Annotated in this window: 44 protein-coding genes and 1 pseudogene; 16 read left to right on the forward strand and 29 right to left on the reverse strand. The window is 69.8% G+C overall.

Features of this window, described 5'->3' with window-relative positions; all coding sequences use genetic code 11:
• Nucleotides 1-712 precede the first annotated feature (712 nt).
• Together KME79_RS38125 and KME79_RS47585 are read left to right on the forward strand one after the other, a co-directional pair.
• Nucleotides 713-1,204 (forward strand): hypothetical protein, encoded by a 492-nt coding sequence (locus KME79_RS38125; protein ID WP_219550408.1) that lies wholly within the window; start codon nucleotides 713-715, stop codon nucleotides 1,202-1,204.
• A gap of 132 nt (nucleotides 1,205-1,336) precedes the next feature.
• Nucleotides 1,337-1,819, forward strand: a pseudogene (locus tag KME79_RS47585) (RHS repeat-associated core domain-containing protein); the annotation flags it as partial.
• On the opposite strand, the gene KME79_RS38135 reads toward KME79_RS47585, so the two are convergent.
• The 9 genes from KME79_RS38135 to KME79_RS38175 all read right to left on the reverse strand — a co-directional run bounded on the left by KME79_RS38135 (nucleotide 1,764) and on the right by KME79_RS38175 (nucleotide 12,803).
• Nucleotides 1,764-2,033, reverse strand: a complete 270-nt coding sequence (locus KME79_RS38135; protein WP_219550410.1) for a hypothetical protein — start codon at nucleotides 2,031-2,033, stop codon at nucleotides 1,764-1,766. The pseudogene KME79_RS47585 and the gene KME79_RS38135 sit on opposite strands and share 56 nt — an antisense overlap.
• On the reverse strand, nucleotides 2,003-2,197 hold the full coding sequence (locus KME79_RS38140) for a hypothetical protein (protein WP_219550412.1): 195 nt from the start codon (nucleotides 2,195-2,197) through the stop codon (nucleotides 2,003-2,005). The genes KME79_RS38135 and KME79_RS38140 overlap by 31 nt, the downstream gene beginning before the upstream one ends.
• A 461-nt stretch (nucleotides 2,198-2,658) precedes the next feature.
• Complete coding sequence (locus KME79_RS38145) at nucleotides 2,659-3,027, reverse strand: rRNA adenine N-6-methyltransferase family protein (protein ID WP_504739489.1); 369 nt, start codon at nucleotides 3,025-3,027, stop codon at nucleotides 2,659-2,661.
• A 170-nt stretch (nucleotides 3,028-3,197) separates the two neighbouring features.
• Nucleotides 3,198-3,791 (reverse strand): hypothetical protein, encoded by a 594-nt coding sequence (locus tag KME79_RS38150; protein WP_219550414.1) that lies wholly within the window; start codon nucleotides 3,789-3,791, stop codon nucleotides 3,198-3,200.
• Nucleotides 3,788-4,504, reverse strand: a complete 717-nt coding sequence (locus KME79_RS38155) for a hypothetical protein (RefSeq protein WP_219550416.1) — start codon at nucleotides 4,502-4,504, stop codon at nucleotides 3,788-3,790. Before KME79_RS38155 ends, KME79_RS38150 begins: the two co-directional genes overlap by 4 nt.
• A complete protein-coding gene (locus KME79_RS38160; protein ID WP_219550418.1) occupies nucleotides 4,501-5,526 on the reverse strand; it encodes a COG1470 family protein in 1,026 nt (341 codons plus the stop codon). Before KME79_RS38160 ends, KME79_RS38155 begins: the two co-directional genes overlap by 4 nt.
• Before the next feature lie 131 nt (nucleotides 5,527-5,657).
• Nucleotides 5,658-6,293, reverse strand: a complete 636-nt coding sequence (locus KME79_RS38165) for a hypothetical protein (protein WP_148032959.1) — start codon at nucleotides 6,291-6,293, stop codon at nucleotides 5,658-5,660.
• A gap of 112 nt (nucleotides 6,294-6,405) precedes the next feature.
• On the reverse strand, nucleotides 6,406-11,313 hold the full coding sequence (locus tag KME79_RS38170) for a ThuA domain-containing protein (protein WP_219550420.1): 4,908 nt from the start codon (nucleotides 11,311-11,313) through the stop codon (nucleotides 6,406-6,408).
• Nucleotides 11,314-11,525: 212 nt separating this feature from the next.
• A complete protein-coding gene (locus KME79_RS38175; protein WP_219550422.1) occupies nucleotides 11,526-12,803 on the reverse strand; it encodes an ROK family transcriptional regulator in 1,278 nt (425 codons plus the stop codon).
• Between the two features lie 657 nt (nucleotides 12,804-13,460).
• Here KME79_RS38175 and KME79_RS38180 point away from each other — a divergent pair.
• From KME79_RS38180 to KME79_RS38190, 3 genes are read left to right on the forward strand one after another with little or no spacing between them, the layout of a single operon-like run.
• Nucleotides 13,461-13,631: a hypothetical protein gene (locus KME79_RS38180; protein WP_219550424.1), complete on the forward strand. Its 171-nt coding sequence runs from the start codon at nucleotides 13,461-13,463 to the stop codon at nucleotides 13,629-13,631.
• Nucleotides 13,632-13,646: 15 nt separating this feature from the next.
• On the forward strand, nucleotides 13,647-14,654 hold the full coding sequence (locus KME79_RS38185; protein ID WP_219550427.1) for a sugar phosphate isomerase/epimerase family protein: 1,008 nt from the start codon (nucleotides 13,647-13,649) through the stop codon (nucleotides 14,652-14,654).
• Nucleotides 14,655-14,682: 28 nt separating this feature from the next.
• Complete coding sequence (locus KME79_RS38190; RefSeq protein ID WP_219550429.1) at nucleotides 14,683-14,823, forward strand: hypothetical protein; 141 nt, start codon at nucleotides 14,683-14,685, stop codon at nucleotides 14,821-14,823.
• A gap of 141 nt (nucleotides 14,824-14,964) precedes the next feature.
• On the opposite strand, the gene KME79_RS38195 is transcribed toward KME79_RS38190, so the two are convergent.
• Genes KME79_RS38195 through KME79_RS38230 form a run of 8 tightly spaced genes read right to left on the reverse strand, consistent with a single transcriptional unit; the run spans nucleotide 14,965 to nucleotide 23,236 of the window.
• On the reverse strand, nucleotides 14,965-16,200 hold the full coding sequence (locus KME79_RS38195) for an iron-containing alcohol dehydrogenase (protein WP_148032964.1): 1,236 nt from the start codon (nucleotides 16,198-16,200) through the stop codon (nucleotides 14,965-14,967).
• A 1-nt stretch (nucleotide 16,201) separates the two neighbouring features.
• Entirely contained in the window at nucleotides 16,202-16,366 is a 165-nt protein-coding gene (locus KME79_RS38200) for a hypothetical protein (RefSeq protein WP_187281277.1), read from the reverse strand.
• A complete protein-coding gene (locus tag KME79_RS38205; RefSeq protein ID WP_219550431.1) occupies nucleotides 16,363-17,823 on the reverse strand; it encodes an NAD-dependent succinate-semialdehyde dehydrogenase in 1,461 nt (486 codons plus the stop codon). The genes KME79_RS38200 and KME79_RS38205 overlap by 4 nt, the downstream gene beginning before the upstream one ends.
• A 41-nt stretch (nucleotides 17,824-17,864) precedes the next feature.
• A complete protein-coding gene (locus KME79_RS38210) occupies nucleotides 17,865-18,941 on the reverse strand; it encodes an ABC transporter ATP-binding protein (RefSeq protein ID WP_219550433.1) in 1,077 nt (358 codons plus the stop codon).
• Nucleotides 18,941-20,008: an ABC transporter ATP-binding protein gene (locus KME79_RS38215; RefSeq protein WP_148032967.1), complete on the reverse strand. Its 1,068-nt coding sequence runs from the start codon at nucleotides 20,006-20,008 to the stop codon at nucleotides 18,941-18,943. Before KME79_RS38215 ends, KME79_RS38210 begins: the two co-directional genes overlap by 1 nt.
• Nucleotides 20,008-20,919 (reverse strand): carbohydrate ABC transporter permease, encoded by a 912-nt coding sequence (locus tag KME79_RS38220; protein ID WP_219550435.1) that lies wholly within the window; start codon nucleotides 20,917-20,919, stop codon nucleotides 20,008-20,010. The genes KME79_RS38215 and KME79_RS38220 overlap by 1 nt, the downstream gene beginning before the upstream one ends.
• The gene (locus KME79_RS38225) at nucleotides 20,919-21,869 is read right to left on the reverse strand and encodes a carbohydrate ABC transporter permease (RefSeq protein WP_219550437.1); all 951 of its coding nucleotides are present in this window, start codon (nucleotides 21,867-21,869) and stop codon (nucleotides 20,919-20,921) included. Before KME79_RS38225 ends, KME79_RS38220 begins: the two co-directional genes overlap by 1 nt.
• Nucleotides 21,866-23,236 (reverse strand): extracellular solute-binding protein, encoded by a 1,371-nt coding sequence (locus tag KME79_RS38230; RefSeq protein ID WP_219550439.1) that lies wholly within the window; start codon nucleotides 23,234-23,236, stop codon nucleotides 21,866-21,868. The genes KME79_RS38225 and KME79_RS38230 overlap by 4 nt, the downstream gene beginning before the upstream one ends.
• A gap of 440 nt (nucleotides 23,237-23,676) precedes the next feature.
• Here KME79_RS38230 and KME79_RS38235 point away from each other — a divergent pair, with 440 nt between their 5' ends.
• From KME79_RS38235 to KME79_RS38245, 3 genes are all read left to right on the forward strand, one after another.
• A complete protein-coding gene (locus KME79_RS38235) occupies nucleotides 23,677-24,420 on the forward strand; it encodes a GntR family transcriptional regulator (protein ID WP_148032971.1) in 744 nt (247 codons plus the stop codon).
• Between the two features lie 83 nt (nucleotides 24,421-24,503).
• Nucleotides 24,504-25,073, forward strand: coding sequence for a DJ-1/PfpI family protein (locus KME79_RS38240; protein WP_148032972.1), 570 nt, complete (start codon nucleotides 24,504-24,506; stop codon nucleotides 25,071-25,073).
• 19 nt (nucleotides 25,074-25,092) lie between these two features.
• Complete coding sequence (locus KME79_RS38245) at nucleotides 25,093-25,914, forward strand: alpha/beta fold hydrolase (RefSeq protein ID WP_219550441.1); 822 nt, start codon at nucleotides 25,093-25,095, stop codon at nucleotides 25,912-25,914.
• A gap of 27 nt (nucleotides 25,915-25,941) precedes the next feature.
• Here the strand turns inward: KME79_RS38245 and KME79_RS38250 are convergent, their stop codons facing one another.
• From KME79_RS38250 to KME79_RS38285, 8 genes are all read right to left on the reverse strand, one after another.
• The gene (locus tag KME79_RS38250; protein WP_219550443.1) at nucleotides 25,942-26,394 is read right to left on the reverse strand and encodes a hypothetical protein; all 453 of its coding nucleotides are present in this window, start codon (nucleotides 26,392-26,394) and stop codon (nucleotides 25,942-25,944) included.
• 445 nt (nucleotides 26,395-26,839) lie between these two features.
• Nucleotides 26,840-28,153: a group II intron reverse transcriptase/maturase gene (ltrA, locus tag KME79_RS38255; protein ID WP_219550445.1), complete on the reverse strand. Its 1,314-nt coding sequence runs from the start codon at nucleotides 28,151-28,153 to the stop codon at nucleotides 26,840-26,842.
• Nucleotides 28,154-29,257: 1,104 nt separating this feature from the next.
• Nucleotides 29,258-31,534: a phosphodiester glycosidase family protein gene (locus tag KME79_RS38260; RefSeq protein WP_219550447.1), complete on the reverse strand. Its 2,277-nt coding sequence runs from the start codon at nucleotides 31,532-31,534 to the stop codon at nucleotides 29,258-29,260.
• Between the two features lie 29 nt (nucleotides 31,535-31,563).
• On the reverse strand, nucleotides 31,564-32,370 hold the full coding sequence (locus KME79_RS38265) for a phosphatase (protein WP_219550449.1): 807 nt from the start codon (nucleotides 32,368-32,370) through the stop codon (nucleotides 31,564-31,566).
• Nucleotides 32,371-32,374: 4 nt separating this feature from the next.
• Entirely contained in the window at nucleotides 32,375-33,496 is a 1,122-nt protein-coding gene (locus KME79_RS38270) for an ABC transporter ATP-binding protein (protein ID WP_219550451.1), read from the reverse strand.
• Nucleotides 33,497-33,516: 20 nt separating this feature from the next.
• Nucleotides 33,517-35,214, reverse strand: coding sequence for an ABC transporter permease (locus tag KME79_RS38275; protein WP_219550453.1), 1,698 nt, complete (start codon nucleotides 35,212-35,214; stop codon nucleotides 33,517-33,519).
• 5 nt (nucleotides 35,215-35,219) lie between these two features.
• Entirely contained in the window at nucleotides 35,220-36,254 is a 1,035-nt protein-coding gene (locus KME79_RS38280) for an ABC transporter substrate-binding protein (RefSeq protein ID WP_219550455.1), read from the reverse strand.
• Between the two features lie 117 nt (nucleotides 36,255-36,371).
• A complete protein-coding gene (locus tag KME79_RS38285) occupies nucleotides 36,372-37,157 on the reverse strand; it encodes a GntR family transcriptional regulator (protein WP_219550457.1) in 786 nt (261 codons plus the stop codon).
• Between the two features lie 308 nt (nucleotides 37,158-37,465).
• Here KME79_RS38285 and KME79_RS38290 point away from each other — a divergent pair, with 308 nt between their 5' ends.
• The 3 genes from KME79_RS38290 (at nucleotide 37,466) to KME79_RS38300 (ending at nucleotide 40,235) form a co-directional block, all read left to right on the forward strand.
• Nucleotides 37,466-38,647, forward strand: coding sequence for an SGNH/GDSL hydrolase family protein (locus tag KME79_RS38290; RefSeq protein ID WP_219550459.1), 1,182 nt, complete (start codon nucleotides 37,466-37,468; stop codon nucleotides 38,645-38,647).
• 458 nt (nucleotides 38,648-39,105) lie between these two features.
• Nucleotides 39,106-39,675 (forward strand): RNA polymerase sigma factor, encoded by a 570-nt coding sequence (locus KME79_RS38295; protein WP_246641131.1) that lies wholly within the window; start codon nucleotides 39,106-39,108, stop codon nucleotides 39,673-39,675.
• Entirely contained in the window at nucleotides 39,675-40,235 is a 561-nt protein-coding gene (locus KME79_RS38300) for a hypothetical protein (RefSeq protein ID WP_219550463.1), read from the forward strand. The genes KME79_RS38295 and KME79_RS38300 overlap by 1 nt, the downstream gene beginning before the upstream one ends.
• Before the next feature lie 202 nt (nucleotides 40,236-40,437).
• On the opposite strand, the gene KME79_RS38305 is transcribed toward KME79_RS38300, so the two are convergent.
• The 3 genes from KME79_RS38305 to KME79_RS38315 form a co-directional block, all read right to left on the reverse strand.
• Complete coding sequence (locus KME79_RS38305) at nucleotides 40,438-41,358, reverse strand: alpha/beta fold hydrolase (RefSeq protein WP_219550465.1); 921 nt, start codon at nucleotides 41,356-41,358, stop codon at nucleotides 40,438-40,440.
• Entirely contained in the window at nucleotides 41,355-42,053 is a 699-nt protein-coding gene (locus tag KME79_RS38310) for a TetR/AcrR family transcriptional regulator (protein ID WP_219550467.1), read from the reverse strand. Before KME79_RS38310 ends, KME79_RS38305 begins: the two co-directional genes overlap by 4 nt.
• Nucleotides 42,054-42,123: 70 nt before the next feature.
• Nucleotides 42,124-45,312: an AfsR/SARP family transcriptional regulator gene (locus tag KME79_RS38315; RefSeq protein WP_219550469.1), complete on the reverse strand. Its 3,189-nt coding sequence runs from the start codon at nucleotides 45,310-45,312 to the stop codon at nucleotides 42,124-42,126.
• 142 nt (nucleotides 45,313-45,454) lie between these two features.
• Between KME79_RS38315 and KME79_RS38320 the strand changes: the two genes are divergently transcribed.
• From KME79_RS38320 to KME79_RS38340, 5 genes are all read left to right on the forward strand, one after another.
• Entirely contained in the window at nucleotides 45,455-46,048 is a 594-nt protein-coding gene (locus KME79_RS38320) for an NADPH-dependent FMN reductase (protein WP_219550470.1), read from the forward strand.
• Between the two features lie 36 nt (nucleotides 46,049-46,084).
• Nucleotides 46,085-47,563 (forward strand): MFS transporter, encoded by a 1,479-nt coding sequence (locus KME79_RS38325; RefSeq protein WP_219550472.1) that lies wholly within the window; start codon nucleotides 46,085-46,087, stop codon nucleotides 47,561-47,563.
• On the forward strand, nucleotides 47,560-48,459 hold the full coding sequence (locus KME79_RS38330) for an NAD(P)-dependent oxidoreductase (RefSeq protein ID WP_219550474.1): 900 nt from the start codon (nucleotides 47,560-47,562) through the stop codon (nucleotides 48,457-48,459). The genes KME79_RS38325 and KME79_RS38330 overlap by 4 nt, the downstream gene beginning before the upstream one ends.
• Before the next feature lie 768 nt (nucleotides 48,460-49,227).
• Nucleotides 49,228-50,769 carry an ISL3 family transposase gene (locus KME79_RS38335; RefSeq protein ID WP_308249202.1) on the forward strand — a complete coding sequence of 514 codons (1,542 nt, stop codon included), beginning with the start codon at nucleotides 49,228-49,230 and terminating at the stop codon, nucleotides 50,767-50,769.
• Nucleotides 50,766-51,302 (forward strand): hypothetical protein, encoded by a 537-nt coding sequence (locus tag KME79_RS38340; protein WP_219550478.1) that lies wholly within the window; start codon nucleotides 50,766-50,768, stop codon nucleotides 51,300-51,302. Before KME79_RS38335 ends, KME79_RS38340 begins: the two co-directional genes overlap by 4 nt.
• Here KME79_RS38340 and KME79_RS38345 read toward each other — a convergent pair.
• Complete coding sequence (locus KME79_RS38345) at nucleotides 51,299-53,095, reverse strand: tyrosine-type recombinase/integrase (RefSeq protein WP_219550491.1); 1,797 nt, start codon at nucleotides 53,093-53,095, stop codon at nucleotides 51,299-51,301. The genes KME79_RS38340 and KME79_RS38345 overlap by 4 nt on opposite strands.
• Between the last annotated feature and the right edge of the window lie 293 nt (nucleotides 53,096-53,388).

Genomic DNA, 53,388 nt, shown 5'->3' on the forward strand with positions numbered 1-53,388 from the left:
CCCGAGGCTGGGGACCTCGCGCCCGAGCTCGACTGATGGAACACGAAGCACCACCGATGCCCGGGCGTACACCGTAGGTTGACTTCCCGGCGGTGACTACCGCGATGGTTGTAGTCAAGATTCAATCCAGCGCCTCATGGCCGAACGATCACGCCCCGTTCAGTTTCTGATCATCAGGACGGGTGTGGAGAGCGGGTCGCGATGCTGGTGATGCTCGGCGGCATAGGCCGATTAAGGCGCGTTATGGCCCAGGGCATGGCGGTTCTCGCCGTGCTGGCGGGCCTGAGCATGGGCGGGTCCGAGGCGGGTGCGGCCGCGGTCACGGAACCACCCAAGGAGCCGCCCGCCGACACGGCGGTGACCGACGACGCCGCCGTCATGCTGGCGCGGAAGTCGGGACGGCCGGTGGAGGTGCTGTCACAGCGGGGCGAGCACCGCACGGTCAGGGTCCTGCCCAATGGGCGGTTGGAGGTGACCGAGCACCTGCGGCCGGTGCGCACCCGCCACGACGGCCAGTGGGTCGGCATCGACACCACGCTGAGGCGGGACGGTTCCGGAATCGTCCCGGCCGCGACCACTGTCGGGCTGTGGCTGTCCGGCGGCGGGCAGGAGCCGCTGGTGCGGATGTCCAGGGCGGGCCGCGAACTGTCGCTGTCGTGGCCTGGCACGTTACCCGAGCCGGTCCTGGACGAGGACAGCGCCGTCTACCAGGGTGTTCTGGGGCGCGACAGGGCAAGGACTGCCCGCGGCCGGCGGCCTGGCGGCGGAGAACCTCGTCCTCACCTACGACGACTTCCCGCGGCCTGTCCGCCTGACCGGCGATCTCGGCGCCCACGTGGGCGCCACCGACTACACGGCCACCGGCAAGCTCATGATGCTCGAGTTCGGCGCGACGGCGGGGAAACACGCCTGGCAGACCTTCACCTACGAGTGGGCGACCCGGCGGCTCGCGACCTCCCGTACGGTGAAGGAGAACGTCAGCGGCAGCGACCGGGACGCCACCTACCGCTATGACGATGCCGGGAACATCCGCTCCATCGCCGACGTCTCGCGGGACGGAACGGACACCCAGTGCTTCTCCTACGACGCGCTACGCCGGCTCACCGAGGCATGGACGCAGGCCACGACCTCCGACTGCGACGCCACTACACCCACGCGGGCAGGACGGTCGCGCTCCGCACCCCGGCCGGCGTCACGTACCTGACGGAGGACCATCAGGGCACCGCCCGGGTCGCGATCGACGCCGACACGCAGCAGAGCCGGGTCCGCCGGCTGACTCCCTTCGGCACCGAGCGGGGCGACGCGGTCGCCTGGCCCGGGGGGGAAGGGCTTCGTCGGCGGCACGAAGGACCCAGGCGGTCTCGTACAGCTCGGTGTGCGCGAATACGACCCGGACACCGGCAGGTTCCTCTCCGTCGACCCGGTCCTGGATCTGGCCGACCAGCAGCAGATGAACGGCTACACCTACGCCAACAGCAGCCCGGTCACCAACGTCGACCCTGACGGCGTACTGTGCTGGAGGGTCAACGGAGACATGGATTGCTCCAACGGCGACGGAATCATCCGTGTTCCCACCAAGAAGGGCTACAAGGTCATCGGGCCGGCCCCTCCGCCGTGCTATCTCGTCCCCCGGGCCTGCGGCTGGTCGCCGGGAAGCCGCCACAGGAGCGGCGCGGCCCCCCGCTCCAGCGCGAGGCCCACCACGCCGCGGACCCTCCGGCCGCAGCAGCCCTACGACAGCCCCAGCTTCTTGGGCGACCTCTTCAACAGTGCTCCGACACCCAGTCCGGGGTCAACGCCGAACCGTCCTCCTGCGTGAAGATGCGGCCGGTCTCCTTCCACGAGCCGCTCCACGCCGGCTTCTCCGCCAGTTGGCGCCGGCGATGCGCCCGCAGTACAGCCAGCGTTCCCGAATCCAGCGCGACGGCCGCCTCCGATGCCCGCGACTTCGGTTTCCCCTCCTCCACCCGGCCACCGACGTTGGACAGTTGCTCAGCGACCGTCAGAACGCCTTCCTCCAGCTCGCCGTCCACCCACCGCGCACCGCACGCCTCCCCGCGCCGCAGCCCCGGAACGCCACCAGGTGATACAAGGCGTAGAGCCGGTCCTGGACGGCATGGTCGAGGAACGCGACGCGCGCAACCCGCGCCTCGTACCAGGCGAACTCCGCCGTGGTGTAGGCGATCTCCGGGGCCATTCCAGTCGGTCTGCTTGCGCAGGGTCATCGTGTCCCCCTGCCCAGGGGCGGCGGAGTGTGGCTGGTGGGTGTCCGCGACCACCCTAGGGGGCGAAAAGGGGAGGCGGAAGCCTGAATCGGATCCCATGGGATCGGCGTACCAGTTCCGCGGGTGGCGGAACGCGGCCCGATTGGATCTGGTCGTGGGGGCGCAATCGACCGATTGTGCACCCATGGGGTTTCGGATTGACCTTGTGGATCAGGCTCTCATCGCGCTGCCGTGGCCGCGATCATGATCAGCCGGAGACTCGCCCGGCGGAAGGCCTCTCGGGCACGCACCGGCATCGGCGGTTATGTCGACGACATGTGACAGCGTTTGCCGGTCTGCTGCCACAGCGATCGCTTCCGCTTAAGGGCGATGTCGCTGGCGATGTCGCTGGAGATGTCGCCGGAGAGCTACCGCGCCGAGGATTCAGGGCGGGTCACCAGTACAGGCGCTGCCACAGCGCGATCCACTGGTCTGGGTGAACGTATCCGACGACGGCGTCACGAGACACGCCGGCCGCCGCCAGAGCGGCGTCCACTCCTCGGTGACGCATCCTCAGCGAGGCGCGCACCGAGCCGCCGAGCCCGCTGAAGCCCGGCTCGACCAGTTCCTGGTAGGTGCGGCGGCCGCGCACCAAAGGTTCGGGCCTACGCTCGATCCGCAGGATCGCCGAGTCGACCGACGGTACCGGCCGGAAGGACCTCCGGTTCACCGTGGGGCCGAGCCGCCAGTGGAACCATGGCCACGACCGCACGGTCACGCGGCCCCCTCCTGAGCGGCCACCGGGCACCAGCACGCCCTCCACGAGACCGATCCCTGCCTGCCGGCGTCACCAGAGCGGGCTTCACCTCAGCGGACCTGGCCGGACGCGAGCAGGCGAAGTGATCGGGCGAGCGTGCCCGCTCCCCGGTACGTCTCGTTCACCCCGCCCTGCCCGGGCTGAACCGCACGGCCGCGACCGGTCAGCGAGGTCTGTCAGTGTCCAGCGCCCGCGCGGGTGTGGCGCCGGGCGAAGACGATCCAGGCCGCGACGGCGGCCAGCGCCGCGAGGACGATGACGCCTATCTTGAGGGGAGTTCCCGTCGCGCCGTCGTCGTCCCCCGCGGTCGTCGCCGCGGCGGCCCCGTTCCGCGCGGGCGCCGTCGCCTGGCTCGTCTGGTCCGATGCGGGAAGGGCCTCGACAGCGGGCGTGGCGGCGACCACGCCCGCCTTCACCCGCACCGTCGTCTTCGCCTTGGACGGTTCGGTCGCGGTCACGGTGACCCGCCACTCCCCGCTCGGCAGCGGCTCGGCGGAGTGGTAGAGGTTCTGGCCCTCCGGCGCCGACCTGAGCGGCACCGGCCCGAAGGACCGGCCGTCGGCCGAGGTCGCCTTCAGCGTCGCCGCGACGATCTCCGTGACGGGATGGCCGTCCTTCTTGTATGTCACCAGCACGTTGACGTTGTCGGCGCCGTCTCCTGTCACCTCCAGCTTGATCGGCCCGCCGTGGGCCGCGGCTGCCGGTGCGCCGAGCACCAGCGCGAGCCCGGCCAGCAGCACGGTGAGGACGTAGGCCGGTGCCTTTTTCACGGTTGGTGGCTCCCCTCGGGTTCGGTGTCGGGGGTGAGCGCCCCTTCGCCGGGTGATGTGGGCAGGAACACGTGCTGGTGGCCGTAGCCGGCGTCGATGTTCACGGCGTCGAGGGCGGTGGCCCCGATCGACCAGGTGAAGAGCGCGTCGGCGCGTTGCCGTGCGGCCAGGTCGAGGGCGGCGGCGCGGGCCGGTCCTGTGAGGTCCCGCGCCATCGTGTAGGTGTCGACGGTCGTGGCGAACTGCCGCGCGGCGGAGGCGAGACTCGACCGCGCCACGTTGGTGGCGGTCTCGCCGGACGGCGGGTCGGCGAAGCCCTGGACGGCCGCGGCGGCGGCCTGCCGCCACTTCTCGACGTCGGCGGCGGTCACCGCGACAGGTCCCGCGGGGCCGTCGCCGGGCAGGGCCAGGGCGAGCCCGTCGAGCACGGGGAGGAGCCGGGTCCGCGTGCCGCGGGCCAGCTCCGTCAGGGTCCTGATCTGTGTCCGGTCGCGCAGCGCGGACTCGGCGCGGAGCCGGTCGGCCGCCTGCTCGATCGAGCTCGGCCGGGTCACGCCGAACACCACGCCGCCGGCGACGAGCGCGCCGAGCGCGAACGCGAACGCGAACGCGAGGGCGAGCACGCGGCCCCGCGTCGCGGGCCGGGGCGGGGCCGGTCGCCTGGGTCGGTTGATGGTGGCCACCTCCTGGGAGCGGTTGCCGAGGGCGCTCACGCCTCCTGGGACGCTTCCTGGCGGGCGAGCATGATCAGCTTCTCGATGCGCCTGCGGCGCCTGGCGGCGTTCAGCCGGATGGCGAAGAAGGCGAGGACGAGAAGGGCGAGGGAGCCGAGCTGCGGCCAGGGCAGCGCCCACACCGTGGTGCCGACCGCCGCCCGCTGGGCGGCGACGCCGGGAAGCGGCTCGCCCGCGGGCGAGGGGACCGCCATGACGGTCGCGCCGATGGGTCCCAGCGGCCACGCGCCGGGCACCCGCGCGACGAACGTGCGGCTGCCGCCCGGCATGAGCTCCCTGGCCCTGGCCGCGGACGGGTCGTTCCAGCCGCTCTCCCCCGCGAGCGTGGACGTCAGCACGTGGTTGTCCGTGACCAGCCGGACGTTGCCTTCGTTGGCCACGGTGTAGGTCACCTCGACGGATCCTGCGGCGAACGGGTTCCACGAGCCGGCGTACTCGGCCCGCACGCCGGTCACGGCCACCTTGGCCACGTAGTCGCCGGTGACGCGGATGTTCAGGCGGACGCCCACCCGGTTCTGGACCCGTACCTGGCCGGAGACCGTCTCCAGGGACGCGGTCACGCCCGCGGGGTGGTCCCCCGGCGTCGCGTTCCGGGGGATCGACACCGTCACGGGAACGACGGACGTGGCCCCGGCGGCGATGGTCACCCTCTCGGGGACCGTGATCCAGGCACCGCCGTCGGTGGGCTCGGCGTCGGAGGGCCGCATGTCGAAATAGCCCTTGGAGGTCAGGTAGCCGTCGTTGGCGTCGATCGCGAAGTCCACCGGCTCGGTGGAGCGGTTGATGACCGCCACGTGCTCGACGACCTGCCGGCCGCCGGCGAGTTCGAGGTCGATGACGCTGCGGCCGTCGGGACCGTCGGCGCTGGCCGGCACGACCGACCAGGTGGTGTCGGCGCCGGACGGGGTGGCGAACGCCACCATGGCGGCCAGCAGCGCGACGCCGAGAGCGGGGAGGACGGCGAGGCGGGCAAAAACGCCTCGCGGGCGGCTTGCGGTCAACAGAGGTCTCCAGTCTCGTCGTGGCCGTCCGGCGCCCGCGCCGGGCGGGCGCGGGCCCCGGACGGCCGGAGCGGACGATGGCGTCCTGCCTCCGGTTCAGGAGCAGGTGAACGTTCGGGACCGGTTGCCGTTCAGGACTGGTTGAACAGGGAAAGCGTGAGGGTCGAGTGGTACTCGCCGGCGGTGACGTCGGCGGGGGTGCGCAGCGTGAGGTCGGCGTTGACCTGCCAGGTGCCGATCTCGTCGGCGGAGTTCGCCGTCGACACCAGCAGTTCCTGGCCCTGCAGACCGACGGCCGGCGCTCCCGAGCCGTCGGAGATGACACTGGAGACGGGCTCACCGGCCTCCACCGCCCCGGAGGAGGAGTCGGTCAGCAGGCGCGGCCGCCAGCCCAGGTACTGCGAGCCGATGGGCGGCGTGGAGCCGCTCGTCGCGGTGAACTCGCCGGCCTGGCCGACAACCGCCCAGAAGTCGCCGGCAGGGATCTCCTCGGGCCGGCGGGTGTCGTTCACCGTGACCGTCGGCAGGGTGCCGACGAACTGGCGGGCGGCGGCGTTGGAGCCGTCCTCCTGAAGGGACACGCCGCCGTTGTCGGCGACGGTCATGGACACCTGGCCCGGAGTGGTGCCGGGCTCGATCGTCACCGTGACGTCGATGCCCTGCTCGGGGTCGTCGTCCGCCACCGCGGGACCAGCCATGCCGACGCCCGCGAGCGCGACGCCGAGCACCGCCGCGGCGAGCAGTTGCGTGGTCCTGTTGATTCTCATGTCTTCGCTCCATCGCTGGGGGGCGGGGCCGGCCGGCCGATCGGCCGGCCGGCCCCGGTTCTGCTGGGGGCGGTGACCACGGTCGCGCGGACAGTGGTCACCGCCGGTGCGGTCAGCGGCAGCTGAGCGCCGGGTAGTCGGCGTCGTACGACGAGGTGACCTGCTCGCCGCCGATCGTCGCGACTCCCTTCACGGTCACCGTGCCGGCGTCGATCTGCCCGGCCCGGCTGTTGAAGGACTGGTACGCCTGCTTGCCCGGGGTCACGTCGGCCACGGTCTTCGAGCCGAACGGGGTGGTCAGCGTCACCGTCACCGGCACGTCGGAGCCGTTGACGGCCGTGACCGCCACGTACGCCGAGGTGCCGATGCAGCGGGACGAGGCGGAGACCGCCAGGTCGACGGCCGCCGCCTTGGTGAGGCGGAAGTAGTCGAACGTGACCTTCTTCGACGCCGACTGGTTGGTGCCGATCGTGTACACGCCGACCTTGGCGCCGGTGGCCACCGCGCTGTTCTGCACCGCGGCGGACAGTTCCGTCCAGGTCTCGCCGTCGGCGGAGTAGGACCCGGAGTAGGTGTCGCCCTCCTTCTTGAGCCGCAGCCACCAGATGCCGGTGGTGAGGTTGTTCACCTGTGGCTGCGGGCTCTGCACGGTCCCGCCGGCCTCGCTGCGCAGCTCGATGCTCCGCGCCACTGTCGACCCGGCCGCGTTGGTGGTGAGGAAGTCGAGCTTCACGTAGTCGTCGTCGCCGGTGTACACCATGAGGCCGCCCTGCTGGTACTGCTCGTTGAGGGCCGAGGCGTCCACCTTGGTCTCCAGCGTCCAGTCGCCGCTCGGGGCCGGCTGCAGGATGAGGTTTTTCGGGCCGGTGTTGTCGGTCCCGTAGATGTCACCGGTCGTGGTGTCGAGCTCCAGCTTGCCGTCGCTCACGCGCATCGCCGTGGCGTCGGGGCGCACGATCGCGGTCCAGCGGCAGGCGTCGAGCGCGGTGCCGTCGAACTCGTCGTCCGGGTCCGGCCCGGTCGCACTGTCGTCCGGCGTGATGTGGAACCAGTCGAAGGACGCGTCCACCACCGGGTGGTCGGCCCCCGCCAGCGAGATCAGGCCGATCTTCGGGTCGGTGATCCCGGCGAGCGGCTTGGTCTGCGGCATCGCGGTGTACGTGGTGCCGTCGGCGGAGTAGTGGGCGGTGATGTTCGTCCCGTCGCTGATGAACCGCACGTACACCGTGTCGGGGTAGGCGTCCCCGAGAGTGGCCGTATTGCTCTGCGACACCTCGTTGGGGCTGCCGTTCTCCTCCCGGATGAACTGGAAGATGCGGTCGGCGTGGTTCGGACCCGAGGTGGAGCGCGCCTGCAGCACCATCTTGGCGTAGTTGTCGTCGTCGCCGTAGATGATCAGACCCGCCTGCTGGTACGCGTCCCGCGCGTCCAGCGTGAGCTTGGCGGTGGCGGTCCAGGCGCCCGGCGGAGCCGGCTGCACCACGATGTTCGGCGTGTTGCCGCCCGTGCTGTAGATGTCGGTGGTCGAGGTCGGGATCACCAGCTTGCCGTCGGCGACCCTGAGGTCCTGGTTCTCCCTGACGACCGACCAGCGGTCCCGGTCGAGCTGGTCGCCCAGGAAGTCGTCGGAACGTCCGGTGAAGCACACCACGGCCGGCGCGTCCACCTTGACCTGGACCTCCGCGGTGGCCGACGCGCCCTTGTCGTCGGACACGGTCACCACGGCCGTGTAGGTGCCCGGCGCGGTGTAGGTGTGGCTCGCCTCGGCCGTGGTGGGCTCCGGCGCGCCGTTCACGCCGAAGTTCCACTTGTACGTGATCGGGTCCCCTTCCGGGTCGCTGGCCGTCGCCTCGAAGTCGACCGTCAGCGGCGCGACGCCCGTCACCGGCGTGGCCGTCGCGGTCACGACAGGACGCTGGTTGTCCGTGGCGCCCTTGCCGACGAAGTCGACCCAGTTGAAGTTCGCCAGGTAGGCGTCGTTCGCCGCGCTCGCCGGCTTGCGCACGACGAAGTACAGCGGTCCGCTCTCCGCCGGCGGGCCGGTCACGTCGAGCGTGACGTCGGTGAACGTCTGCCAGCCGCCGGTGGGTGTCACCTCGGCCGAGCCGATCAGCGTGCCGGTCTCGGGGTCGCCCGCCCTGACCTGGACGGTGCCGCCGGCGCCGCCCGAGGCGGCGCGTAACCGGATCGCGGTGAGGTTCGACAGGTTCACCGGGTCGAACGACCACCAGTCGCCGTCCTGGACGAACCCGATGTGCTGATTGCCGCCCTGCGGGTCGCTCGTGGTCTCGGCCTGGACACCCGCGGTGTCGGTGCCCACGCCGTCGGCCACCCGGCCGGTCCGCGTGAAGTGCTCGGCCTGCTTGCGCTTGGGCTGCAGGAGCGTCTCGCCCCGCCCGGTCAGGGGCTTCGCGCCGTTGGCCCCCTCGTCGGTGTAGCTGGCCTCGATCACGTAGAAGAGGTTGTCGTACTCGCCGTGGCCGGCCTGCTGGGTCTGCAGGGTGCCCTCACAGCCCGTGTGCTGGTCGAGCGGGTGGCCGTGGCTCTCGTGACCGAGGATCGCCTGGATCTGCACCTTGTCGCAGTCGATCGTGCCGTCCTCGGGGTCGGTGGCGGTCACCTTGAACTTCACCTGGTCGCCGAACTCGAAGAAGGCGCCGTTCGGCGGGAGGTCCACCGTGACGGTGGGACGGGTGTTGCCCGCGCTGATCGCGACACTGGCGGTGGCGGTCTTGCCGCCGGGGGTCGTGACGGTCAGGACCACGTTGTAGTCGCCGCCCTCCTCGTAGGTGTAGGAGGGGTTGGGGTCGGTGGAGTCGGTGTCGCCGTCGCCGTCGAGGTCCCACGCGAACGTGAGCGGCTCGCCGTCCGGGTCCCGGCTGCCCTCGCTGGAGAACGTGACGGCCAGCGGCAGCGGCCCGTCCGTCTTGTCCGCCGTGGCGCGGGCGATCGGCGGGCGGGTGCCCTTGATGTACTCGATCCGGTAGATGCCGGAGTCGGCGTTGTCGCCGCCGAAGCCGGAGCCCCACTCGATCATGTACAGCGCGCCGTCGGGGCCGAACTTCATGTCCATCGGCTTCTTGAACGACAGGGAGCCGAGGATGCGGTTCATCTCCACGAGCTCGGCGCCGCTCTCGTCGAGCTGGAACGACCACACCTGGTCGTTGTTCCACTCGCCGAACACGGCCTTGCCGTCCCAGTACGCCGGCCACTTCACGTCCGACTCCAGGTCCGGGTCGGCGCGGTAGACCGGGCCGCCCATCGGCGCGCCGCCCCTCAGCTCCGGGAAGTTCTGCGGGTCGGCCGCGTAGTGGTACCAGACCGTCGCGGGCACCATCGTGGGCAGGTTGGTGAGACCGTCGTTGTTCGGCGAGTCGTTGACCGGCGCGGTGCAGTTGAACGCCGCCCCCGACTGCTGGGTGGCGAAGTCGTAGTCGATGTACGGGGTGTTGCCGCCGACGCAGTAGGGCCAGCCGTAGTTGCCCGGCTCGGAGACGATGTTCCACTCCACCGTGTTCTGCGGGCCCCGGGTGGCGCTCGCCGAACCGGCGTCGGGGCCGTACTCGCCGAGCATGACGTGGCCCGTCTTCGGGTCCAGGCCGATGCGGAACGGATTGCGGAAGCCCATGCCGTAGATCTCCGGCTTGGTGTCCTCCGTGCCCGGCGGGAAGAGGTTGCCGGACGGGATGGTGTAGGTGCCGTCGGGCTCGGGGTGGATCCGCAGCAGCTTGCCGCTCAGGCTGTTGGTGTTGCCCGAGGTGCGCTGGGCGTCCCAGCTGGCACGGCCGGACCGCTCGTCGATCGGCGTGTAGCCGTCGGAGGCGAACGGGTTGGTGTTGTCTCCCGTGCCCAGCCACAGATCGCCGGTCCTGGGGTCCATCACCATGCCGCCGCCGTGGTGGCAGCACTCGGCCCGCTGGACCGGGACGTCGAGGATCCGCGTCTCGCTCTCCAGGTCCAGGGTGTCGCCGGTGACGGTGAACCTGCTCAGCCGGTCGACGTTCTCCCCGGTGGGCGAGTAGAACAGGTACACCCAGTGGTTGGTGTCGAAGCCGGGGTCGAGCGTGAGCCCGAGCAGGCCGCTCTCGTTGGCGGTGAAGACGTCCAGCTGCGCCGCCGTCACCGTGCCGCCGGACGGCTTGATGATCTTGACGTCGCCGAGCCGGTCGATGTAGAAGACCCGGCCGTCCTTGGCGACGTCCACCATCATCGGGTTCGAGGTGTTGTCGTCGAGCGTGACCTTCTCGAAGCTGCTGCTCTGCGAGGCCGAGCAGTCGGCCCTGACCGCGCCGGCGGCGGTCTGGATGCCGCCGAGGAGCAGCTTCAGGAAGTTGGGCTCGCTGTAGTTCTCCTTGAGATGGCCGAGCCCGGTGTACCAGGAACGGCCGCCGTCGTAGTCGTGGCACCAGGTGTTCGGGTGGTCGGCGCCCATCGTGGCGCCGGTGTAGGACTTCTCGTCCATCGACGTCAGCACGTGGACGTCGGCGCGCGGGTTGGCCTGGTAGTCGTACCACTCGTCGGTACGGGTCCAGGTCACCGGCAGGTCCTTCGTGGACGGGTGCGCCGGGTCCTCGACCTTGACCGTGGCCTGCTGGATCGCCGGGTGCGACTTGAAGTACGCCCCGACCAGCCCGCCGTACCACTCCCAGTCGTAGCCGCTGTCCGCGGCGGCGTGGACGCCGACGAAGCCGCCGCCGTTCTGGATGTAGCGCTGGAAGGCGTCCTTCTGGTCCTGCGTGCCCAGCGGGTCACCGGTCGTGGACATGAAGACCACGGCCTGGTACTGGGCCAGGTTCTGGTCCGTGAACAGCGCGCTGTCCTCGGTGGTGTCGACCTCGAAGTTGTTCTCCTGGCCGAGTTGCTGCACGGCCGCGATGCCCTCGGGGATCGAGTCGTGCCGGAAGCCTGTCGTCTTCGAGAAGACGAGCACCTTGAACGCGGGCTCGGCCGCCGTGGCGGCCTCGGCGCTCACGGGCGCCGCGAGGAGGGTGACGAAGGGGGCGACGAGGGCCAGGGCCATCGTCGTCGCGGTCCGGCGCCTCGGGCGTCGTCCGCGTGCTGGCAGGACCGCGTTGAGCAGCCTGGCCCACGTTCGATGACGTGGTGACATGGAAAACCCTTCCTGACCGGGGGGACGTCAGGCAAAGGCGCGCGCCGCCGCGCTGTTGCCACTGGGTGGGTAGCGGATGGTGCGGGGTGCTGGAGGGTGCCGTCTCCAGGCGTGTGGGGCCGTCAGTGAGGTACCGGCCGGGGCGATGAATCCATGATCGTCGTCGGGTCGTCGATGATGTCGCTGACCACCATGCTGGCGGCGCCGCGAGAGGCGGCGCCGAAGCCGAGAGTGGAGGCGACGAACCGGCACTGGGCGGCGGGAGCGGCCACCACGAGCCGTTGCAGCTGGTCCTGCGCGTGCGGCAGCAGCCACTGCGCCAGCGAGGCGAAGTAGCCGCCGATGACGATCACGCGCGGGTTGAACAGGTTGGCCAGGATCGAGCCGCCGAGCCCGAGCCACTCGCCGACCTGCGCCACCGCCGTCGTCATGCGCCGGTCGCCGGAGGCCAGGCCCCTGGCGAGGTCGGCCACCCGCTCGCCGGGGTCGGGCACCGGCATGCCGGGCAGCCCGTAGGCCTGCTCGGGCATGGCCGCGCGGACGAGCGCGGCCAGGCCGACCTTGGTCTCCCAGCACCCGATGCGGCCGCAGCCGCACTGGGCGCCGTTCGGGTCCACCTGCAGATGCCCGACCTCGCCGGAGAATCCGTCCGCGCCGCGCAGGAGCTCGCCGCCCAGGATGATGCCGCCGCCGACCCCGACCTCTCCGGTGAGGTACACCAGGTACGGAGTGCCGGCGGCGACGCCGGAGGTGTATTCGGCCAGCGCGGCGAGGTTCGCGTCGTTGTCCACCCGCACGGGCACGCGCAGCGGGCTCAGCAGGGAGCTCAGCTGGTCGGCCAGCGGCAGGTCGTGCCAGTAGAGGTTCGGCGCGAGCGTCACGACGCCGCGCACCACGTCCACGAGCCCGGGGACCGCCACCACGATGCCGGCGGGCGACGCTCCGGCCCGCCGCATGGCCTCCACGGCCTCCTCGGCCACGAGCCCGAGCCGGCGCACGGCGCTGTCGGGGCCGCTGCCCATGGCGTCGTAGGCGACCCGGCGCTCGACCAGGATCCGGCCGCTGAGGTCGGTGCCGTGGACCGCGATGTAGTCGACGTTGATCTCCATGCCGAGGGCGCCGACGTGCGCGCCGTGCAGCGCGACCGCCCGTCTGGGGCGGCCGACCGCGCCGACGTGCTCGACGCCGACCTCGCGTACCAGACGCCGTTCGAGGAGCTCGGCCATGAGGTTGGACACGGTGGCCCGGTGCAGCCCGGTCGCCTCGGCGATGTGGGCGCGGGACAGGGACTTGTGGTCGCGCAGCTCGCGCAGCACCAGGGAGAGGTTGGCCCGGCGCAGCGCGGCGAGACCCGCCGGCGGAGCGCCGCCCGAAGCACCGTTGGGCGGCTTGTACGTCATGGGTACCACCCGCCCCTTTGTTTATCTTTGAGATCAATTAATGGCAGTTGTAACACGGGGATGCACGAATGCGCACCCCTCACATTCGTAACGAGTTGGCATCGCCGAAATCGCCGCATTTCAGCGACCACTCCGGCGCCAGTTACCGGAACGTTACCTAAATTGCAACCGGTTTCCCCCTTGTGCCCTCAGAGGTCGGCACCTTTAATTCGGTGAGCCATCCGCACTGATCGAGGAGGAGCGTGGACCACAACCCGGCCGATCGCCACGCGACCGACTCGGCGAGTCGCGACGGACCCGCGGACCAGGTCACCGTGCACCCCGACCGCGTCCTCGTGCCGCGTCATGTGAGCGCGAACATCCCGTGCTCCCGGCCGGCCGTCACCGTCGCGACCGGGTCGAACGGGCATCCTCGACCTGGCCTGCCTCACCGCCGAGGTGGGCGTCGGTGGCGTCGTCAACTCCGTCCGAACGTCTCCGGCCGTCGGAGTCATCGGAAGAACCCCGACGGTCCGCTCGCCCTGACCCGCCTCCGTCCCCCGCACGTTCCACCCGCCTGATCGCTGTTCCGCACCTTCCGCGTGCTGCGGCCACGGCGCGTGCTGTCCGGCGGACGGACGCCGCTGTGTCCCCACCCACCGGGCCTTCCGTGCCCTTGTGCCCCAGAACGTCCCCGCCCGCCTGATCGGCAGCCAGAGCCGCAGCGGCACCGTCGACGCCGACCTCGGTGCCATCGCGGCGGTGCCAACCGGTGCCGCCAGGCGGGCGGGGCACGGCCCCACCGAACTGGCGGCCGTCGAGCAGAGCGCGGCTGAGGCAGCCGCTTGACGATGTGGAGGATTCATGACGAGACCGATCACGTTGTTCACCGGGCAGTGGGCGGACCTGCCGTTCGAGGAGGTCTGCCGGCTGGCTTCCGAATGGGGCTACGACGGCCTGGAGATCGCCTGCTGGGGCGACCACTTCGAGGTCGACAAGGCCGTCGCGGACGACTCCTACGTCGAACGCAGGAAGGAGACCCTGGCCAAGTACAACCTCGGCGTGTGGACGATCTCCAACCACCTCGTCGGCCAGGCCGTCTGCGACCACCCCATCGACGAGCGCCACAAGGGCATCCTGCCCGCCCGCATCTGGGGCGACGGCGAGCCGGAAGGCGTGCGGCAGCGCGCCGCCGAGGAGATGAAGAACACCGCCAGGGCCGCCCGCGCGCTCGGCGTCGACACCGTCGTCGGCTTCACCGGCTCGTCGATCTGGCACACGCTGGCGATGTTCCCACCGGTGCCCCCGTCCATGATCGAGGCGGGGTACGCCGACTTCGCCGACCGCTGGAACCCGATCCTCGACGTCTTCGACGAGGTCGGCGTGCGCTTCGCCCACGAGGTGCACCCCAGCGAGATCGCCTACGACTACCACACCACGGTGCGCACGCTGGAGGCCATCGGGCACCGGCCGGCCTTCGGCCTGAACTGGGACCCCTCACACATGGTGTGGCAGGACCTGGACCCGGCGAACTTCATCCTCGACTTCGCCGACCGCGTCTACCACGTGGACTGCAAGGACGCCCGCGTCGCCACCCGCGACGGACGGCGCGGCCGCCTGTCCTCCCACCTGGCCTGGGCCGACCCCGGGCGCGGCTGGGACTTCGTGTCCACCGGCCGGGGCGACGTGCCGTGGGAGGCGTGCTTCCGGGCGCTCAACCACATCGGCTATGACGGCCCGATCTCCATCGAGTGGGAGGACGCGGGCATGGACCGGCTGCACGGCGCGCCGGAATCCCTCGCCTACATCCGCTCGCTCAACGCCATCACCCCGCCGGCCGCCGCCTTCGACGCCGCCTTCTCCTCAGAGTGACGCCGTTCCGCCGGGGCGACGGCCGCAGATGGCCGCCGCCCCGGCGGAGATCCGCACGCTCTCCGTTCCCGTGCAGATGCTGCTCGACGCGCGAGTGGATGGCCGCAAGACCGGAATCTCCGCCTCCTTCGACCTCTGCGGCCGATTTTCGGGCATCCATACGTCATGAGCGAAATAGCACGGTGACCATTATGGCTTTTGCGCCTTGGCCGGCCGGGTGGGCATGCGGCCGCGCGCCATGCCTGAGAATAGAGGGCTCCCGTTAAGGCATCGCTGGCAATTCCCGATACTTCACATTAAAGGCCTGTCACTATTTATCCTCCGGAGTCAGGACGTGTCGGTTTCGGTCCCCCAGCCAGGCCGCTTCGAGGATCGCGGTCAGGCTGGCGGTGTCGGTCGGGCCTGGATGGTTCTGGATCAAGCGGGTGACACCACTGGCCATCTCCGCGAAGCGCGGGAGGTCAGCGCGTGCCACGCCGATGTCCGCCAAGGTGGCGGGGATGCCGATGTCGGCAAGGAGCCCGTCGAGCCAGGTGAGGAACGCATCTGCGGCCTCGGCGTCCGAGGCGTCGGTCACATCGAGCCCGCACACCTCGGCGAGGATGGCCAACCGGTCGCCGATGGCGCCCCTGGCCGCGTCCAGCGCGTAGGGCAGCAGCAGCCCGACGCCCAGGCCGTGCGGTGTGTGGGTGGCGGCGCCGATGGGGTACTGGAGGGCGTGCGGAGCCGCGTTGCCCGCGTGGGAGAACGCGAGCCCGGCCAGCATGGACCCGTAGGACATGTCCGCGCGCGCTTCCTTGTCGCCTCCGTCCCTGACGACATGGGGCAGGCTGCGGGCGATCCGCTCCGCGGCCAGGAGCGCGTAGTGATCGGTGATCGAGTTGCGGCCGAGGAAGACCTGCTCCACCGGGTCGCGTGGTCCGTGGGCCCGGGGCCGCGCGGTGTAGCTCTCCACCGCGTGGCAGAACGCGTCGATGCCGGAGTGGGCAGTGACGGTCGCCGGGCAGGTGTAGGTGAGCTCGGGGTCGACGATGGCGAAGTCGGGCACGATGTGGACGCTGGAGACCCCCACCTTCAGCTCGCGGTCAGGGTCGGTCAGCACCGAGACGGGCGTGAGCTCGGAGCCGGTGCCTGACGTCGTCGGGACCGCGACGAGAGGAATCGTCGGCCCGGGCACCTTCGACTCGCCGTAGAAGTCGCGCGGCGTCCCACCATGGCACCGGATGACGCCGACGATTTTGGCGAGGTCGATCACCGTGCCACCGCCGATGGCGAGAATGGCGTCGGCGTCCACCTCTGCGGCGACCGAGACGGCCAGGGCGACATCGGCGAGTGGCACGTCCGGACTCGCGTCGGCGAACACCTCGACGACTTCGACCCTCTCCCGCACGGCGGCCACGATCTCGGCCACGCCCGGCTGCCCCAGAAGAACCCGGTCGGTCACGATGAGGACGCGCGAGCCACACTCGGCCACCACTCGCGGGATGTTCTGCGCGACCCCTTCGCCCACTATCAGCTGGCGTGGTGCGCGGACGGTCTCAAGCATGTCAGTGCCTCTCTGGAACGTCGGCGGTGATGTGCTGGACGGACGTCCAGCTCACCTGCGAGACCGGGACGGCGATCGCCCCGTCCACCGCCGCGGCCGCGTCCGTGGCGCGCGCACCGGCGGAGCCGACGGCGTCCCCGGGCACCTGGAGCAGCGGGCCGGTCACGGTAGGTCGATCGCCGCGTAGGTGATGTCGAGGTATTCATGGATGCCCTCGTGCGACCCCTCCTTGCCGATCCCGGACTGCTTCACGCCTCCGAACGGAGCTGACGGGTCCGAGATCAGACCACGGTTGATACCGACCATCCCCGTCTCCAGCCCTTCGGTGAACCGGAGCGCCCGCTGGAGGTCACGGGTGAAGACGTATCCGACGAGGCCGTGCTCGGTGTCGTTGGCCTTCGCCATCACCTCGTCGTCGGAGGTGAACGAGATGATCGGCGCCACCGGGCCGAAGATCTCCGTCGCCAGCATCCGCGCGTCCTCGGGCACGTCGACGAGGACCGTGGGCGGGTAGAAGTGGCCCGGCCCGTCCGGACGCTCGCCGCCCACCAAGACACGGGCGCCGCGATCGACCGCGTCGGCGACGAGCTCGTCGATCTTGGTGACCGACGCCTCGTCGATCAACGCCCCGACGTCCACGCCGTCGTCGAGACCGTGGCCCATCGAGAGCGCGCCCATCCGCTCGGCGAAGCGCGCCGCGAACTCCTCGCGTACGGGCTCCTCGACGTAGATGCGGTTGGCCGCGATGCACGATTCCCCGATGTTGCGCATCTTGGCCACCATGGCACCGTCGAGCGCGACGTCCAGGTCCGCGTCGGCGCACACGATCAAGGCCGCGTTGCCGCCCAGCTCCATGGAGGTGCGCAGCACGTTGCCCGCCGCCTGCCGGAGGAGCACGCGCCCGACCTCGGTCGACCCGGTGAACGAGAGCTTGCGGGTCCGGCTGTCGGCCAGCAGTGCTGAGACCACCTCGCCGGCGCGCTTGGTCGTCACGACGTTGACGACGCCCGGGGGAACTCCGGCCTCCTCCATGATGCGGGCCAGGAACAGCATGGTGAGTGGCGTCTGGGCCGCCGGCTTGGTGATCGTCGTGCAGCCCGCCGCCAGCGCAGGAGCGATCTTGCGGGCGCCCATGGCCAACGGAAAGTTCCAGGGCGTCACGAAGACGCACGGTCCGACCGGCTTCGGCACGGTGAGGATGCGATATCCACCAGCGGGAGCGGTGTTGTAGCGCCCCTCGACGCGCACCGCCTCCTCGGCGAACCAACGGAAGAACTCGGCGCCGTAGGCCACCTCTCCCCGAGCCTCGGCGAGCGGCTTGCCCATCTCGAGCGTTATCAGCCGGGCGACCTCCTCGGATCGCTCGGTCAGTGCCCGGTACGTCGCGGTCAACAATTCTGACCGTTCTCGCGGCGGGGTCGCCGCCCACTCCGTCATCGCCTCGCCGGCCGCGTCCAGAGCGGCGAGCCCGTCGACGACGTCGGCGTCCGCCACCTCAGCGATGGTCTTGCCTGTGGCCGGATCCTCGACGACGAAGGTGGCTCCGCCGGCGGCGTCGCGCCAGGCGTCGCCGATCCGGAGCCGCCGGTGCTCGGGGGCCAGGACGTTCATCGGGTCACTCATTGCGTCGCCTCCTGTGATGTTCCTGGTGCTGTCCGGCGTGACTACCGCCCGGCCTCGGACAGCGCCAGCCCGGTGCCCGCGTCGAACAGGTGCGCGCGGTCCAGGTCGACCGTGACGAGCAGCCGCTCGCCCGGCGTACCGGTGACGGTGGCTCGTGCCTTGACCTTGAGGATCTCCGTCCCCACTCGGACGTCGACCACCGTCCGGTCACCGAGCGGCTCAAGGCCGTAGAGCTCACCTGACAACGACGCGTCCCCCCGCTGCTCGACGGACAGGTCCTCCGCGCGCAGGCCCAGCAGCAGCGGACGACCGTCCTCAGCCGTGGTCCAGCGGGGCCGCGGCAGCGTCCAGCCTTCCGCCCCGACCAGACGATCTCCCTCGGCGTGGCAGGGGAGCAGGCTGATCGGCGGGCTCCCCACGAATCCCGCGACCCACTGATTGGCCGGACGCTCGTACACCTCGGCCGGCGTTCCGACCTGTTGCACCTTCCCCTCCTTGAGTACCGCGACCTGGTCGGCCATGGACAGGGCCTCGACCTGGTCGTTGGTCACGTAGACGAAGGTCGCTCCGAGGCTCCGGTGGATGCGGGTGAGCTCGGTGCGCATCTCGACGCGGAGCTTGAGATCGAGGTTCGTCAGCGGCTCGTCCATGAGAAACGCGCGTGGGCGGCGTACCAGCGCCCGGGCCAGGGCGACGCGCTGCATCTCGCCGCCCGACAACTGCGCCGGACGGCGCCGCAGCAGACCTTCGATGTGCAGCAGGCCCGAGATCCGCTCGACGGCGGTGGCGATCTCGCTCGCCGGACAGCGGCGTGCCCGCAGCGGCGAAGCGATGTTCTCGTACGCCGTGTGTCGCGGGTAGAGGGCGTAGTTCTGGAAGACCATGGCCAGGTCGCGTGCGGCCGGGGTGTCACCGGTCGCGTCCCTCCCGTCCAGACGCACCGACCCGGCGTCCAGCTTCTCCAGGCCGGCGATCGCTCGCAGGGTCGTCGTCTTGCCTGCCCCGGAGGGGCCGAGCACGACGAAGAACGATCCGTCGGGCACGTCCAGCGTCACCCCGTCCAGGGCCTGGACCTTGCCGAAGGACTTGCGCAGCCCGTGCGCTGCCACGGTTCCCATCAGGCCACCAGCTCTTCCGTGCTCACGTCGTAGACCGCCGGGGTCCCGCCGATGTGCCGCAGCCCGACCGGCGCGTCAGCGGCGAAACGGACGGTCGGTGGCATCCGAACCCGTACGTCGTGCCGGCCGCCGTGGTCGACCACGTAGATGATTTCGTCGCCGAGCCACTCCGCCGAGACCAAGCGGGCCGGGACCGAACGTTCCGCCCCTGGTTCTGTGACTTCCAGCGCCTCCGGCCGGACGCCTGCGACCAGGCGACGGTCGCGCGGCAGGCCTGGCGGTGGCGTGAAGACCAGTCCGTCCTTGCTGCGCAGCTTCCCGTCGGCCACCTCCACCTCGATCAGGTTCATCGGCGGGGAGCCGATGAACGCGGCGCAGAAGAGACTCGCCGGACGGTCGTAGACCTCCAGCGGCGTGCCGATCTGCTCGACGCGGCCCTTGTTGAGAATGGCGATTCTGTGACCGAGCGACATGGCCTCGACCTGGTCGTGGGTGACGTAGACCATCGTCGTCCCCAGTTCCCCCTGCAGGTGCTTGATCTCCGTGCGCATGTCCGCCCTCAGCTCCGCGTCCAGATTGGTGAGAGGTTCGTCCATGAGGAATGCGCGCGGCCGTCGCACCAGGGCGCGGGCGAGCGCGACGCGCTGCTGCTCCCCGCCGGACAGCCGGCGCGGCCGCCGGTCCAGGAGCGGGCCGAGCCGCATCAGCCGGGCGGCCTCGTCGACCCGCTCGCGTACCTCCGCCTTGGGCAGTCCCTCGGCCCGCAGGGGGAACGCCAGGTTGTCGCGGGTTCTCAGATGCGGGTAGAGAGCGTAGAACTGGAACACCATGGCGATGTCGCGCTCGGCGGGCGGCAGGTCGTTGACCAGCGTGTCGCCGATGCGGATGTCGCCCGTCGTCTGCCTCTCCAGGCCGGCTATGGCCCGCAGCGTGGTCGTCTTGCCGCAGCCCGAAGGACCGAGCATCACGAACAGCTCGCCGTCGCGGATGGACAGGTCCACGTGATCGACCGCGACCGTCCCGTCCGGGTAGCGCTTGTGCAGGGCTGTCACCTCGATGCCCGCCATCAGCGTCGCACCGCCCCGAGCGTCACACCGGCGACGAGGTGCTTGCGCACCAGGTAGGCGAAGACGAGCACCGGCAGGGCGAACACCACGGAGGCGGCGGCCACCAGACCCCAGTCCACGGTGGTGCCACCGATGAGGCCGGCGATGGCGGGTGGGGCCGTCCGCACGCTGTCGCTGGAGGTGAGGAAGATGGCGAACACGAACTCGTTCCACGAGAAGATGAGGGCGAAGACCGCCGTCGCGGCGATGCCGGGCAGGAGCAGGGGAAGGGTGAATCGCCAGAACGCCTGCAATCGGGTGTAGCCGTCGAGCATGGCGGCATCCTCGTACTCCGCGGGCACCTCGTCGACGAACCCCTTCATCATCCAGATCGTGAACGGGACGTTGAACGCGGCGTAGATGAGGATCAGGCCGAGCTTGGTGTCGATGAGCCCGACTTGGCGGTACATGAGGAAGATCGGGATCACGACCACCACGGGCGGCATGAAGCGGGTGGACAGGATGAAGAACAGCTGGTCCTTCTTGGCCTTCACGGCGAAGCGTGAGTAGGCCCAGGCCGCCGGGACCCCCAGCACGGTGGCCAGCGCCGTGGAGGCCCCGGCGACCACGACGGAGTTGAGGAACGCGGCGGACAAGGTCGAGCGACCGCCGCCGGAGGCGACGAACACATCCTTGAAATGGTCCAGGGTGACCTGGAAGTCGAAGAACTTGGCCGGGATGGCGTAGACGTCCCGGTTCTCCTTGATGGACGTCTCGATCATCCACAGCACCGGGAAGAGCATCACGACGGCCAGCACGGTCAGCAGCGCGACCTCCAGCACGGAGCGGCCCCGGCCGCCGAAGCGGCGCGCGAGGGGCGTGCGATCCCGGGCAGGACGCGTGGACACGGCCTCGTCGACGGAGACTGCCATCAGTCCTCCTTGAGCTTGTTCAAGTAGCGCAGGTAGAGCTGCGTGAGGACGATGACGACGAGGACCATCAGGATCCCGTACGCCGAGGCGGTTCCGGTGTTGAAGCCCAGGAACGCGACCTTGTAGACGTGGAACGACAACGTCTCGGTGGAGACCCCCGGACCTCCGCTGGTGAGGATGTAGACGAGGTCGAACAGCCGGAAGGCCTCGATGGCCCTGAACAGCACGGCGATGAGGAGCAGCGGCCACACCAGCGGAAGAGTGATGGTGCGGAACCGGAACCACTCGGACGCCCGATCGATCGAGGCGGCCTCGTACAAGTACTTGGGAACCGCGGTGAGGCCCGCGAGCGCGATGAGCATGATGAACGGCGTCCACTGCCAGGTGTCGACCAGGATCAGGGAGATCAGTGCCGTTCGCTGCCCGGTGAGCCACTCCACCTGCCCCAGGCCGAGCGAGCCGAGCATGCTGTTGATCACGCCGAACTGGGCGTCGAGCATGAAGCGCCAGAACAGCCCGACCACGACCGGCGACAGCATCATCGGCACCAGGAACAGCGTGGTCAGCAGTCCTCGCCCGTGCGTGCGCCGTGAGATCAGGTAGGCGATGGCGAAACCGAGCACGGTCTGCAGAGTGACCGCGCCGACCACGTAGATCAACGTCGTCAAGGCCCTCAGGTGGACCTGCTCCGAAGCCAGGATGGCGGTGTAGTTGCCGAACCCGACGAAATCGGCCTGCCCCCCGCGGGTGGCCGAGTAGTCGGTGAAAGACAGGTACAACGCCCACAGCAACGGGAACACCGACATGGCGAGCAACAGCAGCAGCGCGGGCGAGGTGAAAGCCACAGCGAGCCCGCGGTCGCTCAGGCGGCGGGACCGGCCCGGTGCGGGCGGCGTCGCGGACGCCACCTGCCCGGGCTGGTCGCTCGTCAGGGGGGCGGAGTCACTCACAGTCCGCCGCCGCCCTTCCCGCTGCCGGCGTCGAGCACGCTCTGCTGCTCCTTGGCGATGTCGTCGAGCGCCTCCTTCGGCGTCTTCGCACCGTTGAGAGCCGCGTTCACGTTGGTGTTCTCGATGTCGACGAGGCGCGCGTACTCGGGCACATTCCACATGTCCCGCATCCGCGGCACCGAGTCGGTGTACACCTGGTTGAACGGCGCGGCGTTGAGGAACTCGGGCGATTCCAGGGCGTCCGTACGCGACGGCACGCCACCGGCCGCGGCCCACTTCTTCTGGATGTCAGCCTGCTCGAACCACTTCATGAAGTTCAGGGCCTCCGCCTGGTTCGCCTCGGGGGAATAGGCCGACACGTGCATCCCCATGCCGCCGAGAGGCACCAGGTTCGTCTTCTGACTCGGCAGGGCGGCGAAACCCAGCTTGCCGAGAATCTCCTCCCGCGTGGTGCCGAGCGTCGACTGCTTCGGGTCGAGCAGGCCGCCGCTCGCGGCGATCCAGTTGAACGCGATGCATGCCTTGCCCTGGGCGACCGCCGCGTTCACCTCGTCGATGAACCAGTTGCCGGAGCCCTTGGCGGTCAGCGGCTTCATCTTGTTGACCAGGACGTCCATCGCCTCATGGCCCGCGGCGTCGTTGAGGACCCCGTCGATCTTGCGCGTCTTGGGGTTCCAGAGGTTGCCGCCGTAAACGCCGTTGACCGTGTTGTAGGTGACGGCCGCGGCGTCGGAGCCGTTGGCCTGGTGGAAAGCCAGCCCGCTGACGCCGGGGTTGTCCGCCTGGCACTTCCCGGCGACGGAGATCATCTCGTCCCAGGTCTGCGGTGGCTTGTCGCCGATCAGGTCCTTACGGTAGATCATCGTCCAGGTGTCGCCGAGCAGCGGCAGTCCGTACAGGCTGGCGTTCTCGTCGCGCTTCCCGGTCTCCGCCTGGGGGAACTGGCCGTAGGCCGCCAGGAGGTACGGGTTGTAGGCCTCGACGTCGATGTTCTGCCGGACGAAGTCGGTGATGTCCAGGATGTTGCCGTTCGTCACGGCCTCGCCGATGTGTTGCGAGTCCAGGATCGGGATGTCGAAGTCGGTCTTGTGCGCGGCGAACTGGGTGAACATCGCGTCGTGCCAGTTCGCGTTCGGCACGGTCTTGACCTTGACGGTCACGTTCGGCCGCTCCTTGGCGTACTCCGCGTTCGCGAAGTCTTCCAGCGCGTGGGCGGGGGGCCAGTCGAACCAGATGAAGCTGAGGGTCAGCGGATCCTTGGTGAGCTCCGGGATGGTCGCCGGCGCCTTGGGGGCGCTGTCGTTCTGGCCGCCGCCGCAAGCCGCCACGGTCGTGGCCAGTAATATGGCCGCCGTCGCAAGCCCCACCTTTCGGCCGGGAACGGACAGTCGTCCTCTTCGCTTGGGATACCGCATCTTCTTGCCTGCTTTCTGGGCGGGGACTTCGGGAGCCTTGCTGCGTGCTTCGCCGACCGGTTGCTGGGTTGTCCAGGCGTGTCGCCGGCTGTCGCAGGGGCTGACCCGCAGGCCGGCGTCACGCGTACGGCGCGACGTGATGGGACTTTGAGCAGGCGAGAAGTCCTTCGGCCCTTGTGCGGCCCGGCGGCGAACCGAGCAGGACGTCGAGCATGCTCATGGAAGCTCCAACTGATCGAAGCGGAGCGATGGCGGACGGTTCCCCGATGAGTGACGGATGGCTGACATCCGTCACCTTTCCTATACGATCCGGTGGGGAGCGTCAACATCCCGCAGTATGGCGACCGATGTCAACATGGTCCCGAAGACGCAAGAAAGGACCTCACGTCACGATGGACGACGAAGCGGTGATCGCTGGGCGCCATGAGGCCATGCCGGGAGGAACGCCGCCGGGAAGATCTCGCGGCCGGCTTGCCGACGAGGTGTACGACGCGCTGCTCGGACAGATGATGTCGCTACGGATAGAGCCCGACTCCCGCGTCACGATCGACGTCCTGGCACGGGAGCTGGGGGTCTCACAGACGCCGATCCGAGACGCTCTGAACCGCATGGAGGCCGAGGGCCTGGTCGTGCGCGTGCCCCATGCCGGCTATCGCATTCCTCCCCAGATCACCCGTCACCGATTCGAGGACATGCTGGAGGTCCGCCTGCTCCTCGAGCCGGCAGCGGCGCGCAGATCCGCCGAACGCGCATCCCCGCAGCAGGTGGCCGACATGCGACGCATGCTTGAGGACATGGCGGAGCTGGAGGGGGGCAAGGGCCCCATGGCCTACGGCGCCTTCGGGCTGCGCGACGCCGCTCTTCACGATCTCGTCGCCTCGAGCGCGGAGAACCAGGTCATCCGCGAAACGCTCGCTCGCCTGCACACGCACGTGCACCTGTTCCGGCTTCACCGCGACGCCCAGGTCACTCACTTGGCCATGGCCGAGCATGAAGAAGTCGTGGCCGCGATCGCCGCGCGCGACCCCGACGCCGCCGCCTACGCCATGCGTCGGCACATCCTGCGGTCCGGCGAGCGGTTCCAGCGACTGTTCGACGAGGCGGAGGCCGCGGAAGGAATGGCGGAAGAGGCTTGACGGGCGGGCTGCGCCGGGGAATGCTAGCTCAAATCCGATCGGATCGGATCCACCTCACCCGCCCCGGATGCGAGGAGAAGCAGGTGCCCAGAGCGCTGCTGCTGACCGGCGACGCCGCCGAGGAGCTCGACACCATGTATCCCTACTATCGTGTGCAGGAGGGCGGCTGGGACGTTGATGTCTCGTCACGGACGATGCGTGACGTTCAGCTGGTCATCCACGAGTTCGACCCCAACTCCGACGCCTACGTGGAGAAGAACGGCCGGAAGTTGCCGGTCGACGTGCCCTGGGCCGAGGTCGACGTCGAGCGCTATGACGCCCTCATCATCCCTGGGGGACGTGCCCCCGAGTGGATCCGGGTCGACGCCGACGTCAGGCGCATCACCGAGCACTTCTTCGCGCGCAACCTCCCGATCGCGCTGGTGTGCCACGGCGCGCAGGTGCCGGCCGTGTACGGGCTGCTGAAGGGTCGCAAGACGGCGTGCTTCCCTCCCATCACCGGTGACATGGAGAACGCGGGCGCGACCGTCATCGACGCTCCCGACGTCGTGGACGGCAACCTCGTCTCCTGCCGGGGGTGGCCCGACATGCCGCAATTCGGCAGGGCGATGATGGAGGTCTTCTCGAAGTCCCTCAACTCCGCTTCGGCATGAGCGCGCCTGGCCTGTCCCGGTGACGGCACCGCGGACCGTCACCGTCGACGGCTCCCCCGTCCACGTCCTGGAGAGCGGCACCGGGCCCGCGGTGCTGATGCTGCACGGCTCCGGACCCGGTACGACCGGATCCGGAGCCTGGGCGTCAACGGCACAGGCACTGGGCACGTCCTGGCGCCTGGTGGCTCCTGACCAGGCAGGGTTCGGCCGCACACCGATCCCGGCGGGCTCCAGGGGCGGGCTCCGGCTGTGGACGGAGCAGGCCGCGGGCCTGATGGATGCTCTCGGTGTCGAGCGCTACGCCGTAGTGGGCCACTCCATGGGCGGTGCCGTGGCGCTGGCGTTGGCGGCCGCGCGTCCCCGGCAGGTCACCCATGTCGTGGCGGTCTCGACGATGGGCGCCCCCGGGGCGCCGCTGTCCGCCGAGCTCGACGCGATCTGGGCCGCCCCCGCCGGCCCGCCCGGGGCACGGGACATGTTGAGTCGCCTCGTCCTCGACCAAGCGCTCGTGACCGAGGCGGCCGTCGCTGCCCGTGCGGCCGCGATGCGAGCGGGGGCGGCCGTATTCGCGTCGTTGTTTCCTCCCCCCAGGGCACGCTGGGCCGACGACCTCGCCCTCTCGGAGCGAACGCTGGCGGGGATCCGCGCGCCGGTGCTGCTCGTCCACGGCGCCGAGGACCGAGTCACCCCGCTCGGAACGGCAGCCCTGCCCCTGCTCGAACACCTGGCCGATGTCCGTCTGCACGTGCTCGGCCGGTGCGGGCACGTGCCTGCGCTCGAACACCCGCACGACTTCAGGCAACTCCTGTCGTGCTTCCTCGGCCGGGAACAGGGCCCCTGATCGCTGCGACAGGTCCGCAGCCCGTACTCAAGTGCCGTTGTCGCTGTCGAGCACCTCCGTCACGCGTGCGCGAACGCCGGCCGGCAACGGTCCGCCCCGCAAGGGGTAGAGCACATTGCCCGCCACCCCCGCATCCGAAGCCGTGGCGAAGGTCCCGCGGATGACCCGTCCCGGCGTCACGATCAATGCCCTTCGCCGGGTGAAGGCGAGTGCGGCGGCCACCCCAGCGCGGTCTTGCCCGCGCCGACCGACATCACGCATGCCGCGCTCACCGTAGGAGAATCTCAGGACGACGTACTTCAGCCCCACAAGGTCGTTCTGCCGGAGCTGTGGAACTCGTAACCGTCGAGCCTCGATCACCACCCGCAGCCGCGCACCGGTGATCAGATAGTCAAGCCGGTAGGACCGGTCGTCGACCGTGACCGGGTGCTGGTCGCGGACGTGCTGCGCGATAGCCGGCCCAACTGCGGCGCTCAGCACCCACTTGACGAACGAGTTCTCCAGGAACGCTGTCGATCACCCCCAGCGCCGCCCGTACAAGTGTGTAGCGCGCCTTCGGTCTCCAGCAACCGCATCCATGTCACCGCGCCGGAGAATCGCACATGGCCTTTTGACGGGTCGTTTCGTCGACCAGGAAAGGAGATCCGCGGGCCCGTGGAACCCCGCCCACCCGGCGCGACAGCCGGGCAGCCACGCTGACCCCAGCGGGGCAATCGACCTCCGGCCGAAGACCTCAGCCGACCAACTCAAGGTCGAGTAGGGTCGGGGACTGGCGCGGTGGCGTCTCCTGGCGGTAGGGCCTGGGGCCTTCATGTTCCGCCGGTTTCCCAGTCGGTTGTGCCACCCCAGTGACCGTGGCCAGGTTCGTTGCTCCGTTTCCAGTCCCCGCCCGTCGAACCGTGCATGCCGTTCTCCAGCACACGGCTCACCGACGTCGTTCACCGCCTGGCATTCGGCGTCCCCGCCAGTCCCGGAAGGGCCTGGGTGCGACGACGATTCCCGACAACGTGACCAGGCCGAGTTGGTCCGGGGACTGGAAGGCCACAACCGACCAGCCGAACCCTCGCGAGCGGCGATGGCGTTTGCGGAGCACGAGTGCCATCCGCATCCGCGCGTAGCTCCTGATCTCGTTGAAGTGGCGGGAGGAGTTCCCGAACCGGAAGTAGGCGGCCCAGCCGCGCAGGAACCGGTTGATGTCCTCCACGATCACTTCCGGGTGCAGCAGCAGCCGGGATCGGAGCGTCAGCTGACGGATCCGGTCACGAGCGTGCTGCATGGCCCGGTCGGCGGGCCAGCGGGCGAGGAAGGTGACAGGCCGTTTGCCGTCCCGGCCCGAACTGCGCACCAGACGGTGGTGGAAGCCGAGAAAATCCAGCCCTTTCCCACCGACCTCCAGACGCACGATCCGGGTCTTGGCCGCCTTCGGCTTCAAGCCGAGCTCGGCCAGCAGCACCGTCAGCCGCGCGAGCGCGCGTTCGGCCTGGCTGCGAGACCAGCACATCACCGTCACATCGTCGGCATAGCGCACCAGAACCCCGTCACCGTCATCCCACGCCCGATCAAGTCGGTGCAGGTAGACGTTGCAGAGCAAAGGTGAGATCACCCCGCCTTGCGCGGTTCCGGTGACCGGCCGACGTACCTGCCCCTCCTCCATCACCCCAGCGCGCAAGATCGCGCGCAGGAGCTTGAGAACGGACTGGTCACAGACGCGTTCCTCGACCGCTCGTATCAACTCCTGATGCGGAATCGCCGAAAAGCAGTCGGCGATGTCCGTCTCCACCACCCATCGGCGCCCGCGATAACACTCATCGATGAGCACCTGCAAGGCGTCGTGCGCCGAGCGCTGCGGACGGAACCCGAACGAGCAGCCCAGCATGTCCGCCTCGAAGACCGGTTCGAACACGATCTTCAACGCGGCCTGCACGATGCGGTCACGAACCGCGGGAATGGATAACGGCCTCTGCTCGGCCGTGCCCGGCTTGGGGATCAACACCCGCCGCGCCGGGAGCGGCCGATACCGCCCCTCCCGCAGTTCACCGGCCACCTCATCGAGAAGCCGGGCAACCCCGTACTCCTCGACCTGGGCCACAGTGGTCTTGTCGATACCGGGTGCGCCCTTGTTGGCGCGCACCGCGACCCACCCACGCTGCAGAACGTCCCTGCGGCAGACCTTGTCGAACAGCGCATGGAATCGACGTCCGGGATCAGCCTTGGCCGCCCGGTAGAGCGCATGCTGCAAGGCTCGGACCGGATCACGCGGAACCCGTGGTTCCCGTGACCCCGACGCGGTGGGACTAGCCTGACCGGCACTCACCGGGCCCCTCCATCACAGACAAACGCATCGACGAAGCAGCGGCCCTTCCCTCACCGCCGGTTGTGTTGTCCGGTCGGCTCCAGCAGTACTACGGCCGCCTCCGACGCCCACCCGGCCGGCACTTCCACTTCCCGGCGTTGACCGGTTATAGGACGCCACGCTCCAGCAACACGATGTCCGCAGGTTGCCGGGCCGGGGAGGGCCTCCCCAGTTCCCGTCGCCACTATCGATACGTTCCGCGCCCCATACGCCGGGGAGTCCTTGACGGCTGCGCTCCAGGCTCTTCACCGCGTCCATGGCCTTCGCCCTGGATTCGGGGGCTCGGCTCTCCCTGGTTCCCGACCTCACGGCCGGGACCTCTAACGACGCCGCAGGCTTCGCTTCATGCTACGGACCGCATCGTTGCTCCCCCATGAAAGGGCCTTTGACGCTGGGCTTCGACCCCGCCCGTTTCCAGACGAAGCCGCCAGCCTGCTACCGGGCCTCCTGGCAGCTACCCGGACCGGACTCCCACCGGCAAGCGACGACGAGCTTACGAACAGACAGATCAGCCGCTACGTCACGGCTTCACCTCCGTCCTGCTGGGCGCACGAAAGAACGAGGCTAGGCGATCCGCAGAGCGACCGAGGCTGCGTACTCCCGTCTGATTGGTCTGGTCCGAGTCAGATCGTCTTTCGGCTGCCGACACGCGTCACTCCTTGACATCGCCCGAGCTTCCTATTGAAGGGATGGAAAATCGCCAACGATCGGGGTGATCAGCCATCCCCTTCGCGATGAACCGCTCGGCGCTGTCCGACACGGTCCAGGCGGACCTCGCAGGATGGGGCAGGCCAGGACGCGGTCGCGGAAGTCGTCGAAGCGAGCGTCGTCCGCCATACGGGCAGCAGGAACAGGCCGGCCAGCGGGACGATCGCCGCTGCGGACGAGCAGCCCCACACGATGCGCACCGGAACCTCCTCGGGGGCTGTCTATCGCACCGATGGCAGGGCCGTCACCGGGCGCGGCACCAGAGGTGCCGCGCCCAGACGGTCAGCCGGCGGCTACGGCGGTCAGTTCGTCCAGGACCAGGGTGCCGGTGTAGCGGGCGTCAGGGTTGATCTCGTTGAAGAAGATGCGGCGCAGGCTCACGGGGTATGCCATGGTGTCCGGCAGGTCGTAGGTGATCTGCTGCCACCCGGGTTCGGTGATGAAGGCGGGTTCGATCGTGTGCAGGGTGCCGTTGCGGTCGACGACCTCCAGGCGGGTCCGCTGGTCGTGGCCTTCGGACTTCACCCACAGCTTGAACGCCGTCGGCCGGCCGGCCACCGGGAGGAGGTTGGCGGACGGCCAGATGCCGACGCCGCGCGTCGCGGTGCTCTGGGTGAAGTCGTAGTCCAGCTTCAGCCCGTTCCCGGCGTGACCGTCAGAGGTGGAGGAGGCGGTGCCGGTGGCGCGCAGGCTCCAGAAGTTCCAGTTCGAGGTGTCATCGAAGGTGTCCACGACGTCCTGGGACGTCCCGACGCCGACGACCAGCTCGGTCCGTACGCCGCCGGCGGACACCGTGACGACGTGCTCGCCCTCGGCGGCCCGCGCGGTGACGGTGAACGCGCCGGTGACGGTCGCGGTCACGTCCAGCGCCGCCTTGTCGTAGGTGAGGTGGACGTCGGCGGGGTCGATGGGGGCCGCGTACCCGGCGGAGTCCGAGCCGTTGACCTCGAAGGTTCCCTGGGCGCCCTTGTTCAGCAGGTTGATGCGGCGGGTGTCGGTCTCCAGGCGGGCCAGCCGGCCCAGCACGGTGAGGCCGATGTCTCCGGCGGCCTTGCCGTGCTCGGCCGTCACGGTCGTCTCACCGGACGACAGCGCGCGGAAGACGCCGTCGCGGTCGACCCGGCCGATCCGGCTGTTCTTGACCCGCCACTGCGGCTTGATCTTGCGCGGCACGCCGGCGGGACCGTACGTCTCGTCGTACGCGGCCGCCGTCAGCCGGCGGGTCAGTCCGGGGAAGACCCGCTCGGTACGCCACGACGCGGCGGCCTCAGGCCCGGGGAACCGGTCGCGTTCCGTCGCCGTGCTCACCCAGAAGCCCTTGGCCTTGCCGCTGCCCTTGGGCAGGAACATGGCCAGCCCGGTCGGCACGGGACGGGTGCCCGCCGCGTCGGACGGCCGGTTGACGAGGTCGGCCTGCTTCTGACCGGGTTCGCGCACGACGAGCGTCGTCGAGCCGCCGCCGTCGAGGTTGAGCGCGCTGTGGGCGCCCAGATCGACCATCATCTCGGCCAGCTCGTTCAGCCCGATGCCGCGGGAGAACTCGGGCTGCCGGCCGTCCACTGCGACCAGCCACATCTTGGTCCCGTCGGCGGAGAATCCGACGGCGGTCCTGGGCTCCGGCGTGTTGTTCTCGGGCGGAAGTTCGAGCGGCTTGCCGTCCGCGACGATGAGCTGACGTCCGCTCACGGCCGCCTTGACCTTCATGTCGCCGGGAGCCCGTAGGGCATAGTCCACGGAGACCGGGTCGCCGACCCGCAGCGAGGACAGCGCGTCGGCACCGGCCTCGCGTCCCACCAGCACGAACGCGCCTTCGGCGATCGCGCCCTCGCGGGGAACGTCCACCACCTCGGCCACGACGCCGTCGCGCACGACCACCTCGATGGTCCGCGCGACGCCCCTGACCGGATGGCAGCGGCAGTACGTGCCCCAGACCGGGGTGAACATCCCGATCTGGTCCTTGAGCAGCTCGGCCTTGTTGAGCGCGTCCAGCGGGACGGTCCTGCCGGGCAGCTTGACGGTGCCCTCGAAGACGATTTCGCCGATGGCGCCCACCTGGTCCTCGGAGAACATCACCGCGGTCTGGTTCGTCTGGGTCGCCTTGGTGTTGGGCAGCGGCGACTGCAGCAGCTCGCCGTCCTGGACGGCCACGCCCCAAGGCGCGCCGGAGGCGGCGATGTCGAAGTAGTCGGCGTTCGTCGCCGCGATGGCGCCCACTTCGCGCGCCATGTCGAGCAGCGGCCGCCGCGCGGCGACCTGGCCGGGGAACAGCCGCCCGATCCGCACGCCGGCCTTGAGGTCGGCGGACATCTGGTACGTCTGCAGCCAGCCGGGCTCCCCGGTGGCGCCGTCGGGCCCGTACAGCTCGACCGTGCTCAGCTCGACGCCAGGAGCGACCGGCCGGGTCTCGCGGTAGGTCTCGGTGCGGCCGTCGAGGACGCCCACGACGGCGGGCGCGACGGCGGGCGCGGCGGCGGGCGACGGCGTCCCCGCGTACGCCGGCCCGGTCAGGACCAGGGCGAGAGCCGCCGATAAGAGGGCAGAGGGGACTTTCCATCGCATCAAACCGTGACGGGACATGACCATCCTCCTCAAACAGCGATACCGGTCGCGCGCCGGAGCATGTACGCGGTCACCGGCGCGAACTCGGCGGGCGTGAAGTTGTCCTCGATCGGCAGGACGTGCTCGTGCCGTCCCCTGGCGCGCGCCAGGAACAGGGCGATGTCGTTGGCGTCGGCGATCGACAGCGTGTGCAGGCCGGCCGCGATCGCCGCGCCCGCCATGCCGTGGTCGGCGATGACGAGATCGATCCGCACGCCGCCGGCGGCCACCGCGGCGATCACGGCCTCCATGTGGTCGGGCCGGTGGGTGTGCAGGATCGCCTCGTCGTGGAAGGCGCACGCGACCCCGCCGAAGAACCGGATCCCCGTCTCGCCGGCGGCGTGGGCCCCGACGGCGCGGTCGAGCCGGTGGTCGTCGAGGACGCGGACGATCTGGTTGCCCGCGTTCCGTAGCGCGCGCGCCAGGTCGGCGTAGTGGTCGAGCAGCCCGGTCGGGTGCCCGGTCGCCAGCAGCACCGTGCCGCCGCCGTCCCGCAGGAAGGGGGCGAGGGCGTCGGCGTGCGCCCTGATGCCGGCCAGCGTGTGCTCGGGCGCGATGTACCCGAGCTCGGGGTCGCCGTCCGTGATGCGGTCGCCGATGCCGGCTTCGACGGCGGTCACGACCTCGTCGATGGACGCGGTACCCCAGTCCTCCAGGCCGAAGGTGTTGTCGGGGTCTCCTTTGAGCATCTTGTGCGCGTACGCCAGTGACTGCCGGCGGACGGTCCTGATGCCGCCGGACAGGCTCCGCTCGACGAGCAGGTCGCGCAGGTCCGCCGCTTCGTGTGCGATGCCCATGCGGTCAGCTCGCCGCGACCGCTACGACGGGCCGGGCGGCGGCTTCCGGTGGGCGCCACGCGCCCTCGACCCTGCGGAACGCCCGCGCCGCTCCCTCGCCGATGCTCAGCCGGACGTTCGCCCCCGGCGACCAGCCGCTCTGGGCGGAGTGCACGAGCACCACCGAGCCGCCGGTCTCGACGTAGGTGCGGACGACCGGGCCGAGGAACTGCACGTCGCGGACGACGCCGCGCAGCACCCCCGCACCGGGTGCGTCCTCCTCACTGAGCGACACGTCCTCAGGGCGTACGGACACATCGACGGGCGAGCCGGGCGAGACGGAGGACGACGTGCTCGCGGGCGTCGCGCGGAGCACCGCTCCGGCGACGTTCACCTCCCACGACTCGTCCGACCCGCCGGCGTACTCCCCCGCCAGCCAGTTCGTGATGCCGACGAAGTCGGCGACGTACCCGTTGGACGGGGCCAGGTAGATCTCGTGCCCGCTGCCGAGCTGTTCGAGCGAGCCGTCCTTCATGACGGCGATCCGGTCGCCCAGGGCCAGCGCCTCCTCCTGGTCGTGGGTGACGTAGACGATCGTCGTCCCGGTGTCGCGCTGGATCTCGCGCAGTTGGGTGCGCAGCTGGATGCGGGTCTTCGCGTCGAGGTTGGACAGCGGCTCGTCCATGAGCAGCACCGACGGCCGGATCGCCAGCGACCGGGCGACGGCGACGCGCTGCTGCTGCCCGCCCGAGAGCTCGTTCGGCCGCCGGCCGCCGAGTCCCGTGAGGCCGACCAGGTCGAGCGCCTCCTCGGTACGGCGGGCCCGCTCGTCCTTGGCCAGTTTCTGCGCCTTCAGCCCGAACTCGATGTTCTCCGCGACGGTGAGGTGCGGGAAGATCGCGTAGTCCTGGAACACCATGGACGTCGGCCGCGCGTCGGGGCCGTACCCTGACACGTCCACGCCGTCGATGAGCACGCTCCCGCTGTCCGGCTGGATGAACCCGGCGATCATCCGCAACGTGGTGCTCTTGCCGCACCCGCTGGCGCCGAGGAGGCAGAGGAACTCGCCGCGGCCGACGACGAGGTCGAGGTCGCGTACGGCCGGCACCCCGTCGAACGACTTGCACAACGACTTCAGTTCGATCATGGAATCTCCATCAGCAGGTGTCACAGGTCGTAGAGCCGCAGCCGGGAGCCGAGGGCGAGCTTCGCGACGGCGAGCCCGGCGAAGCTGACCACCATCAGGCCGGCCGCGACGCCGGTCGCGGCGCCCCACTGACCGAACTCGGCGAGGTTGACGATGGTGGGCGCGCCCAGGCCGATGCCCGGCGAGGTCAGGAAGATCACGGCACTCAGCGTGTTGATCGCGTGGAGGAACCCGAACACGAGCGACGTGGTGAACGCGCCGCCCAGCAGGGGGAACATGATCTGGACGATGACCCGGGCGCGCGAGGCGCCGAGGTCGGTGGCGGCCTCGTCGATCGACGGGCTGATCTGGTTGATGGTGGTCACCGCGGTGCGGTAGCCGACCGGGATGGCCCGCACGACCATGACCAGCACCAGGATCAGCGCGGTGCCGGTCAGCGCGATCGGCGGCTCGTTGAACGTGAGCAGCCACGAGATCCCGATCATCGTCCCGGGGATCGCCGACGGCAGCACCGCGAGCCCGTCCATCATGCCCCGGCCGAAGACCCGCGTGCGGTGCACGACGTACGCGGCGACCAGCGTGCTGATCGTCGTGATGATCGCCGCCGTGGCGGAGAACAGCGCGGAGTTGCGGATGTCGTCACCGCGCAGGAGCGCCGTCTGCCAGTGGTTCAGCGTGAGGCTCCAGTCCGCGCCCCACGCCCGGGTGAACGAGCCGACCAGGATGCTCCCGTAGATGAGGATCATCAGGACGCTGACCAGGCCGAGGACGGTGAGGAGCCCGCGCCGCACCGCCGCGGGCAGCGGCGCGGGCGGCAGGCTCCCGGTCTTGCCCGACACGGTGACCGCGGAGCGCCGCGCGAGGACGCGGCGCTGGATCAGGAAGAGGATCAGCGTCGGTACGAACAGCAGCACGCACAGCACCGCCGCCATCCCGAAGTCCTGCCGGCCCACCGCCTGCACGTACGCCTCGACCGAGAGCACCTGGTACCCGGCACCGATGAGGACGGGGTTGCCGAAGTCGGTGATGACGAACATGCCGACGAGCAGCAGCGCGTTCAGGATCGTGGGGAACGCCAGCGGCAGCGTGACCCGGCGGAAGGTCTGGAACCACGTCCAGCCGAGATCCCGGCTGGCCCACTCCAGGGTGGAGCCGATGTTCTTCAGCGTCGGCAGCAGGGTCAGCGTGGCCATGGGGAAGAAGGCCAGCGTCTGGACGAGCCAGAGCCCGCCGAGGCCGAGGAGGCTGATGTCCAGGCCGAGCAGCTCGTGCGTGATCAGACCGCGCCGCCCGAACAGCAGCAGCACCGCCAGGCCGACGACGAACGGCGGCGAGATCAGCGGGAGCAGGGCCATCACCCGCAGCACGGCCCGGCCCCTGATGTCGGGCCGGCTGAGGGCGTAGGCGAACAGGAAGCCGACCACGGTGGCGCTCAGCGTCGAGGCCACGCCGATGACGACGGTGTTCTTCGCGGCCGTCGCCACGCGCGGCTCGGCGAGCCTGCTCCAGGCCTCGCCGTCGGGCTCGAACAGCATGGCGACCGTCGGCACGAGGACGAGCAGGAGGAGCAGGCCGGCGACGTAGGCGACGAGCGTGCCCACCGTGATCCGATCGGCCAGCAGGCGTCTGCGGCTGCGCCGCTGCCAGTCCGGCCGGGACCCGGGGGCCCGCTCGGTCCGCTCTTCCGGTACGACGGTCTGCTGGGTCGTCGAGGGCACGGGCATCAGACCCCGTACCGCTTGGCGAACTCCTTGGACACCGCGTCGCGCATCTCGCCCGCGCGCACCGGGTCGTAGTCCACCAGGTCGAGCTCGGCGAGACCCTGCGCGCCGTCGGGCAGGTCCACGTCGCTCCGCACGGGGTAGGAGTGAACGAGGTCGACGATCATCTGGGACGCCTTCTCACCCTGGAGCCACTGGACGAACTTCTCGCCGCCCTGAGGGTTCGGCGACCCCTGGACGAGCGCGTTGCCGGAGATGACGACGCCGGTCGGCTTGGGGTAGACGAGCTCGATGGGGAACCCGGCCCCGCGCACGTTGAGCAGGTCATGAGCGAAGGAGACGCCGGCGGCGTACTCGCCGGTGGCGACCAGCTGCGACGGCGCTCCCCCGCTGTCGGTGTACTGGCCGATCAGCTTGTGGAACTCGTCGAGGAACTTCCACGCACCCGCCTCGTCGCCGTTGCGGAAGATCTGCGTCGCCACGAACGTGTACCCGGTGCCGGACAGCGTCGGGTTCGGCATGACGAGCTGGCCCTTCAGGTCGGGGCGCAGCAGCTCGTCCCACGTCGTCGGGAGCGGGGCGCCGCCGGTCTCCTCCTTCCACCGGTCGGCGTTGACGCCGACGGTCATCAGGATGAGCTCGTTGGCGTGCCAGTAACCCTCGGGGTCGACGAACCGCTTGTCGATGCCCTCGGCCGTGGGCTTGAACGACCGGATCAGCTTCTCCTTGGCGAGCGGTCCGGCGTCCCCGCTGGCCAGGCCGATCACGTCGGCCGCGGGGCGGCCGGCCTCGGCCTTCAGCCGCGCCAGGAGCTCGCCGGCGCTCTGCCGCAGCACCTCGACCTCGATGCCCGACTCGGCCTTGAACGCCTCGGCCAGCCGCCGGGCGGGTTCCTCGGGCATCGGCGTGTACCAGGTCACCGTGCCGCCGGACGCGGATGCGGCGTCGTCGCCGCCGTCGGATCCGCAGGCCGACCCGAGCATGAGGAGTGCGAGAGAGAGCGCGCCTGCGGCGACTCGTAACAGGGACTTGTGCATGAGTGACCGCCTTCGGATCGATGCGCCCGCAGGAAGGGACGCAAGGTCACGATGCACAAAATGGTGTTATCGGTGACGCGAGATGTCAATATCTCTTGTAAACCAATTGACGGGTCGTCATCCCAAAGACGTCGCCTTGTGGGTCACTCCGCGAGGGTGTCCGAGGTCCTCCTCCAGGGTCGACGTGAGGTCCAGCTCCGATGTGATCATGTAGCGGTCGCCGCGGAACAACGTCTGGGTGAACTCGACCGGAACGCCCTCGGACGTGCGGGTCGCGGTCCTGAAGAGGAAGGCGGGAGAGTACGGCGGCGCGTCCAGCACGGCCGACTCCTCCTGGCTGAGCACCGTCGGCTCGATGGTCTGCGTGCCCGCCGCCACCTTCAGGCCGTAGCGGTCGGAGAGCAACTGGTAGAGGGACTTCTCCTCCAGTTCCTCGGCGGGCAGGCCGGGCACCAGCGCGTCGGGGAGCGTCGTGGTGGCGAGCGCGATCGGGTCGCCGTCGGCCAGCCGCAGCCGGCGGATCGTCACGATCATGTCGGACGGCGCGATCTGCAGCCGCCAGCTCATGCGGACGCCCGCGTCGGAGCGCTCCACGCCGACGACGCGGGTGGAGGGCGTGATGCCGCGCCGGCGCAGCCCCATCGAGAACGACGACGCCGTCGGCGACTGGGTGATCGTGGGCCGCGCGACGTAGGTGCCGCTGCCCTGCTTGCGGATGAGATGACCGTCCCTGACCAGGTCGTCGACGGCGCGCCGCACCGTGAGCCGGGAGACGCCGCAGTCCTCTTCAAGCACTCGCTCGGGCGGGATCGGATCTCCCACGTTGAGGTCTTCGAGCAGGCTCATGATCCGCTCGCGGACCATGTTGTGCTTGCGCCCGCGACGAGCGTCCGCGTCGCTCACGTCCACCCCCTCCAACCCCTTCAAGGCGACACCCGCACCTCTCCCGCATGTTACGCCACAGCCATGGATTGGTATTGACGACTTGTATACCAACTCTTACAGTCACCGAAGAATCATGACCTTCCGGTGAACCAGGGCGGGGCGCGACGACGCCACCGCCACTCCTCCGTCCCACGGCTGGCCGCGACCGTCAGGCCGGGTCCGATCATCGTCGCATCAGGGCCGACGCATGACCACCCTGCCCCGACGCGCGCCTTCCCCCGACCGGCCTCAGCCCTGAACAGCATCGTTCCGACAAAGGAGCACCGATGGGCAACCACATGGTCAATCGACGTCATCTCTTCGGGCTCGCGGGCGCCGGCGGCGCCGCCCTCGCGGTCCCCGGCCTGTTAGCGACGCCGGCGCACGCCGCCGCCCCGCAGCCGCCCGCCGCGTGGCCCACCGAGTTCGTCGAGGTGACGCCCAGCGTCGAGGGCGACATCGCCTGGTACGACGTCTCGCACTGGGGCGTCGAGGGCAAGGGCTGGTCCGACACGGCGGCCTACTACGACCGGCTCCCGGCCAAGGCCGAAGGCGTCGTGACCCCCGAGGTCTGGGTGCGCAGCCGCAACTCCTCGGGGCTTCTGACCCGGTTCGTCACCGACTCGACCATCTTCCGGGCCCGCTACCGGCTCAGCCTGGCCACCGTCGCGATGTACCACATGCCGGCCATCGGCCACAGCGGCGTGGACCTGTACGCGCGCACCCCCGCAGGACAAGACGCCTGGCTCGCCAACACGCACCCGGCGGCGCAGAACGTCGACCAGCAGATGGGCATCGCGGTCGACCCAGGAGAGCGCCTCTACACCGCCTACCTGCCGCTGTACAACAGCCCGCAGCGGCTGGAGATCGGCGTCCAGGCCGGCGCCAAGTTCCTCGGGGCCGCACCGCGCACCACCCCGCCCGCCGTCTTCTACGGCAGCTCGATCATGCAGGGCGGCGTGGCGTCCAGGCCCGGCATGTCCATCACCGCGCTCCTGGGCCGCCGCTTCGACGTCCCCACCGTCAACCTGGGCTTCTCCGGCAACGCGCGGATGGAGCCCGAGATCGCCGAGCTGCTCACCGAGCTCGACGCGTCCGTCTACGTGGTCGACAGCTCCCCCAACATGAACCCGCAGCAGATCGCGGAACGCGCCGAACCCTTCGTCCGCATCCTGCGCGCGGCCCGCCCTGACACGCCCATCGTGCTCGTCGAGGACCGCCGGTACGGGGACGGCCAGTTCGTCGAGTTCCGCCGCACCCGCAACGCCCAGAACGCGGCCGCCCTGCGCACGGCCTACACGAACCTGCGCCGCTCCGGCGTCAGAGGTCTCTCCTACCTCTCGGCCGACAAGCTCCCCGGACCTGAGGAGCTGGTGGACGGCTCGCACCCGAGCGACCTCGGCATGGCGACGTACGCCGACGCGTACGAGAAGGTCCTGCGCCCGATCCTGAAGAGACGAGGCCACTGACCGCCGCTCTGCACTGCCCCGGGGCTCGCGGCACGTCCCGGGGCACGGCCCGGACTGGAGCACATGAGGGAGATCATCACAGGCGGCGGGCCCACCGGCCTGATGCATCGCTCGGACGGCCTGGACCAGTACGAGGTGTACAGGTTCTCCGCCGACGCGTACTCCTCGTCCAGCATCACGTCATCGAAAAGCGCTGGGCCAGTGCGTGGTGCCTGCACCGGCCAGCCGATCCCGCGGCCGAGGACTGGGTCGCCACCCACGCCTCGGCCCTCCTGGTCGCAGGCGGGAACGCCGAGGGCAATACCCGCTGCGGCGATGAGAGTGCCCCGATCGAGGGCGATGGTGCGGACGAGCCGCGAACAGGGGAACGGACCCGCATGCGGCACCGCCTCGTAACGCATCGCGGGGTTCGGTCAAGTACAAGGTGTAAGCACCGTTGGACGAAGGGAACGCAGCTCTTGCGGCTCGACCAGGAGGGACCGGCGGACCCGTTAGCTCGGACGCAGGGTTTCGAAGCCTTCTACCTGCGACATTTCGACGTGATGACACGGTTCGTCGCACGCCGGGTGGCCGACCCGCACACGGTGGCCGATCTGACGGCGGAGATATTCCTTGCGGCGCTGCACTCCCGGCACACCTACCGGCCAGGACAGGGCAGCGAGACCGGATGGCTGTACGGAGTGGCGCGTAACGTGCTGTCGGTCCAACGACGCCGCAGCGAGCGCGAGGCCCGTGCCGTCGAACGGGTCGTCGCGCGCCGGCTGCTGGACGGCGACGACATCGCCGACCTGACCGACCGCATCGACGCCGAAGAGCCCGCCCGGCGTGCCTTGTCGGCCATGGCCGACCTGCCAGAAGGGGAACGGGCGCTGCTCGAGCTCGTGGTCATCGACCAGCTGACAGTGGCAGAGGCGGCCCAGGCCCTGGGCATCAGGGTCGGCACGGCCAGAGTCCGGCTGCATCGCGCCCGGCGGACTCTACGGAAGGTACCCGGCGTAGCGGCGGCTCTCGTGACGGAAGGACTGTGATGACGGTGTCGTTCAGGGACAAGCTGCTCGCGGAACTGCGCGCGGAGGCCGCCACGGTCCCGTGGGAACCCCGGCCGGCGCGCCGGCCCGCACGCCATCTGGTGGCTGCGGCGGGGTTGGCCGCAGCGGTGGCCGCAGCGGTGGCGGTCGTCATACCGCTGATGTCGCAGACGCCGGCGTTCGCCGTGGTCAAGAACCCCGACGGTACCGTCACCGTGCGGATCAACGAGTTCGTCAGGCCCAAGGAGTTGGAGAAAAGGCTGAGGGAGGAGGGCGTGCGAGCGGTGATCGATTACGTCCCGTACGGACAGACCTGCCGAGAGCCGCGAGGGGAGATCGTGCCCCAGCCGGAAAGGATGCCGCTGAGACGAGCGGAGGACTCGATGGACTTCTGGATCGACCCGAAGGATTTCGGGCCGGACGAGACGCTCGTCGTCCAGATGCACTCCGCCAACGACGACCCGGCCAAGAGCAATGGAGGCAGCGTCGGAGTCGTCCGTGGACCGGTCGCACCGTGCGAGCTCGTTCCGGTCGCGTTCAGCGGCGTAGAACGAGAGTGACCCAGCCCAGGGCACCTGCCTTGGGCACCGGGTAGTGGCGGCCAGCGGGTGTCACACAGGGACTTGCTCTGTTACTAGCAGTAGTTGCCGGTCATGGCGCCATTGGTGAGAGCGGCCGAAGACAGGTCCTCGAAGCCCTCACGACCCCAACGCCTTCCCGCCCGACCGCGACCGAGGACACGGCCATCACCGACAGCGACGATCACTTGCCGGGAACGACTCGGTGGTTCCGCGCGTTCGGGCGCGTCGCAAGGGTGGTGATGAAGGTGGCGATCTCGACAGGGTTCTCTTCGGCCATGAAGTGACCGGACGCGGTCGGCTGGTAGGTCAGGTCCCGCGCCCAGGCCCGCCACAGCGATGCGGCGTCGAAGCCGAGCTGGGAGCCCCAGTCCTGAGAGATGACGCCGACCGGCATCGCGAGCTGCGCGCCACGCTCACGGTCGGCTCGATCCATCTCGAGATCGATGCTCGCGGTGGCCCGGTAGTCGGCCACGATGGAGTCGACCGCGGCGACCGAGCTGTCGATGTAGTGGGCGCGCTCCTCATGGGTGAAAGTCGTGCCGCTGGGGTCCCAGGCGTCCAGGAAGGAGCCGAAGAACTCCGGAGCGACCGCGCGGATCATCTTCTCGGGAAGCCCGACGGGCTGAGCCATCAGGTACAGGTGCCAGGCGACCTTGGCGTCGACTCCCTGGAGAACGGCCCAGGTGTCGAGGGTGGGCAGGACGTCGAGGATTCCCAGGTAGTCCACGACGGCGGGGTGGTCCAAGCCTGCGCGGACGGCGACCAGCGCACCGCGGTCGTGCCCGACGAGCCCGAAGTGGTCCACGCCGAGGGCGGAGGCGACCGTCACGATGTCCTGAGCCATCGTGCGCTTGGAGTACGTGGCGGGGTCACTCCCGTCCGGCTTGTCGCTGTCGCCGTATCCGCGCAGGTCAGGGACGATGACCCGGTGGTCGTCGGCGAGCCGCGCCGCGACGTGGCGCCACATGTAGTGGGTCTGCGGGAACCCGTGCAGGAGGACCACGGCCGGCCCGCTCCCGCCGACGGCGACGTTGAGGTTGACGCCGTCGGCGCCGGGGATGGTCCGGTAGTCGAAGCCGCTGATCGTCAGTCGGGTGGTCATGCGTTCTCCTTCGCGTCAGGCGCGGCGGTCTCATGGGCGGTGAGGGCTGGGCGGCCGGAGAAGATCCCGGCGGGCAGGGGCGCACGCCCCGACGATGCCTTCAGGGCTGGGATGACGACGGTGTCGACGAGTGCGGACAGGTACTCCTCGTCGACCGCGAGGCCGTTGACCCGTCGCAGCAGGAGGGCGGCACCGACCACCTCCTCGAAGGCGAAAGGGTCCGCGCCGTCGGGCAGCTCGCCGCGTGCGATCGCGGTGTCGATGACCCGTCGAGGCAACCGGGCACCTGTTGGGCCGACGGCGTTCTCGATGGCCTCGCACAGGCCCGGGTCCTCCAGACCCGCCTGCAGAAGCAGCATCGCGGTCTGACTGTCCGCGGCGCGCATGGTCTGGTCCAGCCGCCGGCACAGGCTCAGCACGTCCCCGCGCAGGGTGCCCGTGTCGATCGGCTCACCGGCCTCGCGCTCTGCGGGCCCTGCCTTGACCGCGGCGATCACCATCTCCCGCTTGGACCCCCACCGTCGGTACAGGCTCGCCTTGGATGTCTGGCACCGCCGGGCGACCTCCTCGAAGGACACCCCCTGGTAACCGGACTCCCCCAGCACCTCCAGGACGACAGCGGTGATCCGCTGATCCAGAGCCGCGTCACGGGGACGGCCGCGCGCCGCCCCCTCACCATTATCTCGATACGTCACGTACCGTATCGTAATACAGGTACAGCGGATGACTGCGCGTTCGCTGATACCGAAGGCACGGACAGGCTTGTCAGGCCGTCGCGTGACCTTCGGCGAAGGCCGTGGCGAAGGCGTCGTCGCCGAGTGCGGACCGCGCCGTGGCCGTGATGCGGTCGACGTCCCCGTGCTCCTCGGGTGGCAGGGGTGCGCCCGCGGACCGGCGCAGGGCGGCGGCTTCGCCGAGGAGTCGTGCCGCTTCCGCATGGGCGCCCGTCAGGGCCGCCGTGCCGGCCAAGCCTTCGAGGGCGAGCGCGATCGCCCTGGGGTCGCCGGTGTCCTGTGCGACGGCGAGGGCCTCCCGGTGGAGTTCCTCCGCCGCGGCGGCGTCTCCTCTCTGCTCGGCGGTGAAGCCGAGCTCGGCCAGCCCGAGCGCGATGCCCGGCGCGTACCGCACCTCGCGTTCCCAGGCGAGGACGTCGCGCATGTGGGCCTCGGCGTCGTCGAGGCGGCCCGCTCGGCGGGCGGTGAGGGCCAGGCCGGTGCGGGCGAAGGTCTCGCCTGTGCGGTAACCGTGCTCGGCGGCGAGGGTCCTGGCTCGCTCGTGGCGCCGGTCGGACTCGGCGTGGTCGCCGGCCAGCAGGGCGATCCGGCCGAGCCCGGACTGGAGCAGCGAGACCTGCAGCCACAGCCCGAGTTCCTCGGCCAGCCGGAGTCCGGTGCGGCCGAGATCGGCGGACCTGCGATGGTCGCCCTTGATCTCCGCGAGCCTGCCGAGCAGGTCGATGGCCCGTACCTGCCCCCACCGGTCCCCCAGCTCTTCGAATATCGCCAGGCTCTCGTTCCCGGCTCGTTCGAGCGTGCCGAGGTCGCTGCGGACGAGTGCGTGGTTGGCCACGGTGGCCAGCGCCGCGGCGGTGCCCCAGCGGTCGCCGAGCCGCTGGAGCACGGGGAGCGCCCGGTTGACCAGTTCCTGGCTGAGGGCCAGGTCGCCGGCTCCGAGCAGCACGTCGCTGAGAAACCACTCCGCTCTGGCGCGTTCGCCGGGGTCGGCGATGGTCTCCGCGGGCGTACGGAAGTCCGTCGTACGCTCGCCCAGCAGATCCAGCCCGGTCTGCCAGGCCTCGGCCCGTGCTCTCGTCGCGGCGGGGGCCGCCCCCCGGATGGCCAGCGCCATCGTGAACGCGCGCCGGCCCTCGCCGATCCTCCCGCGCAGGAACCAGTACCAGGCCAGCGCGTTGACCAGGCGCAGGGCGAGGCCGGCGTCCTGCCGCCGGACGGCCTCCTCCAGCGCCGCGCGCAGGTTGCCGTGTTCCGCGTCCAGGCGCCGAAGCCAGCGCCGCTGGTCAGGGCCATGCAGCCGCGGCTCCGCGCGCTCGGCCAGCTCGGTGTGGAAGATCAGGTGCCGGAGGCGGACCCGTTCGGTCTCACCGGCCTCCTCCAGACGGTCCAGCGCGTAGGCCGCGACCGATTCCAGCAGCCGGTAGCGGCTGCTGCCCGCTCCACCGGCCCTGACCACCATCGAACGGTCGACGAGGCGGGCCAGCAGGTCGAGGACGTCCTCCGGCGCCACGTCGCCGCCGTCCGCGCAGATCTCCTCAGCCGCCTCCAGCGCGCAGCCCTCCGTGTGTACGGCGAGGCGCCGCAGGACAAGGCGTTCCGGCTCGGACAGCAGCTCCCAGCTCCAGTCGATCATCGCGCGCAGGGTCCGCTGCCGCGCCGGGGCGCCGCGGTGTCCGGAGGAGAGCAACCGGAACCGGTCGTCGAGCCGTTCGGCCAGGTCATGGACGTCCAGTGCGCGCAGGCGGGTGGCCGCCAGCTCCAGGGCCAGCGGGACGCCGTCCAGCCGGCGGCAGATCGCCGCGACCACCCGGGCGTTGGTGTGGTCGATCACGAACCCGGGAACGGCGGCCGCCGCGCGCGCCTCGAACAACCGGACGGCGCTGAACCTGCGGAGGGTCGCCACCCCGGTCTCGGCCGGGGAGAGGGGCGCCTCCAGCGGCGGGACCGGCCAGACGGACTCCCCGGCGAGCCCCAGGGGCTCCTGACTGGTGGCGAGTATCCGCACCTCCGGCGCGGCCCGCAGCAGCCGCTCGCTCAACGCGGCGACCTCGTCGATCACGTGCTCGCAGTTGTCCAGGACGAGCAGTGTCCGGCGGGTACGCAGCGCGTCGGCGAGCCGTTCCGCCGGATCCGAGGGAGCGCCGGAACGCGGCATGCCGGGGGCGGTGTCGTCGCGGATGTCGAGCACGGCGATGACCTTCTCCACGAGCCGGTCGGTCCCGGGCGGCCCGGCCGTCCTGTCGAGGCCGGCCAGCTCGACGAGCCACACGCCATCAGGGTGATCCGCGGCGACGCCAGCGGCGGTCTCCAAAGCCATCCGCGTCTTGCCGACACCGCCCGGGCCGGTGAGAGTGACCAGCCTGGCCGACTTCAGCAGCGCCTGGACCTGGGCCAGCGCCTCCTCACGCCCGACCAGCTCGCTGATCTGCGCGGGCAGGTTCGTCCGCGGCGCCGCCTCTGGCGCGGTGGCCAGGGCAGGGTCCTGCTCGAGGATCCGGCGGTGGAGTCCGGCGATCTCCGGCCCTGGGTCCAGGCCCAGTTCCTCACGCAGCCGCGTCAGCAGGTCGGCGTAGGTCTCGAGGGCGTCGCTCTGCCGGCCGGTGCCGTACAGGGCGCGCATGTACGCGGCGCGGAGGCGTTCGCGCAGCGGATGGCGTTCGACCAGGTCGCCCAGCTCGCCCGCCAGGGCGCCCAGCTCACCGATCTCCAGGCGCGCCTCCGCCCGTTCCTCGAGGGCGGTGAGCCGCTGCTCTTCCAGGAGCGCCATCGGCAGCCGCGCGAACTCCTCGTCGGCGAAGTCGGCGTAGGCCGGCCCGCGCCACAGCTCCAGCGCCTCGGTCAGCAGGCCCGCCCGTGCACGCGGGCTGGGCGCCTCGCGCGCCCGCGCCAGCAGCCCGGTGAACCGCATCGCGTCGACGGCCTCCGCATCGATCCGAAGCCGGTACCCGATGGTCTCCTCGAAGGACACCAGGTCCCTGGCGCCCGGCTCGGCCTCGTCCAGGGCGCGGCGCAGCTGCGAGACCTTGACCTGGAGTGCCCCGGACGGGTTGCGCGGCGGCGCGACACCCCACAGGTCGTCGATCAGCCGGTCCACCGGCACCGGCCGCCCCTCATGCCCGAGGAGCACGGCCAGCAGCGCGCGGACCTTCGCCCCGCGCACCACCACCGGGGCGCCGTCCGCCGTCCATACCCCCAGCGGCCCGAGCACCCCGAATCGCATGTCGTCACACTATCTGGCGCTTTCCCCGGCCCCGCTTACCGCGGCCCGCTGCCTGCGGGAAGCGCGCGGTAAGAGCCGGAAAAGCGCCGGTCGCCATGCTCGACCCACCGAGCCGCACAGGAAGTTTCGAAGGGAGAGAGCGATGACCGCGACCCCACCGCTGAACGTCGCCATCATCACCGGCAGCATCCGGGACCGCCGGTTCGGTCCCACGGTGGCCGAATGGTTCGCCGGGGAGGCCGGGCGGCGCCCCGCCCTCCGTCTCGACCTCATCGACCTCGCCGATGTCGCCCTGCCCGCCGTACTCGCCGCTGACGACACGGGGCCTTCCGAGGCGCCAGAACCGGTACGGAAGCTGGGAGCACGGCTGGACCGGGCCGACGCGTTCGTGATCGTCACGCCGGAGTACAACCGCAGCTTCCCTGCCTCGCTCAAGACGGCCATCGACTGGTACGTCGACGAATGGCAGGCCAAACCGGTCGGCTTCGTCTCCTACGGCGGAGCCTCCGGAGGTCTGCGCGCCGTCGAGCACCTCAGGCAGGTCTTCGCCGAGCTCCACGCCGTCACCGTCCGCAACACGGTCAGCTTCCACTCCTGCCGGGACAAGTTCGACGACCGCGGCCGCCCGATCGACGAGGTCGGCTGCCGCGCGGCGGCGGAGAGCCTGATCGACCAGCTGACCTGGTGGGCCCGCACCCTGTGTGACGCCCGCGCGGAACGCCCCTACGTGGCGTGACAGAAGCCTTGCCCCGAACCTTCTGAGGAGATCGCGATGCCATCGCCACAAAGAATGACCACCAGCGCCAGGTCGCGCTGGATCCTCGCTCTGCTGGCCTTCTCCAGCCTGATCACTTCGCTCGACTTCACCATCGTGTACGTGGCGCTGCCCGACATCGCCCGCGAGGTCGGGCTGTCCGGTCACGCCGTCCAATGGGTGGTCAGCGCCTACGCCATCTTCTTCGGCGGCTTCCTGCTGCTGGGCGGCCGCTCGTCCGACCTGCTCGGCCGCCGCCGCATGTTCGTCCTGGGCATGCTCCTGTTCGGCGGTGCCTCGCTCCTGGGTGGCCTGGCGACCTCACCCGCGACACTGATCGCGGCGCGGGCGCTCCAGGGAATCGGCGGCGCCTTCCTGTTCCCGGCCACACTCTCGCTGGTCACCACCAGGTTCACCGAAGGCCGCGAGCGCGTACGCGCCCTGGCCGTGTGGGCCATGGCAGGCGCGGGCGGGCTGAGCCTGGGCGCCCTGCTCGGCGGTGTGCTGACCCACGCGTTCGGCTGGGAGGCGGTGTTCCTGGTGAACGTGCCGCTGGTCGTGGCGGGCACCGTGGGCGCGTTCGCCCTGCTCGACGTGGACGGCCCGCGCCAACGGGGACGCGGCTTCGACATCCCGGGCGCCCTGACCGGAACGGCCGGGCTGACCCTGCTCGTCTTCGCCATCGCCCAGGGCCCGGAGATCGGCTGGAACACGACCTCCGTCCTCGCCTCCGCCGTCCTCGCCGTGGCGCTGCTGACCACGTTCGTCGTCATCGAGGCCCGCACCAGGCACCCGCTGATGCCGCTGCGGCTGTTCGCCAACCCCAACGTCCGCGCCGGCCTGCTGGTGATCCTCACCTTCGGCATCACCATGCAGAACCTGGTCTACTTCCTCACCCTGTACGTCCAGGACGTGCTCGGCTACTCGGCACTGCAGGCAGGGCTGGTCTTCCTGGGCCTCTCCGTGGTGATCGGCATCGCCAACTTCGTCGCGGAACGACTGATCAACCGCATCGGCGCCCGCGCCACCTTGATCATCGCTCTGCTGCTCGGCTCCGCCGGCGGCGCGCTGATGGCCGCGGGCATGCGAGCCGACGGCTCGTACTGGACGATCCTCGCCGGCCTGATCGTGTACGGCCTGGGCATGGGAACGATCTACCCGACCATGTTCGGCGTCTCGGGCACCGGCGTGGCCGACAACGACCAGGGCGCCGCAGGGGGCATGGCCAACACCGCCCTCCAGGTCGGCACCGGCGTGGGCCTGGCCATCCTGGTCAGCGTCTCCGCCTCCGGGCTCACCGGGCTGACCGGCGAGGCGCTGCGCGCCGCCACCTCCGACGGCCTGCGCGACGCGGTCTACCTCGCGGCCGCGCTCACCCTCGCAGGCATCCTCGCAGCCCTGACCCTCACCCGCCGCACCACCCCGGCCGCCCCATCACCGACCTTGGCCGAACCACCGAACGCACCCCACGCTTCGACACGAAGGGCGTCATCATGACGACGACCAGGAACCCGACCGCCGCGACCAGCCAGGTCACCGTACTGGGGCTCGGTGAGATGGGGTCGGCGATCGCCAGGACCTTCGTCGACCGCGGCTATCGCACGACGGTCTGGAACCGGACCGCGAGCAGGAGCACCCCGTTGGTGGAGAGCGGCGCCACGGCCGCCGCCACGGCCACTGAGGCGGTCGCGGCGAGCCCGCTCGTCATCGTCTGCCTGCTCGACAACACGGCGGTCGAGGAGGTGCTGACGTCCGTGGGGCCGGCGGTAGCGGGCAAGGTGCTGGTGAACGTGACCAGTGGCTCCGCAGGCCAGGCCCGGGCGAACGAGCGCTGGGCGCGTGAACACGGCGCCGAGTACATCGACGGCAAGATCATGGGGGATCCGCCCTACGTGGGAACCCCCAACGTCATGCTCCTCTTCAGCGGTTCCCACGCCACCTTCGACGCTCACGAGCCGACGCTGCGGGAACTGGGCGGCATCGCCTACCACGGTGAGGACGCCGGCCTGGCAGCCGTGGAGTTCATGGCCCAGGTCGCGGTGGGCTACGAACTGCTCATCGGCTATCTGCACGTGCTCCGCCTGGTCCAGGCGGAAGGGGTCGACGTGGTGGAGTTCACCGAGCGCGTCGCCGGCTCTGTGGCCATGTACCCGTCGTTGCTGACCTCGATGGGCAAGGCTGTCAAGAGCGGCGAGTACGCACCGGATCTCGGTCCGCTCAACGTCCAGGCGGCGCTGATGGACGACCTGATCGACCACCGCGAATCCCTCGGCGTGGAAGCCGTACGGATGAAGGAGGTCAAGGAACTGATGGACCGCAGGATCGCCGGCGGCGACGGCGACCAAGGCTTCTCCAGCCTGTTCGAGCTGCTGGGCCGGCCCAGCCGAGCCTAGACCGCGTACCCATCACACGTGGGCGTAGCTCTGGCGTGGCGGGTCTGTGGATCGCCACACTCGCCGGGTTCGAGCTACGCCCAAGCACGATGCTGGACCCGGTTTGGTGGACACCTGATCTCTGGGGATCCCTGGTTCCGAAAGAAGAAGTCCGCTGTGCCGAACAACCGTCCGCCAGAGTGTGACGGTCCGTCCGGGTGGGTGACGGCCGAGGTCACGGTCCAGACAGCGAGAAGGCCGGTCCCTCCATTGGAAAACCAGCCCCTGACCTGCTGCGATGTGGTGGGCGATTCTCGGTCGAACCAGTGATCTCTTCGGTGTGAAACATGCAGGCTACAGGTAGCCGCCCTCATAATCCGTGGGCCGTGGGTTCAAGTCCCACGCACATCGCCTCCCGAGCCTTGCCGATCGCTCGTCCTTGGAAACGCGGCCTTGTCGCCTCCATGGCAACCGTTGTTGCCTTTGGCCGCGTCAGCCTCATAAGTTTGCCGAGTGTATGCGGCCATCTAAAACTGGCTCTGGCACAAAGATCGTGATGTCGTGACGCTGTGTGGCCGTGGTCGCGATTTCGCAACTGGTCGCTCATGAGGGCGGCCGCATCGTAAAGATCAGGTTCGACCAAGAACCCGATCATCACGAGCGGCCGTGAGGGCTATTGTGCTGCACTTCCAGGCAGGTGGCGACAGCTCCAGCCTCGATCTTCTCCTTCTTCTCTTCCCCCACCTGGCAGCCGTCCAGGTGGAGACAGTGACCCGAGACCAGAACGGTGTGCTGATCAGCGCACGCTCTCGGAATACAGAAGCGCCGTGTGGCTCCTGCGGCACCCTGAGCCGGCGGGTCCACAGCCGCTACCGTCGCCAACTGCAGGACCTACCCTGCGGGGAGGTACCCGTGACCGTCGAACTGGAGATGCGGCGGTGGTTCTGCGTCAACTCCGACTGCCTGGTGCGTACGTTCGCCGAGCAGGTGCCCGAGCTTGCTCAACCGTACGCGCGCCGGACCTCGGCGCTGCGTCGGCTACTGGAGCACATCGCGCTGGCCCTGGCCGGGCGAGCCGGGGCGCGGTTGGCCGCCCGCCTGGGCATCACCGTATCCCGATCTCTGCTGATCCGTCTGATTCGCGCACTACCCGACCCCGAGACGAGACAGGTCCGCATCCTGGGCGTGGACGACTTTGCCAAGCGCAAGGGCCACTCCTACGCCACCATTCTGATCGACGTGGAAAGCGGCGATCCCATCGACGTGCTGGAGAACCGCCTGGCCGGCACCCTGGCCGACTGGCTGCGCCGGCATCCGAGCGTGGAGATCATCTGCCGGGATCGGGCCGGCGCCTATGCCGAAGGCGCGGCCGACGGCGCTCCGCAGGCGACGCAAGTCGCCGACCGCTGGCATCTGTGGAAGAACCTCTGCGACGCGGTCGAGGCCACGGTCCGTATTCACCGGGCGGACCTGCGCGAACCTAGCCCAGACAGCACCACCCCGACAGCCAGTGAGTCCAGCACGGGCTCCGCGCCGCCCATCCCGGACAGCCTGCCGGAATCTCGCACCGCGGTCCGCACCCGTGAGCGGCACGCCGCCATCCACGACCTGCTCGCCCAGGGCAAGACGCACACCGAGATCTGCAAGATCTTGGGGCTGTCGGACAAGACGGTGCGAAAGTTCCGCCGTGCCGCCACTGCCGACCAAGCCTTCTCCGGACCCCGCGCCTCCCTCAAGCAGATCGAAAGGTTCGCCCCTTACCTGCTGCAACGATGGAACCAGGGCATTCACGACGGCGTGGTGCTGCACGCCGAGATCGTGGCCCAGGGCTACCAGGGCAGTTCCCGCTCCGTTCGCCGTTATCTACAGCCCTTACGCGCCGGACTCACTCCGCCGCAGCTTCCGCCCCCACCGCCCAAAGTCCGCGAGGTCACCCGGTGGATCACCAGCCACCCTGACCACCTGACCGAGCACGACAGCGCCAACCTCGCCCAGGTCAAGATGCGCAGCCCCGCCCTGGAGCGCCTCAGCGCCCATGTCGCAGCGTTCGCCGAGATGCTCACCGGCCGCCACGGCGCACGGCTTGAAGACTGGCTAACCGCCGTCGAAGATGACGGCCTGTCTCACCTGCACGCCTTCGCCCACGGCATCCGCCGCGACCACGCCGCCGTCCTGGCCGGACTCACCCTGCCCCACAGCAGCGGCCCCGTCGAAGGCAACGTCTGCCGGGTCATTATGTGGAATCTGATTTGTCAAGCTTGGCACTCGGCTCGGCAGCGGGGATATCGACTGGCCGGTGCCGCGATGAACCTAGACAATTACCTGTCGTGATGGGTATCTCTGGCTTCGAGCCGACCTTTCTCGTCGGACTTGAAGCCGTCCGGGGAGAACACGGACCGGGCCTGGCTGCGCTGGGTGGCCGGCGCCTGACGGGATTCGCCCTGGTGCGTTTCGTCGAAGACGGGGACTGGTTCGCTGACTGCCCCGTCGTCTTGGACTTCGGTGGTGTTCAGGTAGAGGTATGCCACTGGAAGTTCGACGAGCTGTCGATCGGCTGGAACACCATCGACACGACGGCTGCGATCAGCGGCTGGGAGGAGTATGACGAGCTCACCCCGGTGTGGTCCAGCGACGACGAACGGCTTGAGCCGTTCGTCGGCCAGGAACTGCGTGAGGTCGCTCTGCTCGAGTGGCATCCATCGTCGCGTCATGACATAGCGGGCGGCACTATCGCTGTCGAGTTCGTCTTCGACATGGGTCGCTTCCACATCGCCAACGCTCTCGATGAGAACAGCATTGATCTCGGCAATGCCCCTCCAGAATTCGTGCGGCATCCACTGGTCTGTGGTGGGCGGCCTGACTAGGTCGGCCTCTGGTTGATCTCGATGACCGGCAGCAGGGTCGCCTGGGCCGCGGCGCTGATCTGGTGGGGAGTGGGCCCGGCGGGGGTGGCAACGTCGGCGAGCTGGCCGAGCAGCCGGTCCAGGGCAGCCTGGCCGTCGTCGACGGCGGCTCGTTCGTCGTCGGTGAGCGGGATGGTGGCGAGCATGCGCTGCAGGTTGTCTTTAGCCTCCAGGAGCAGGGCCTTGGAGGAGTCCTTGGGGGTGTAGAAGTCGCACTTGGCGCAGGCCATCCGGTGCGGGCACTGCTCATAGAAGGTGTAGTTGCAGAACCCGTGCCCCAGGTCGTAGTACTGCCATGGCTCTCCGGCGGCCGCGGCTCCGCTCTCCACGGCGCCCCTGTCGACCAGCACCTCGATGGTGCGAACGTTGCGTTCGAAATATCCAGCATCGGTGTAGGCCCGCGTCAGCGTCGTCGGGGTGATCTTGGCGTAGTTCTGGGTGGACTGCGGGGAGCGGTGCCCGAGCCAGGCTTGCAGCTCGAACAGCGTCATCGGCTCCTTGGCGTTGTAGAGCTGGCTGGCGATGGTCGAGCGGGCCCGGTGGCTGGTGATGTTCCCGCGGACGTCAGTGGCCGGCACGCCTGCCTTGCGGCAGAGCATGGGGATGACGGTGTTGTTGATGTAGGAGGAGGAGACACGGCGGGCCCGGAAGGCGAACAGTAGGTTCACCTGCTCGCCGGTGCGGCGGTCGACGAAGAGCGGCTGGTCGGGGCGGACGGCCTGCCAGGCGTCGATGGCCTGGCCGAGGATCGGGTCAACGGGCTTGGTGAATGCGGTTCCGGTCTTGTGGGTGGGAACGTCCAGGAGGCAGACCGCGTCGCGGGCCAGGACCTGGTCGGAGTCGCCGGGGATCGGGGCGTCCTGGTGCTGCCAGCGGATGCATCCCAGGCGCAGCCGGGCGATCTCGTCACTGCGCAGCCCGCTGAACAGCCAGGTCACGGTGATCGCGCGGACGAGCTCGATCGGATAGAAGTGCCCTGATCTGGTCTGCGGCAGGTCTTCCTGGTCGAGGTTCAGTCCCGCCCATAACAGCTTGGCCCAGATCTCGTCGGCGATCACGCGGGGGTTCGGGCCAAGGAGCGCGGCGATGCTGCGCGGGGTCGCCAGCGCGCGTTGCGGGTCGAAACGGCGGGGCAGCCATTCCCATTCCTGGCAGTCGGCGAAGAACCTGCGCAGCGCGGCGAGCTGCCCCTCCTTACTGCTGGCTTCCAGCGGCTTGCCGACGCGGTCCTTGAGGCCGACGGTGCGCTGGACGTAGTCACCGACGTTCATCCGGTCGAGCGCGGCGACCCAAGCCGCGCAGGTCTGCCGGGTCCAGTCCGCCGGATCGGCGGCGTCGGGATGCTCGGCCTGGAGCCAGCGGCCGACTTTGAGCAGGTTGGAGCGGACGCCGCTGCGGGTGCGGGGCGTCAACGTCGAGGTGGCATGCCAGCGGTCCACCCACCGCTCCCAATCCGGTGCGCCGCCCGTCGCCCGGCCCGAGTGACGGCCGGTGCCCTGCCGGGGCGGATCGCAGAACCCCAGCGCGCTCACCGCCCGTTGCAGGGCATGCAAGGTATTCATCTGCGTGCCCGGCAGCAGACGCTCGCGCCGCACCCGATCGAACAGCTCGGTGGTCAACTCGTCGACGTGAGGGCTGCGGTTGAGCAGGAACAGCCGGCACGCCACCATCGGCAACAACGTGTCGTCATCGCGGCCGAGCCGATAACCCCACTCGTCCAGGACGGCTCGAACCTGGGCGATCTCGTTACTCAACCGGTCGCGCCCGAAGATCTGCCGGGCCAGGGTGAGGCGTTGGAAGCTGCCGAGCCGGTCGAAGCCGGTGAAGGAGCCCAGCAGGTAGGCGTGCGCCGCCAGGTAGGGACGGACCTCGTCACCGGCCCAAGCAGGCGCGTTGCGATGAAAGTCGGTCTGGTCACGGCCCTCTCTGTCAGACTGCTGTGGTACATGGGACAGATGAGTCCTTTTGATGTAAAGCAGGGCGAGACAGGACGATCGAGACAGTGACGATGACCCTCGCCGACCAGGCCGCCATGACGGGGCAGGAT

It is taken from the genome of Nonomuraea harbinensis (assembly GCF_019396385.1).
Lineage (GTDB): Bacteria > Actinomycetota > Actinomycetes > Streptosporangiales > Streptosporangiaceae > Nonomuraea > Nonomuraea ferruginea.

Excerpts from the sequence above, each read along its gene's own strand:
- KME79_RS38140 (WP_219550412.1), bottom strand. The coding sequence starts at position 2,197 with ATGGCCCCGGAGATCGCCTACACCACGGCGGAGTTCGCCTGGTACGAG.
- KME79_RS38165 (WP_148032959.1), bottom strand. The coding sequence starts at position 6,293 with ATGAGAATCAACAGGACCACGCAACTGCTCGCCGCGGCGGTGCTCGGC.
- KME79_RS38170 (WP_219550420.1), bottom strand. The coding sequence starts at position 11,313 with ATGGCCCTGGCCCTCGTCGCCCCCTTCGTCACCCTCCTCGCGGCGCCC.
- KME79_RS38175 (WP_219550422.1), bottom strand. The coding sequence starts at position 12,803 with ATGACGTACAAGCCGCCCAACGGTGCTTCGGGCGGCGCTCCGCCGGCG.
- KME79_RS38185 (WP_219550427.1), top strand. The coding sequence starts at position 13,647 with ATGACGAGACCGATCACGTTGTTCACCGGGCAGTGGGCGGACCTGCCG.
- KME79_RS38190 (WP_219550429.1), top strand. The coding sequence starts at position 14,683 with ATGGCCGCCGCCCCGGCGGAGATCCGCACGCTCTCCGTTCCCGTGCAG.
- KME79_RS38195 (WP_148032964.1), bottom strand. The coding sequence starts at position 16,200 with ATGCTTGAGACCGTCCGCGCACCACGCCAGCTGATAGTGGGCGAAGGG.
- KME79_RS38205 (WP_219550431.1), bottom strand. The coding sequence starts at position 17,823 with ATGAGTGACCCGATGAACGTCCTGGCCCCCGAGCACCGGCGGCTCCGG.
- KME79_RS38210 (WP_219550433.1), bottom strand. The coding sequence starts at position 18,941 with ATGGGAACCGTGGCAGCGCACGGGCTGCGCAAGTCCTTCGGCAAGGTC.
- KME79_RS38215 (WP_148032967.1), bottom strand. The coding sequence starts at position 20,008 with ATGGCGGGCATCGAGGTGACAGCCCTGCACAAGCGCTACCCGGACGGG.
- KME79_RS38220 (WP_219550435.1), bottom strand. The coding sequence starts at position 20,919 with ATGGCAGTCTCCGTCGACGAGGCCGTGTCCACGCGTCCTGCCCGGGAT.
- KME79_RS38235 (WP_148032971.1), top strand. The coding sequence starts at position 23,677 with ATGGACGACGAAGCGGTGATCGCTGGGCGCCATGAGGCCATGCCGGGA.
- KME79_RS38260 (WP_219550447.1), bottom strand. The coding sequence starts at position 31,534 with ATGCGATGGAAAGTCCCCTCTGCCCTCTTATCGGCGGCTCTCGCCCTG.
- KME79_RS38265 (WP_219550449.1), bottom strand. The coding sequence starts at position 32,370 with ATGGGCATCGCACACGAAGCGGCGGACCTGCGCGACCTGCTCGTCGAG.
- KME79_RS38270 (WP_219550451.1), bottom strand. The coding sequence starts at position 33,496 with ATGATCGAACTGAAGTCGTTGTGCAAGTCGTTCGACGGGGTGCCGGCC.
- KME79_RS38280 (WP_219550455.1), bottom strand. The coding sequence starts at position 36,254 with ATGCACAAGTCCCTGTTACGAGTCGCCGCAGGCGCGCTCTCTCTCGCA.
- KME79_RS38290 (WP_219550459.1), top strand. The coding sequence starts at position 37,466 with ATGGGCAACCACATGGTCAATCGACGTCATCTCTTCGGGCTCGCGGGC.
- KME79_RS38300 (WP_219550463.1), top strand. The coding sequence starts at position 39,675 with ATGACGGTGTCGTTCAGGGACAAGCTGCTCGCGGAACTGCGCGCGGAG.
- KME79_RS38305 (WP_219550465.1), bottom strand. The coding sequence starts at position 41,358 with ATGACCACCCGACTGACGATCAGCGGCTTCGACTACCGGACCATCCCC.
- KME79_RS38315 (WP_219550469.1), bottom strand. The coding sequence starts at position 45,312 with ATGCGATTCGGGGTGCTCGGGCCGCTGGGGGTATGGACGGCGGACGGC.
- KME79_RS38320 (WP_219550470.1), top strand. The coding sequence starts at position 45,455 with ATGACCGCGACCCCACCGCTGAACGTCGCCATCATCACCGGCAGCATC.
- KME79_RS38325 (WP_219550472.1), top strand. The coding sequence starts at position 46,085 with ATGCCATCGCCACAAAGAATGACCACCAGCGCCAGGTCGCGCTGGATC.
- KME79_RS38330 (WP_219550474.1), top strand. The coding sequence starts at position 47,560 with ATGACGACGACCAGGAACCCGACCGCCGCGACCAGCCAGGTCACCGTA.